This window comes from Halorhodospira abdelmalekii (assembly GCF_016583625.1).
Classification (GTDB): domain Bacteria; phylum Pseudomonadota; class Gammaproteobacteria; order Nitrococcales; family Halorhodospiraceae; genus Halorhodospira; species Halorhodospira abdelmalekii.
Map to the genome: position 1 here is coordinate 1 of NZ_NRRN01000021.1, position 50,527 is coordinate 50,527.

Below are 50,527 nucleotides of genomic sequence, written 5' to 3' on the forward strand. Positions count from 1 at the left end.
TCACGCTGCCGCGCTCGTCATCGCGCGGCGCGCCCTGAACCTCTCGGAGCGACCCAATCGCCGCGCCAGAACCGCCCGCCCCCTACCTGCAAGGAATCGGGGGCGGCACGTCTGGGCGTTTTGGAGACAGGTCGCCCGTGAGCAGCGACGGATGTACCGTGTCGGCGGTCGGTCAATCGACCGATCCCGCTCGCCACCGACCCCTCCGGGCACGGCGCGAGCGGCGATCCATTCGCCGGCGGTTGGCGCGATTCCAACCCGCTAATCGTAAGCAGCACTGTTCGGCTTACGTCCGTAGGAATGGTTTTCTATGGTTTTAGGAACGGTTCCGCCGCACTATCTAGCCCGTTACTGTCTGCGTGGCAAGGGGCCGCAAGCCGGCACCTTCCTGGTCGATCGGCGGCTGCGCGAGCGAGTCGACTTTCGCCAGATCAATCTCAATCGCCCGCTCCCGCAGTTGCCTACCTTTTACCTGATCATGCTGCGCAATCTGCTGATCTATTTTGATCGGACAACGCGCCAGGAGGTCGTTAGACGGGTCCTCGAGCGCCTGGAGCCGGGTGGGTATTTGATGATTGGCCACTCAGAGAGTCTGCACGAACTCGGCGTAGCCGAGTTGGTTCAACTCGCCCCGGCGATCTTCCGCAAGTCTTTGCCGGGGAGCGGTGCGGATGTGCGCTTGATCTCAGCGGACGAAGAGGATACACCCGGGCATCGCGGAAGGGAGGGGAGAGCGTGACTCAATCGAAGCCCTTGCGCGTCTTCTTGGTCGACGACTCCTCTGTCGTGCGCCAAGTGCTGAGCGGGTTGCTCGGTGGGGCTGGCGGGATTGAGGTTATTGGCAGCGCTGCCGATCCTCTCTTTGCCTTACCGAAGATGGAGCGGAACTGGCCCGATGTCATCGTGCTCGATATCGAGATGCCGCGCATGGACGGCATCACCTTCTTACGCCATATCATGAACCAGCGTCCTACACCGGTGGTGATCTGCTCGAGCCTGACCGAGCGCGACGCCGAGGTGACCGTCCAGGCACTCGCCAGTGGGGCGGTTGATGTGGTCACTAAGCCGAAGATCGGCCTTAAAGACTTTCTCCACGCCAACAGTTCGGAGATCGTGCGGGTTGTTCGGGCCGCCGGGCAGGTGCATCGCCGCGCCTTAAAGGGCGGTGCCGGGCTGGCCGGCTTAGCCGAGTCCGTGCCGACGAAGGGCGAGATTAGCCACAACGTCGCCCATAACGGTGGCCACGATGGGGTGGCGGGGGTAGCGGTGGCGAAGACGCCCGTCGCACCGCTGTCGCGAACCACCGATCAGGTGGTTGCGTGCGGCACTTCAACCGGCGGCACGCAAGCCCTGGAGGCCATTTTGACCCCTTTGCCAGAGCTCTGCCCCGGGATGGTTGTCGTGCAACACATGCCGGAGAAGTTCACCGCCGCCTTCGCCCGACGCCTCAATGGTCTCTGTCGCTGCGAGGTGCGCGAGGCGCAGGAGAACGACCGCGTGATGCCTGGACGTGTGCTGATTGCACCCGGCGGACGACACATGCTGGTGCAGCGCAGCGGCGCCCACTACCGTATCGCCCTCAGTGACGGACCGCCGGTCAACCGCCATAAACCTTCAGTCGATGTGCTCTTTCGTTCGGTCGCGAAGGTTGCCGGGCGCAACGCCGTCGGGGTGCTGATGACCGGGATGGGGGACGATGGGGCGAATGGGCTGCTGCTCATGCGTCAGGCTGGGGCGCGGACGATCGCCCAAGATCAGCAAAGCTCGGTGGTCTTTGGGATGCCACAGGAGGCGATTAAGCGCGGGGCCGCCGAACGCGTTCTCTCCCTGCGGGAGATCGCTGCCGGACTTCCCCATGGATTCCGCGAGCGCAGCGCCACCCCGGCTAGCCCGCATTGACGCTTATTGCAGGCTGAGAAATAATTGATGGGTTGAATGCCATCCTGTTTATCATTGATTTCTGTGGGGAAATGAAGCATGCAGCTATTGCGGCGGTGGCGGGTTGGGGCACGGCTGTGGGCCGTCCTGATCGCCGGCGGTATCAGTCTGGTGGTGCTGGGTACGGTCTCACTCTATACCGCCTATGGGCTGCTGCTCGAAGAGCGTCAGCGCGGAGTGGTCAACGTCGTCGAGGCCGCAGTGGGGGTGGTGGCGTACTACGGGCGCCTCGCAGCTGAGGGTGAACTAACGACTGCAGAGGCGCAGCAGCGGGCGGCGACAGCCGTCGATCAAATGCGCTATCACGAGTACGCCGACGGATCCCGTGAGTACATCTGGATCAACGACTTAGAGCCGCGTGTGATCATGCATCCCGATCCCGAATGGATCGGCCAGGTGGTCGGTGAGGTTACCGACGCGGTTGGCAATCGTTTCTTCATGGACTTTGTCGAGGTCGCAAGGGACGAGGGGGGTGGCTACGTCGAGTACTTCTTCCCGATGCCGGGCGAGGAGGAGCCTACCGCTAAGGTCTCCTACGTTGAGCTCTATGAGCCGTGGGGCTGGGTGATCGGCTCGGGGATCTATATGGAGCGTGGCCGCGGGGCGATGCTCGGTTTTGCGGCCAATTTTGCCGGCTTGGCCGCGGTGGTCTTGGCGCTGCTGGCGGCGGTGATCTTCTTGGTCGTGCGCAGTATTGTCGGGCCGCTGCGTCAGGCTAAGGAGCAGGTGGAGGCGATGACCGGTGAGACGGTCGATCTGACCCACCGGCTTACCGCCGATGGGGCCGATGAGATCGCCGATGTCGCCCGCAGTATCAATGCGCTGACGGCGACCTGCAGCCAGGCGCTGCGCAAGGCGACGGCGACCAGTGAGGAGTTGCGGCAGGCGGCCGATTCGCTGATGGAGATCACGGCCCAGGCCAGTGAGGGGATCGAGCGCCAGGCGCGTGAGACCGACGAGGTGGCAACGGCCATGAATGAGATGGTCTCCACCGTTCAGGAGGTCGCCCGCAATACCCAGGATGCGGCGGGTTCGGCCCGGCAGGCCGAGGAGGAGACCGGCAGTGGCCGACAGGCGGTGACCCGGACGATCGACGCCATTCAAGATCTTGCCAGCGAGCTTGAGCGCAGCCGTGGTGCGGTCGAGCAGCTCTCCGGCGAGTCGCAGCGCATCCGTGAGATCCTGGGCGCGATCAATGAGATCACTGAGCAGACCAATCTACTCTCGCTCAATGCGGCGATCGAGGCCGCACGAGCCGGCGACAGTGGTCGTGGCTTTGCGGTTGTCGCCGACGAAGTGCGTAAGCTCTCTTCGCGGACGCACGAGTCGACCCGTCAGATCCAAGAGATCGCTAAGAGCTTCGACGAGGGGGCGCAGCAGGCGATGGCGTTGATGGCCTCAAGCACTGAGAAGGCCAACGCCACGGTTGAGGGCTCCAGCCAAGCGGGTGACAGTCTCAACGCCATTACCCAGTCGGTCGCCAAGATCAGCGAACTCGGGACTCAAATCGCCAGTGCGGCGGAGGAGCAGGCGGCTACTGCCGAGGAGATCAATCGCAACGTCGTCAATATTCGTGACGAGGCCACCGCAACCCAGCGCGGGGTCGAGGCGGTCAGCGAGGCGGCGAAGCGCCAGCACCAATTGGTGGAGGGATTGCAGACCGAGCTCTCACGCATCCGCTACCATTAGCGGCCTTGGCCTTGGCCTTGGCCTTGGCCTTGGCCCTAGTCCTGATCTGGCAGCTGCCGGCGGATGCGAACGCGGGTCGCAGCACCGCGGCGGCGTTGCAGCACCTGGCGTGCCGCCAGCAAGCCGAAGAGCAGCCCTACGGCGGCGGCGGTCGCACTGCCCCACGGCGGGGCGGCTAAGAGCAGATCGGCAACCAGGGCGGCGCCGATCAGCGCCGCTAACGGCAACAGATAGACGAGCATGGCGCCGCTGAGTAGGGCGCCGCTGTCGATCTCCACCATCACCCGCTCGCCCTCTTTGGCGCCCTCCGGGTTATCGGCCCACAGCGTCGCCGTGCCGCGGGTGCGTTCAAGCACGCTGACACCACAGGCCATTCTCGCGGTGCAGGCCCCGCAGGCGGCTGCGCGCTGGGTCTCGACTCGGGCGCGGATGCCCTGGGTCTCGGCGATAACCGCTTCGCGCTGGAGGCAGTCGCCCCCGTCTCTGCCCCCGTCTCTGTAGTCACCCGTCGTGCCCCTGTTGTCCAAGCCCCTGTCGCTCACGACTGCTGCCCCTCGTGATCATTGCGCTCGCGCCGCGCGACCTGCTCCGGGTCGGTCGAGATCGGGCGGTAGAGCTCGACCCGGTCGCCCTCGCTGAGGATGTGATCGGCCTGAACCGGTTTGCTAAAGATGCCGATCTTCAGCCGCTCCGGGTCAGCAGCAGGAAAGCGCTGCTGCAGACCGGATTGGGCGATCGCCTGCTGCGCCGTGCTCCCTTCCGGTAGCTGCAGTGTTCGCCAGAAGTGTTCGCCGCGCTCGACGTAGGCAACCGAGACCGTAATCATGAACGTCCCCTCTCAATGATGCGCTTGCCGGCCATCAGGAACCCCAGCGCGATAAAGCCGCCTGGCGGTAGAATCATCAGCAAGAAGCCGGAGTAGTTGTCGAAGAGTGTGACTTCCAAGAAGGCGAAGCTCTCGCCGAGCATCAGCGCCGCATCCGCAAACAGCGTACCGGAACCGAGCAGCTCACGCACGCCGCCGAGCACAACCAGGATGGCGGTAAAGCCGAGTCCCATCATTAGGCCATCGAAGGCCGCTTCACCGGGCGGGCGCTTGGAGGCGAAGACCTCGGCACGCCCCAGGATGGCGCAGTTGGAGACGATCAGCGGGATAAAGAGCCCGAGGGCCTGGTAGAGCGGATTGAGGTAGGCCTCCATGGTCAGATCGACCAGGGTGACCAGGGTAGCAATCAGCAGGATAAAGACCGGGATCCGCACCGGATCGGTGATCATGCCGCGAAGCACCGAGACCAGCAGACCGCTGAGCACCATAACGGCCAAGGTAGCGACCCCCAGGCCAAGGCCGTTGGTCGCGGTCGAAGTCACCGCCAGCAAGGGGCAGAGGGCGAGGAGTTGGGCTACGACGACATTGTTGTCCCACAGGCCATCGCGGGCAATGCGACGCCAGCGCTGTCCGGTCGGTTGCTTTGGTGCCGCGCCTGCATCTGGCGCATCCGGCGAATCCTCGCGGATGGCTTCGCTCATGATTGCTCTCTCCCTCTCCCTTGCGGTCTGTTCTTGCGCCCGGTGCGCTCCCTCATTCTTGTTGCCTTCCCTTGCGCCTTCACGCCCTTGCACTGCTTGTTTCTGTTCCCGCCCTCCTGAACCGTACTTGCCCTGGTTTGGCTAGCCGGCGGCGGCTAGCGAGCGATCAATCGGGGTCCGCTGGGGTCAGTCGGCTGCGATTGCCTCCTCGTCGTCGTCCTCGTCGTCGGGCTGCGGTGTTAACAGCGCCTCCCGATGCTCCTCGAAGAGGGCCAGGCCTTCGTGCACCGCCTCAATGACAGCTCGGGCGCTGATCGTCGCTCCGGTTAGCTGATCGAACTCGCCGCCGTCTCGCTTAACGGTCCAGCGCTGAGAGGGCGGATCGCCGAGCGAGCGGCCGCGGAACATCTCGATCCAGTCGGAGCGGCGGGCCTCGATGTCATCGCCCAGCCCCGGGGTCTCGCGGTGTTCGGTGACGCGTGCAGCGATCACGCGACCATCACGGTCGATGCCGACAATGACCCCGATATCGCCGGCGTAGCCGCGACCGATGCGCTCCAGGGCGACCGCGGTGACGCGAGCGCTCGTCTTTGTGTCGGCTGCGTCGGCATCGCTGGCATCGGTGCCTGTCCCTGTGGTGGCAGCATAGGTGGCATCAGTGCCTGTCCCTGTGGCGCCTGTGGCGGATGCGGACTCGCCAGCAGGCGTCTCTTCCGTTGGGCTCTCTTCGGCCGGAGCGGCATCGGCAGCAGCAGCCGTGGCATCAGCGGCATCGGCCGCGCCGCGCGAGTCGTTGATCAGCTGCCAAGCCTTCAGCGATTTGCCGTCTTCAAGCTCGATCGTCACCGTGCGATCGAGCGGTGCCTGCGCCGGATCGTCGATCGGTAGCACCTCGGCGATGCGTTCGGCGAGGCGCTGCTGATGGGCGGCGGTGATCGCCTCGCGCGTCTGCTGATCGGCGATGACCAGGGCGGTGCTGCAGACCAAGGCCACGGTGCCGAGCAGGGTGACGTGGTAGGCGGTCCGCTGCTGATAGCTCGGGCGTTGAGGTGTGCTCATGAGCGCTCCTGCTTCTTACGCTGCGCCGACAGCGGGGTGCCGAGTCGGCTGCGACCGTAGATCCGCGGCCGCACGTAGTGATCGATCAGCGGGGTGGCGGCATTCATCAGCAAGACGGCGAAGGCCGTCGCCTCGGGGTAGCCGCCGTAGGTGCGGACCAGCCAAATGATGGCAGCACAGCCGGCGGCGAAGAGGATGCGCCCTGGGCGTGTTGCCGGCGACGTGGTCGGGTCGGTGGCGATGAAAAAGGCGGCCAGCAGGGTCGAGCCGGCAAGCAGGTGGAGACTCGGATCGGCGAAGCGCTCCGGGTCGATGGTGTGGGCCAGGGCGCTGATCGCTGCCAGTGTAGCGAGCAGGGTAATCGGGATATCCCAGCTGATCACCCGCCGCACGATCAAGTAGAGACCACCAAGGGCGAGCAGTAGCGCCGAGCTCTCGGCCAGACTCCCTGGGGCGTAACCGAGCAAGGCCAGCCACGGGTCGAAGTGCTCAGGGAGTGCTGCAGCGAGCCCGGTCCCCTCGCTCACCGCACTGCGGGTTGCATCGAGGGTGGTTGCACTGGTCACCGCATCCCAGTCGCTGTGGCCAAAGAGGGTGATGCGCATCCCCTCGAGCCAGCCGGGCGAGGCAGCGGCAGTCAGTGGCGCCGGTTCAACCCAACGGGTCATCTCGACCGGGAAGGCGACCAGGAGGGCAACGCGGGCGACCATCGCCGGGTTAAAGAGATTCTGCCCGGTGCCGCCGAAGACGCCCTTACCGACGATCACCGCGATCAGCCCGCCGCAGACCGCAATCCACCACGGCGCCCACGGCGGCAGACTCATCGCTAGGATTAATCCGGTGACCAAGGCGGAGCCATCGCGCACGCCCCCGGCAACCGGGCGGCCACTCAAGCGCAGGCAGAGCGCCTCGGCGGCGACGACGGTCGCCAGAGTGATGAGCAGCAGATTCAGCGCCGGCCAGCCGTAGAGCCAGACACCGAAGAGGGTTGCCGGTGCAGCGGCGAGCAGCACCTGCTGCATCAAGGCGGGGAGGGCCAGGGGCGCCCGTGTATGGGGTGCGGCGATAGGCTCGCTCACGTCTCGCTCTCCTCCTTCTGCTTTTGGGCAGCACGGCGCTTACGGCGCTCTGCGGCGGCCCGCTTCTTCGCCTCGGCGGCTAACCGCTGACGCTCTTGACGCTGCTCGGCTAGGCGCTTTTGCAACTCGGCGCGCTGCTTAGCAGCGGCGTTATCGGCGCGCCGCCCGCGTGCATAGTGAAAGAGCTGGACCAAGGGGCGCGATGAGGGGCAGACGTAGGCGCAAGAGCCGCACGATAGGCAGTCGCCGAGTCCCTGTTCGGCGGCGCCATCGAGGTCGTCGGCGGCGGCCCGGTTGGCGATCTCAAACGGCATCAGCCCCATCGGGCAGGCCTCGACGCAGCGCCCGCAGCGAATGCACGGCAGCCCGGCCGGTTCGCGGATCTCCGCGGCGGTTAGGGCGATGACGCCGTTGGTCCCTTTGGCCAGGGCAGCCTCAATCGGCACCACCTGGCCCATCATCGGGCCGCCGGCGAGGATGCGCGCCGGTTCGCAGTGCAGGCCGCCGGCTTGCTCGATCAGATAGGAGAATGGGGTGCCGATCGGGGCTTCGAAGTTTTGCGGTTCGCGTACCGCCCCACCGCCGACCGTAACCGGGCGGCTGATCAGCGGGATGCCGTGGCGGATGGCGCGGTGGACCGCATAGGCGGTGCCGACGTTGTGGACCACGAGGCCGATATCGGCCGCCAGTGCTCCAGCCGGCACTTCATGCCCCGTCAGGCTATAGATCAGGTGCTTCTCAGAGCCCTGCGGCCACAGGCTCGGCACCGGCAACACCTCGGCCCCGCCGCCGAGGGATTCCGCTGCCCGCTGCATGGCGAAGATCGCCTCCGGCTTATTGTCTTCGATGCCGATGGCGATGCGCTCCGCCCCGAGGGCGTGCGCCATCAAGCGGGCGCCGTCGATGATGCCGGCGGCACGCTCGCGCATCAGGCGATCGTCGCAAGTCAGATAGGGCTCGCACTCACCGCCGTTGAGGATCAACGTGTTGACGCTGCCATCGGTGCTGAGCTTGAGCGCCGATGGGAAGGCGGCACCGCCCATGCCGACAATACCGGCGGCGGCGACGCGCTCAGCGATGGTTTCTCGGTCGAGCTGTGGGACGGGCCCGGTGAGCGGCTTGGGCAGGTTCGGGTCCCAGCGCTTGTGGCCGTCCGGGGCGATCACCACGCTCTGCACCGGCAGCCCGGACGGGTGGGGGGCTGGGTGGTGATCGATGGCGATTACGGTGCCGGAGGTCGGGGCGTGGACCGCCGCTGAAATCCCGGCATCGGGGGCGCCGATCAGCTGCCCCTGAGCGACAGAATCGCCAACCGCGACCTGTGGCAGTGCCGGGGCACCGATATGCTGCGCGAGCGAGACGTAGAGACGCGGGGGTAGTGGCACCGGCTCAATCGGGCAGCCGGAGGTCGGGTGTTTGCGCGCATCGGTGCGCACCCCGCCACGGATCAGTTTCGGCTTGCTAAGTAGCATGGTCGAGGACCTCGTTCGGTCGCGGCCAGCGCCAATTGGCGAGGGTGACCGACTCTGGAACCATCTTCAGGGTGGCCGTCGGGCAGACGTCGATACAGGCGGTGCAGCCGGAGCACGCCTCCGGCAAGACGCCGTGGATCTGGTTGGGCGCACCGACGATGGCGTCGGTCGGACAGACTTTGATGCACTTCAGGCAGCCGCTGCAGAGCTCTTCGTCGACGACCTTGGCGATCAGACGCGGGCCGCAGCACTGCGCCCCGTAGGTCAGTGGTCGACCGGTAATCCGTGCCAACTCCTCAGCGAGCGCCCGCCCGCCGGGGGGGCAGAAATCGAGCGGCAGTTCACCGGCGGCGACCATGCTGGCGCCGGCGGCACAACCGGGGTAACCGCACTGCCCGCAGTTGGTGCCGGGGAGCGCACGATTGACCTCCTCCTCGATGGCGTCCGGTTCGCCCTTGAGATAGTGGTGGGCGATGGCGAGCAGCCAGCCTAGAGCGATGGCCATGAGTGTTAGAACCAGCATCGCGGCATACATCGGCGATCAACCTCCTGGCAGTCCAATCAGGCCCATAAAGGCGAGCGAGAGCAGGCCGGCGACGATGAAGGCGATCGGTGCCCCCTGAAAGGCGTCCGGGACGGCGGCACAGGCCAGCCGCTGACGCAAGCCGGCAAAGAGCACCAGTACCAGGGTGAAACCGACCGCGGCACCGAAGCCGAAGAGCACGCTCTCAAGAAAGGTGTGCGCCTCCTGGATATTGAGAAGCGCTACTCCGAGCACTGCGCAATTGGTGGTAATCAGCGGTAAAAAGACCCCGAGCACCTGGTGCAAGGTCGGGCTGAGGCGGGCGACGGCCATCTCGGTAAACTGCACGGTTCCGGCGATGACCAGAATGAAGGTCAGAATGCGGAGAAACTCAAGCTCGAAGGGGATGAGGATGGCCGTCTCGATGGCCCAGCCTGCGGCGGCGGCCAAGGTCAGCACGAAGGTCGTCGCCAGCCCCATGCCGAGCGCGGTATCGAGGCGGTTCGAGACCCCCATGAAGGGACAGAGCCCCAGAAAGAGGGTGAGGACGACGTTGTTGACCAGTGCAACCCCGATCAGGAGTAAAAGGTAGTCGGCCATGAAGTGGACTCCGCAGACTGCGTTGCCAAAGACTCTGCATCAGGTGTGCCAGCGGTTGAGTTGGCAAAGTGGCTGGGGGCCGATGCGCGGCGTGCGCTGCCGGTGGCAATGGTTTGCTACGGGTGTGCAAGAGGGTAGCGGTTGCCGCATCTACTGCACCGCTGCGGTGCGGATGCACCGCGTAGGGGCAGAGCGGAGTGGGGCGCAGCGAAGTGTTGTTGACCGGCTGTAAACCGTGTTGCAAACCGAACAGGCACTTCGTCGCGTTTGTCGCTTGCTCGACAGAGACGGAACACCTCTTGCATCGAACTGAGTGGCTGTAGGATCAGGCAAAGATATTTATTTGTGGAAACCATTGTTTTTGCTAATCGATGCCGCAGAGGGTTGCGGTCTTCGGTTCGGGGAGGGATTCAATGACCAGTCGCGAACAGGCTCGCAGCGAACTGCTAGAGAGTGAGCTTGAAGCCCTCTATCAAGTCAGCCGGGTGTTGTCGCACTCGCTCAATCTGCGCGAGACCTTGCAGGCGGTGCTGGAAGTGCTGCACGAGTGCGCTGGAATGCGCTCCGGTATGGTGGCACTGCGCGACCCAGTGCGCGGTGAGTCGATCGTGCGCGCGCTGCACGGCGGGGTGCCGGTCACTGAGGTTAGCTACCGGCCCGGCGAGGGGGTCATCGGGGCGATCCTCGCTGCCGCCGAACCGGTGGTGGTCCAGCGCATCGCCGATGAGCCCCGCTTCCTCGATCGGCTCGGGCTCTATAACCCCGATCTGCCCTTTGTCGGTGTGCCGATCAGCGGTGCCAGCCACCAAGAGGCGCCGGTCGGGGTGCTTGCCGCGCAACCGGCCGCGGCCGAGGGGGCACTGCTCGCCGAGCGTACGCGGTTTATGCAGATGGTGGCGAACCTGGTGGCCCAGACGGTGCGCTTGGCCGGGCGGGTCGGGCGCGAACAGGAGGCGATCGCTGCTGAACGCGACCGGTTGCGCCGGGAGATGCAGGGCCACTACGGTTTTGAGAACATCGTCGGCCACACCCGGGCGATGCGGCGGGTCTTCGAGCAGGTGCGTCGGGTGGCGCAGTGGAACACCACGGTGCTGCTGCGAGGGGAGTCGGGCACCGGCAAAGAGCTCATCGCCCATGCGATCCACTACAACTCACCCCGTGTCAACGCCCCCTTCGTCAAGCTCAACTGCGCAGCCCTCCCCGATAGCCTGTTGGAGAGCGAGCTCTTCGGCCATGAGAAGGGGGCCTTTACCGGCGCGGTGCAGAGCCGAGTCGGGCGTTTTGAGCAGGCCCACGGCGGTACGATCTTCCTCGATGAGATGGGCGAGATCTCGCCGGCTTTTCAGGCGAAGCTGCTGCGGGTGCTGCAGGAGGGGGAGTTGGAGCGACTCGGCAGCACCCGCACGCGGCACGTCGATGTGCGGGTGCTCGCTGCGACCAACCGCGATCTTGAGACTGCGGTGGCGGCGGGTGAGTTTCGCGAAGACCTCTACTATCGACTCAACGTCATGTCGATCCGGTTGCCGACGCTGCGCGAGCGGGTCGAGGATATCCCCGATCTGGCCCGCTTTCTGATCGATAAGATCGCCGCAGCGCAAGATCGGACGCTCGAGATCAGCGACGGGGCGCTGCGGACGCTGATGCGGCACCGCTGGCCGGGCAACGTCCGCGAGTTGGAGAACACCCTGGAGCGTGCCGCCATCATGAGCGAGGGCGGGCGGATCGATGCCGAGGCGCTGGCGTTGGCCGGCCTCTCCGCCGAGACGGCGCCAGGAGCGACGGCGCCGGCAGCAGCCGGTGGTCCCAATAGCCCGAGTCGCCTGGGCCACCCGAGCAGCCCGAATCACGCGAGTGAGCCGGGCAGCGAGTCGGAGGGGAGCGCTCAGGGTGGCCCCGATCGCACGCCTGCCGAACTTCTTCCCGATCCGCACGACCCGCACCTCGATGAGCGCGAGCGGGTCATCGCCGCCCTCGAGCGCGCCGGGTGGGTGCAGGCCAAGGCGGCGCGTATTCTAGGGATGACCCCACGGCAGGTCGCCTATCGGATCAAGACGTTGAATATCGAGGTCAAGAGCCTGTAGCGCTCGGGTGACTGCGGTGACCATGGTGGTTACGGCGCTGATGGAGCAGCGTCAGGATCGCCGGCAGGACCAGCAGATCGAAGAGCCAGGCCGCGCCAATGCCGGCGGCGGTGAGCAGCCCAAAGGTGCTCGTCGGGGTGAACCCCGAAAAAGTGAGCCAGAGCATCTGTGCGCCGAGGATCACGGTGGTGGCCGTGACCGCTCGACCGGCGCGCCGGTAGGTGTGGAGCAGGGCGCGGCCGTGGCCAAAACCGGCGCTGCGGCGGTTTAGATAGCCGTAATAGAGGTGAATGGTGTCGTCGACAGCGATGCCGAGGACGATGGCGGCGATCATCGCGGTGACCACATTGAGACTCAGACCGCCGAGGCCGAGGATCACCACCACACAGAAGACGGGGAAAAGGTTTGGCAGCATGCCGATGGCCGCGCGCTGAAAGGAGCGCCACAGCAGCGCCATCAGCAGGAAGATCAGGGCACTGGCAAGGAGTAAGCCGTACAGCTGACCGCGCATAATCCGATGCTGATTCTGGCTGAGCAGATAGGCGGTGCCGGCCAGTTGGGTCTGGTCTGGTTGCCACCCCTGCGCGGCAAGCGTCTCTTCGATCTCAGCGGCGAAGCGGTTGATCGCTTGCGAGCCGCGTATCTTGAGAGAGACGCTGATCCGGGCGATTTGAAAGTTCCGATCGACCCGATCGTAGAGATCGGCACCATCGTAGAGCAGCAGATACTGCGAAATCAGTGCACGACTATCGGGGAGGGTGCGGTAGTCGGGGTCTTCGTTGTGCAGCGCCCAGTGCAACTCCTCTAAGGTGTCGAGCATAGAGCGCGTCCGATCGACTTCGGGGCGTGCTTCGAGCCAGTCGCGCATGGCCGCGATTCGTTCGAGTTGGTCGGGCTCAACGAAGGTGTCACGCCCATCTCCGATAAAGACGATATCGACGACACTGGTGCCGTGAAAGTGCTCGGCAAATTGCTCCGTGGCTGCCACTGTCGGGTGTTCATCCGGTAGAAAGCGCAGCAGGTCGGCGTCGGCCTCAATGCGAAAAATGTGCGGTGTGCCGATCACGACGACGATCAGGGCTGCGGCGAGCGTGGTGCGTGGGTGGTGATACGCCCACAGCATCAGGCGGCAGATCGGGCGCTCGAGAAGACTGACCCCCTGTGTCGAGAGCGGCCACGATCGACGATCCCAGCGAGCGAAGATCGCCGGCAGCACCCACAGTACGGCGACGTACTGCACCAGTACCGCGGCCGCTGCGGACTGGCCAAAGACCCCCGCCGGCTGCGGGCTGATGGAGAGCGAGAGAAAGGCGGCGGCTGTAGTCAGGGCGGTGAAGAGCGCTGGACGACGGATTGCCGTGTGCGCCCGGGCGATCCGTTCCCTGCCCGTGTGGCCAAGTTGTGCCTGTCGGGTCAACGCGTTACAGAGATGGACTAACAGCGCAACCGTTAAGGCGATCACCAGCGGGATGAGGATGGCCGAAGCCATGGTGAAGGCGTGTCCGGTGGCGGCGGTAACCGCTAGGCCGCTGCCCAGCGAGGCGCTGATAACCGCCAGGGTGGCTGCTACGGCCAACCAACGGCGAAACATCCACAACATCAAACCCAGACCGGTCGCCAACGAGAGCGGGACGAAGAGCCAGACGTCCTGGATGGTGGCATCGATCTGTGCCAAGTTGATCGCGATGGTGCCGGTGAGGCTCACGCGCTCACGGGTGATGTCGCTCTCGGCGAGGGCCTCTTCGAAGGCGTCGTGCAATACCTGGCGTTGCGCGCTGCCGATGTGCTCACCGGGCTGCATCACCAGTGCCACGCGGCTGCCGTCGTGAGCGACAAGGCTGCCGGCGACCAGCGGGTTGCTCTGCAGCCGTTCAAGACGCTCAGCGTGTGTCAGTCCAGCGCGCTCGACCGGGCCGAGCAAGCGCTCGCTGCGCAGCTGGTCGTCGCGACCGCGCAGTCTCTCCGAGTGGGTTGGCGAGTAGAGGCGACTGACCAGCGGATGAGCCGCCATCGTCTCGCTAATCTGTCCTAGATCGTCGAGAAAGACGTCGCTAAGTCCCGTATCATCAAGGGCAAAGATCGCAATCAAGCTGGCGTTGCGCGGAAAGTGTTCACGCAGTTGCTGTTCGAACTCAAACGCAGGGTCGTCTTTGGGGATGAAGTCTTCAGCGCTGGTGCTCATCTCGAGTTCGGAGATCGCCCAGGTCAGTGGCACGATGGCAAGCAGCAGCAGGATTAGCAGTGCCAGTGGGGCGGGCAAGCGCAGCGCGAGCGGCAGCGAGGGGTGTGCGGGGTTGGGGCGTCTCAAGCCGAGGCTCCGATCCTTATTCTTATGTGCGCCACGCGATGGGCGGGCGTGGGCGATAGCGCCGACAACAGTCCAATAGGTCAGTGATAGTGGATACGCCAGCCGAGTAGGACCAAATCGTGATGCCGATAGTAGCCGATTGGGGTGTGGCGAGCACCGTCGAACCAGTGTACCTCAGCGAAAAACTCTTGTGCGTCGCGTCCGAGGTAGGCCACTTGCGGGTTGAGGTAGCGCTGACGCGGCTCGTAACCGAGCAGATAGCGTAAGCGGGTTCGCCAGCGTTGTCGCTGCCAGTACCGCTCCAAACCACCACTCACGGTATAGGCGTGAGCGGGGTCAAGAAGCGCTCGGTCGTCGAGGCGGTGATCGCCGGAGAGCTGCACGATTAAGCGCACCTCGGATTCGAACGGAAAGGTCTCGAAAGCGACGGCCCATTCGAAGCCGGGAACGGTCGTGTAGTCGAGCTGCGCAGTGGTTGCCGGGACGTCGCTGAGCCAAGCGGCCTCTGCGCGCCAGACCGTATCGCGCCACGTCCAGGCTAGATCGCCACCGAAGATCGTTGCGTAGGGGTAGCGGGCGCGCACCGTCAGCGGTGTTCCGCTGCCGGCGATGCGCTCCCAGAGTGCCGCTGCGCCCTCTTCGTCAATTGCCTCGCGCAGCTGCTGTGGGAGTTCGCCGCGGGTCAATGCGGTGCGCAAGTGCGGTGGCACCTCCGGGCCGAGCTCGTAGTAGGGCATGCTGCGCCGGGCGCGCTGGGCGCTCAGCGCGTAGTCGATTTGGGGGGTCGAGCCGCGCAGGCGGAGGCCGGCGCCACCGCTGCCGGAGGGGGTGTCGTCGATGATCGTGGCAATGCCGAGCCACGGAGCCAGTGCCGGGTCGAGGTCGATACCGGCGACGAGGCCACGGTGCTGGTCGACTGGATACCAGGGGTCGTCGGCTTCGGGAAGGCGTGCGGCACGAAAATAGGGTAGCCACAACCATTCGGTGTCGATGTGATCTCCGAAGTGCTCCCAGCGCAGTGCTGGGATGGGCAGTTGTTCGCTGCGGTCGCCGACCGGAAAGTGGCGCCGATCGTGTGCTGCCAAGCGGTTGGTGGGCGGGCGGTAGTCCATCTGTCCCCAGCGGACGCGCTGAGCGCCGAGAGTGATCCGCTGCTTGGCGGTGCGATACCGCACAAAACTCTCATCGTAGTCGCCCGAGGCCTCCCAATCGTTGCTGCGCTCACTACCGTGTTGGCGCTCGGCGTAGAGGCGCAGGCCGAGGTGCAGATCCCAGTCTGGGTGGGGTAGCCACTCGATGTGGGTGGTGAAGTCGAGTAGTGCGGCGCGCTCGGCTGGTCGCTCGGCATCGATCCACTGTAGTCCTTCACTCCGTACTACCGTCGATGCAAGTTGGGGCAGGTTCTGGGGGGCGTGAGCACTGCTGGCACTGCCATGAACCGCGCTAGGGACGGTTGCATCCAGGGGCCGTTCGATGGCGAAAGAAGAGGGGCTACAAAGGGATAGCAGGCACGCCGACAAGCTTAGCAGGGACGAATGGCGCCATGGGGCGGTTCGTGTCGCAGCCGATGATCGGTGCGCGCAGCCACATCGCAGCGGTTCGACGGCGGAGGCGGCTAAGCCGGCGTTCGAGTCGGCGCTCATGGTGTTCGTGGGTGGAGCTCGGCCTTGCTCAGGGGCGGAAGGGGCGCTCAACCATAGGATCCTCTAAGGCGCGTCGGGTAAAGAGACGATCGGGGATGGTCTCTTCGTAGCGAGTGCTGAGGTTGAGCAGACGGGTCTGGTGACCCGACTCCAGGTCTTCCATCACCGTTTCGGTGATCGTCCAGTAGCCCTCGATCTTCTCCACAGCAAGAACTTGGTAGCGTTTGAATGGTGTGTCGGCCGGTGTCGATCCGGTTCCTCCGGTTGGCGCAAAGTAGTCGACGCGCAGCGGTATGGCGCGTTCCGGATCGATCCAGATTAAGCGCTTGGCGTAGACCGAAGAGTGGGGGTCGTGTGGAATGCTGGAAACGATCTCGGTCTCAATCCCATTAAGGGAGGCTGTACCTTGCCAAATGTGGTCATCCATTTCGGCTGCGCGATCTCGCAAGTCCTCATAGAAGAAATCGGACCCGGCGAAACGAGCTCCGCGCTGACCGCTGGGAATACGCCGGGTCATATTGCGCGCTGGCAAATAGACCCACTGTTCGCTGTTTGCCGTGCCCTCGCCGATGGTCAGTAGACCCATGCCGGCGATATCGGCCGGGGCGCTAAAGCGAATCAGCGAGGCTGCGGTCTGGTCGGCTGAGCCAGCGCTGCGGCGAAAGGAGTAGAGTTCGCGGACCCTCGGGTCGCGCCCCGGTTCAAGCAGTTCCATGCGATGGTGGATTACCCTGCGCTCCCCGCGTGGGCGCTGTTCGACCGCCTCAGCAAGGGCGCTGCCGCGTTCGCGGGCACTGACCGACGCCTCTTCGGCCGCGGCGATCGGCGTCGCTGCCAGCGCGGTCAGCCACGCCACGGGCAGCAGCAGGGTGAGTAGCAGCCATCGAGCTGATAGCAGCCGCATGTCCATTCGCTGGGGTCGATGCTCATGGCGCAGCGGTTGTGTGCGCTTAACGGCGCTCGCACCAAGCTGGAAGAGGGGAGAGCGGAGGCGGTAGGAGTCGGGGTGCGGCATGGTGATGAATCCTACATGCGGGCCGGAGTCGGTGTTTCGTAGCCGACAGCCAGGGTTTGATTGGGGGCGTAAGTGAGCCTTTCGAGCATACAAATTCAATCGATTAGGGCAGTAACTTAGGTTTCGGCATGGACCTTGCTAAAGATAGCACAAGATGTCAAAGGAGGTTTGTGCCCCATGTCTTCCAGCGCCTCGCCCTGCAGTGGCCCACGCGACGGGACCGGACGGTTGCCGGCAGCGATTCGGGAAAAGGTCCGCAACCACCCCTGTTATTCGGAGTCGGCGCACCACCATTTCGCCCGCATGCACGTCCCGGTGGCCCCCGCCTGTAATATTCAGTGCCACTACTGTAACCGCAAATTCGACTGCTGTAACGAGTCCCGCCCCGGGGTGGTCTCGCAGTTGCTCAAGCCAGAGCAGGCGGTTGAAAAGGTGGCGGTGGTGGCCGCCCGTATCCCCGAGTTGGCGGTCGTCGGCATTGCTGGCCCCGGCGACCCGTTGGCCAATCCCCGGCGCACCTTGGCAACCTGCCGGATGGTCCGTGACCGCTTCCCGCAGCTGCGCCTCTGTCTATCGACCAACGGGTTGCGGGTGCTGGAGCATGTAGAGGCGATTCGCGAGTTGGGCATCGATCACGTCACGATCACAATCAACGCGATCGATGCCGAGATCGGGGCGCAGATCCATCCGTGGATCTTCACCGACCATCGGCGCATCCACGGTGTCGCCGGTGCACAGCTGCTGATCGAGCGGCAGCTGGCGGCGGTCGCGGCACTCGCCGAGCGCGGCGTCCTGGTCAAGATCAACTCGGTACTGATCCCGGAGATCAATGCCGAGCACTTGCCGCAAGTCAGTCGCGCGGTGCACCAACGTGGGGCGTTTCTGCACAACATCATGCCGTTGATCGCCGAGCCGGAGCACGGCACCCACTTCGGATTGACCGGCGAGCGTGTGCCAACGACTGCTGAGCTGCAGGCGGTGCAGACGCAGTGTGCCGGCGATATGGCGCAGATGCGCCACTGCCGGCAGTGTCGGGCTGACGCCATCGGTTTTCTCGGCGACGACGCCTCAGAGGCCTCGGAGTCGTCAGCAGCGGAGTCGTCGGCGGGGGCATTAGCAGGCTCAGCGACGGGCTCGGCGGGCGATGTTTACGCCATGCTCGCCGCCGGACAGCGGCGGACCGAGGCGCTGCGCCAGGCCGAGGCGGCGGCCCTAGAGGCGGTTGCTGCGACGCCTGCATCGACACCGACACCGACACCGACATCGGCGAAGGCCGCGACTGCGGCGCTGGAGGAGTAGGCGATGGGCGCTGCCGGTACGGGTGTAAGGGCAGATTCGGCTACGCGCGCCGGTACGGGCACGGGTGCAGAGATGGGTCCGGGGGTGATTGTCATCGATGACACCACCCTGCGCGACGGTGAGCAGTCGGCTGGCGTCGCCTTCACTCGCGCGGAGAAGGTGGCGATCGCCTCGGCCCTTGATGCCATTGGCGTGCCCGAGCTGGAGGTCGGCATCCCGGCGATGGGGGCCGAGGAGCGCGCCGATATCCGTGCCGTCGCCGCCGCCGGTTTGCGGGCCCGGTTGCTGGTCTGGGGGCGGATGCGGGCGGAGGATGTCGCCGCCTGCGCCGAACTGGCCGACGCCGGTATTTGGGGGGTCGACCTGTCGATCCCGCTCTCCGATCAACAGATTGAGCACAAGCTGGGGCGCAGCCGGAAGTGGGTGCTGGCCGAGATCGAGCGCCGGGTTATCGAGGCGCGCGCCCTCGGGTGGGCGGTCTGCGTCGGGGGCGAGGATGCAACCCGCGCCGATCCGAGCTTTCTCCTTGAGGTCGCCTCCTGTGTCGAGGCGGCGGGGGCGCGGCGGCTGCGCATCGCCGATACGGTCGGCATCGGGGAGCCGTTTGCGATGCGCACGCTCTTTGAGCGGCTGCGGATGGCGAGCCCGACGCTGGAGCTCGAGGTGCACGCCCACGACGACTTCGGCTTGGCGACCGCCAATACCCTCGCTGCAGTCCTCGGCGGTGCCAGCCACGTCAATACTACCGTTTGCGGTCTTGGGGAGCGCGCCGGCAACGCCGCCCTGGAAGAGGTCGTCTGCGGCTTGGCGCGCCTGCTAGGACGCCCCTGCGGGGTCGATCTAGCCGGTTTGACCGGGGTTGCGGCGCTGGTTGAAGCCGCCTCGGGGCGCCCGGTGCCGTGGGGGAAGAGCATCATCGGGGCGGGGGTCTTTTGCCACGAGTCGGGGATCCACGTCGACGGTCTTTTGAAGGATCAGCGCAACTATCAGGGCATCGACCCGGGAGAACTCGGGCGTGCCCACGAGCTGGTGCTCGGTAAACACTCCGGTACGCGCGGCATCATGCGCGCGTGCCGCGCCGCCGGCCTGGCGCTGACCCGCGAGCAGGCGCGTGCGCTGTTGCCGACACTGCGGCGCTGGAGCATCGAACACAAACGAGCCCCCTCGGCACAAGAGCTGCGAGGGTTGGCACAGGTGGCAATGGGTGGGGGTGGCACATGTGGCAAGAGATCCTAGAGCAAGCGGTCCCCGATCTAAGCAGTGCCGAGGCCTTTTTGGAAGGATTAGAGGTGCCCTACGACCCGGCGCTGGTGCGGGTCTATCGGCTCCACATCTTACGGCGCTTTCACGACTATCTCGGAGAGGTGGCACCGGCGGCGGAGCCGGAGGCGGCACTGCGGCAGGCGGCCGACCTGCTACAACGCGCCCACGACGATTTTATCGGCTCCGATGCGCGGACCGAAAAGGCACTGGGTGTCTACCAGCGCAGTGGCGCTGCCGATCGCCACACGGTCGCGACGATCCCGCTCGATCAGATCCGCCGCCAATAGGAGGAAGAGGACGATGATGAATGCACGGTTTGCGTTAGGGGCGTCGGTGCGCGTAGTGCGCAATGTCCGCGACGATGGTACCTATCCCGGAGCGCAGCGCGGTGAGCTGCTGGTGCGCCGCGGGTCGATCGGTTACGTCCGCGATGTCGGCAGCTTTCTGCAAGATCAGATCATCTACAGTGTCGATTTTCCGGTAGTCGGACGAATCGTCGGCTGCCGCGAGCAGGAGTTGATCGACGCCCGCGACCCGTGGGTCGAGAGCCGCTTCGAGGCGCGTGATCGCGTAACCCCGAACCGGACCCTGGCGATTGGCGGGCAGGTCGTGGTCGAGCCGGGTCAGCCGGGTGAAGTGCTCTACGTGCTGCGCGATCCGACGCGCGGTCCGCTCTACCACGTCCGCTTTCCCGGGCGAACGCTGCAGGTGCCCGAGCACGCCCTGACAGCGCTGAGCGATGCTGCCGAGCCGGTGTCGTGACGGGGCTGGCTACGCTGGGGCAGTCCACGCTACGGAGTTCGGAGTCGGCTTCATGAGTGGGGCGGCGGCCTATCGGCTGCTGCGCGCGGCCCTGGAGCGCTTCGAGCGCGCCCCGGCGCAGCTGACCGAGGCTGAGCGGACAGCGGCGCAGCAGCAGGCTGAGCAGGAGGGCGCGCTACAGCAGCGGGTCTTGGCTGCCCCGGAGGCTGCTGGGGTGACGGTCAGCGAGGCCGAGATCGAGCAGGCGATCGCCGCGATCGCCGAGCGTTTCGACAGCCCGGAGCACTTTGCGCAGGCCTTGGCCGATAACGACCTGGACCGCGGTGAGTTGGCCGCCGCCGTGGCGATTGAGCTGCGGGTCGAGCGCGTCTTGGAGCAGGTCGCCGCCCAGGCTCCTGCAGTGACCGACGCCGAACTCGAGCAGGTCTACGACACCTGCCCGGAACACTGGCGCCGTCCGGAGACGCGGCGCGTCCGCCATATCTTGATTACCATCAACGAGGAGTTGGCCGAGAATCGCCGCCCCCGGGCTTGGCAGCGCGCTGAGGGGTTGGCCGAGGCGCTGCGCGCCGATCCTAATCCAGACCACTTCGCCCGCCTGGCCGAGCGCCACTCCGAGTGCCCCAGTGCTCTGCACGGCGGCTTGATCGGACGCGTGCCCCGCGGTCAACTGCACGCCGAGCTCGATGAGGCGCTCTTTGCCATGACCGCGGGTGAGGTCAGCGACCCGATCGAGACCGCCCTCGGCTTCCATGTGCTCCTGTGTGAGGCGTGCTATGAGGCCGAGACTGCCCCCTTTACAGAGGTGCGGGAGCCGCTGCGCGAGCGTCTGCAACAGCAGCGGGGACGCGCGGCGCAGCGGCGCTGGATGCGCAGCCTCCTCGCGGCCCCGGGTGACGATGCCTGAGTGGTAGCCATTTAGAGACCAGCCGTCTACAGCACACCAAAAGCGCACCAGGGCTTGCTCTCGGCCCTGCGTGGTGCCCGGCTTGAGCCTTCGCGGCGTGCGCAATTCGACTGGGTTTGCACTGTGGCGCGATTTGGTAGGATGGCACTCAAGCAATCAGCAGCCGAAGGTGGATGCAATGGCGATCGCTGCAGCCGGTCCGGCCTCTTATGAGCACTTGCCCATGGCTTGGGTGGGCGACTGGGCCGGTCGCCGGGCGGCCTTAACCCCGGAGCGTTACGCGCTCTACGAGCCGGCGACCCAGCGCCGGCTGACCTATCGCGAGATGGATCAGCGTGCTGAGCGCGTCGGCGCGTTGCTCGTCCATGACCTGCAAATTGCCGCCGGCGAGCCGATCTGCCTGCTGGCGCAGAATCGGCTCGAAGCGGTCGATCTCTACTTCGCATGCGGTAAGACCGGGGTGGTCTTGGCACCGCTCTCCTATCGTCTGGCGACTCCCGAGCTGAACGACTTGGTGCGCCGGATCGCTCCACGGGCGCTCTTCTACGACGGCCACTTTGCCGAGCAGGCGCAGGCGCTGGAGTTGCCCGAGGGGGTGCCGCGTATTGAGCTGCCGGCGTTTGCCGAAGGGGGCGAGGGGGCGGAGAAGGGTGAGGTCGCCGAGTGGCCGGTGGCGCTGCCGGCAGAGTCGGTCAATCGGCCACTCGCCTTGTCCGATCCCTTCCTCTACGTCCACACCGGGGGTACGACGGCGACGCCGAAGATCTGTGTCGTCTCGCATCGGCAGATGGTCTGGAATGCGATCGACATCTTGGCGAGTGCCGGCGGGGCGCTCGGGCCGCAGCGCGAACTGCTCACCTTTCCGCTGTTCCATATCGGCGGTTGGAACACCCTGACCCCGGTCTACTACGCCGGTGGTTTTACGGTGCTGATGCACCGCTTCGATGCCGGTGAGGCGTTGCGCTTGATCGAGAGTGAGCGCTTGACCCACTTCGGTGTAGTCGAGGCGATGCTCCAGCTCATGAGTGAGCACTCGGCCTTTGCGCAGATCGATCTAAGCAGCTTGGAGAGTGTGACGACGGCCGGGGCGCCGTGCTCAGCCAGTGCCATGCAGCCCTTTTGGGATCGTGGCATCCCGGTGAGCCAGTCGTACGGGCTGACCGAGGGCGGACCGTCGAACTTCCTCTATATCCACGATGAGCAGTCCCTGGAGGGGCTGCGCGAGCACTACGACTCGATCGGCACCTCGATGTTTCATACCGACTACTGCATCGTCGATCCCGAGCAGCTGGAGCCGGTGCCGGCCGGCAAAGTGGGGGTAGTGCTGCTGCGCAGTCCGCACAATTTCGACGGCTATCTCGATGAGCCGGAGCGCACCGAGCAGGTGTTGCTGGCCGACGGCTGGGTCTACAGCGGTGATCTAGCCTATGTCGATGAAGAGGGGCGGGTGCGCATCGTCGGGCGTGCTGACAATCTCTTTATCAGCGGTGGGGAGAACGTCTCGCCGGAGCAGATCGAGGAGGTGCTGGTCCGCAATGCGGCGATCGATAAGGCGGCGGTCGTCGGTGTTGCCGATCCGCGCTGGGGGCAAGTGCCAGCGGCTGCTGTGGTGCTGCGCCCTGGCGCTGAGATCGATAAGGCGCAGCTTTGTGCCTACGCACGGCGCGAACTCGCTAGCTTTAAGATACCGAAATACGTCCACTTCGTTAGCGAACTGCCGCTGACCGGGGCGGGAAAGCTCGATCGGCAGCGAATCCGCGAGCTGCTTGAGCAGCGCCGGCACGATGACGAGTGTGCCGGGTGCTGAGTCTCTTGGTGCGTGTACGGTGCGCGGCGGTTTCCGGGTGCGTTGTCGGTTGCACTGTAGGCCAGCTGGCCGGCGCGCAAAGCCGCGTTACGTTGTCGGTACGAAGGGGCGGACGGTGATGCCGTGGGCGACCGGGCCGTGGCCGCGGCCGAGGCCGGTAGCACGCTGCAGTGCTTCGTGCAGGTAGGCGCGGGCGCGGGCGACCGCCTGTGGCATGGTTAGGCCCTGGGCCAGACCGGTGGCGATGGCGCTGGCTAAGGTGCAGCCGGTGCCGTGGTTCGAGGTGGTCGATAGGCGCAATTGGCGAAAAGACTCGACCCCGGCGGATGTTGCGAGGATGTCGATGACGACGTCGTCATGATGACGGTCAGGGTCGCCGTCCCTGCTCTCCTCGGTGGTCCCACCGTCCCCTGGGTCTTTTGCGGGGGTGGTGGCGACTGCGTGCCCGCCTTTGAGCAGCACCGCCTCGGGTCCGAGTGCGCGCAGAGCGACGGCGGCCTCGGCCATCGCCCCAGGGGTGGTGATCGGCTCGCCGAGCAGGACCTCGGCCTCGGGTAGGTTGGGGGTCAGTAGGGTAGCTTGCGGCAGCAGCACGCTGCGCAGCTGCTCAATGGCCGCCTCGGCGATCAGCCGATCGCCGCTTTGGGCGACCATGACCGGATCGATCACCTTCGGTACTGTCGGAGCGTGCTGCTCTAGGGTAGCGGCGACGGTCTCGATGACCGCGCTGTCGTGAAGCATTCCGGTTTTGATGCAGTCGGCGCCGATATCGTTGAGTACCGTCTCGATCTGGGCACGGATGAAGGCCGGTGGTACCGGGTGGACATCGGTCACACGGCAGGTGTTCTGCGCTGTCAGGGCGGTGATCGCGGTGCTGGCGTAGCCGCCGAGCGCCATGACGGTCTTCAGGTCGGCCTGAATTCCGGCGCCGCCGCCGGAGTCAGAGCCAGCGATGATCAAAACGCGCGCATTACCGAAACAGTCCGCCACTGCGGTGACTCCTCAGACTCCTCACGCTCGTCCCTTCACCTTCACCTTCACCCAGCGTCGTGCGCTTACTCACTCTTCGACGAGGCGAAGCGCTGGGCGACGTAGCTCTCGATGATCGGTTCGAGTTCGGCAGCTAGCTGCTCGCCTTTTAAGGTCACGGCGCGCTCGCCGTCGATAAAGACCGGAGCGGCGGGCTGCTCGCCGGCGCCGGGCAGGCTGATCCCGATGTCGGCGTGACGGCTCTCGCCGGGGCCGTTGACGACACAGCCCATCACGGCGATGCGCAACTGCTCGACGCCGGGGTAGTCTACCCGCCACTCGGGCATGCGCCGGTCGATGAAGCTGCGTACCTGCTCGGCGAGGTGCTGGAAGTAGTCGCTGGAGGTGCGCCCGCAGCCCGGACAGGCGGTGACCCGCGGGGTAAAATCGCGCAGCCCGAGGCTTTGCAGGACCTGCTGGGCGACTTCGACCTCACGGGCGCGGCTGCCGCCCGGGTCGGGGGTGAGCGAGACGCGAATCGTATCGCCGATGCCCTCCTGGAGGAGGATTGCCAGAGCTGCGCTTGAGGCCGTAATGCCGGGGATCCCCATGCCGGCCTCGGTTAACCCAAGATGCAGCGGGTAGTCGCAGCGCCGAGCCAGATCGCGGTAGACGGCGACTAGATCCTGGACACCGCTCATCTTGCAGGAGAGGACGATGCGATCGCTCGGCAGGCCGAGCGCTTCGGCCTGTGTTGCACTCTCAATCGCCGAAGTGACCACGGCATTGCGCATCACCGCCTCGGGTGGGTGTGGCTCTCTCCGTGCCGCGTTGGCATCCATCAGCCGGGTTAAGACGCTCTCATCAAGGCTGCCCCAGTTCACCCCGATGCGCACCGGCAGCTCATAGCGGCAAGCGATCTCGACCATCTCGGCGAACTGCGGATCGCGTCTTCGTCCCTTGCCGACGTTGCCGGGGTTGATGCGCATCTTAGCGATTGCTTCGGCACAGGCGGGGTGGCGTTTGAGCAGCTTATGGCCGTTGAAGTGGAAATCGCCGACCAGCGGCACCTCCACACCCTGTGCTAGCAATTGCTCGCGGATGCGCGGGACGGCAGCAGCAGCGGCCTCGTCGTTGATGGTGATGCGCACCAGTTCGGAGCCGGCGCGTGCTAGCTCAGCGACCTGGGCAACGGTGGCGGTGATATCGGCGGTCGCGGTGTCGGTCATCGACTGCACCACGACCGGCGCGGTGGCACCGATCACCAGGGGGCCGATGCGCACGCAGCGGGTTGAGTGTCGCTTTGCCGGGGCGGCCTCTAGCGGGGTCTGCTCACTGTCCATGGTTGCCTATGATACCGTTTTTTTGGCCCGCTGCCATGCCGCCTCCAGCACTTCGATCGGCTGCCCTTTGAGGGGGGTGTTGTGCTGGCGAAATTCGGCCTCGACCGCCCGAAAGCGCTGCTCAAAGCGCTGACCGGCGCGGCGCAGGGCGGTCTCGGAATCGACGCCGAGGTGGCGGGATAGATTCGTCACGGCGAAGAGAACATCGCCGATCTCATCCTCTAGACGTTGCGGATCGGCCGTCGGCAGCTCGGCCTTTACTTCGTTGAGCTCCTCGTAGATCTTCTCCAGCGTGCCGCGATAATCGGGCCAGTCGAAGCCGACACGCGCCGCCCGGCGCTGCAGTTTGCCGGCGCGCATTAAGGCGGGGAGGGCAGTGGCGACATCGTCTAAGGCGCTGTCGCCACTGCCCTTGCGGCGCCGCTCGGCGGCCTTGATCGCCTCCCAGCTGGCCGTTACACCGGCGGCATCCGAGGCGTCCGCGGCAGTGGTGCCCGCGGCCTCTTCTGCGCTGTTCGCAACCTCGGTCGCAGCCGTTGTAGCGTCAGCGCCGAAGACGTGCGGGTGGCGCCGCAACAACTTCTCGATCAACTGCTGCGCGACCGCTTCGAAGTCGAACAGTCCTTCTTCTTTGGCCATCTGGGCGTGGAAGACGACCTGCAGCAGCAAATCGCCCAACTCATCGCGCAACCCCTCTAAATCACCACGCTCGATGGCGTCGGCGACTTCGTACGCCTCTTCGATGGTGTGGGGGGCGATGGAGGCGAAGTTCTGCTCCAGATCCCACGGGCAGCCGTGATCGGGATTGCGAAGCTGCGCCATGATGGCCAGCAGGGAGTCGATGGTAGACACAGTGGAGTTAAGCCTCGCGGTCAGCAGTATTCGCGCCCAATATACAGCAGCAGCGATATTATCGACTCATCTCCGCCCAATGCAAATATTGGGCCGTGTTGCACCCGTTGTTGACAGGGCAGCGGCGCTCTCCGAAGATTGATCCCCAACAGTGCCAGCTTAAAGTGGATCGGATGGACTACTCATCTTCCCCCCCGGGGAGCGGCCCCGTAACCGAACGTGGCGAACGGACGCGGCGTAAGCTGATCCGGGCGGCTGAGACCGAACTGGGTGAGAAGGGCTTTTATAAGGCCTCGATCAGCAGTATTACTCAGCGTGCCGGGGTGGCGCAGGGGACCTTCTACCTCTACTACCGGTCGAAAGAGGAGATCTTCCGCGCCCTGGTCGAGCACATGAACCGCGGCATGCGGCACCATCTGAGCGTGGCCATCGCCGAGGCGCAGACGCGCCTTGAAGCCGAGCGGCTCGGTCTGGAGTCCTTCATGCGCTTTTGCCGCGAGCATGCACACCTCTATCGCATCGTCATGGAGGCGCAGTTTGTCGATCCAGAGATGCACCAGTGGTTCTTCCGTACCCTGGCTGACGGCTACGCCAAGCGGTTGGAGGCGGCACAGCAGCGCGGTGAGATCCGCAGCGGCGATCCTCACGCGCAGGCGTTGGCGCTGATCGGTATTGCCTTCTTCATGGGCCAGCGCGACTGGATCTGGGAGCAGCCGCCGACCGACGCCGAGAGCCTGGCTACGGCCATGGCCATTATCGAATCGGGCCTGAGTCCTTTAAGTCCGCAGAAGTAGCAGCGCACCGACGTGCCGTCCCTCATTCGCCAGCAGGTTAAAGGTGCGGCAGGCGGCGGCGGTGGCCATTGCCTCGCAACCGACACCCCCGCCGATGATCTGCCGCAGCAACGCCCGCTCGGGTAGGGCGAAGCGCGTTCCGGTGCCGATCAGAATCAGTTCTGGCTGCTGCTCAAGCAGCGGGCGCAGGTCGGCGAATGTCAACTCGGCAAGTCGCTGCAGGCCGACTTCACCGTCGAGCCAAGCGGGCGTCAGGCGAACGCTGCCGGCGAGCCGCCGTTCGCCAATGACGATGCTCGGCGGCTCTTCCGGCTCGTAGGAGCGAATGCGATAGCGGCTCGCGGTGTCGTCGCGGATTAAACGCATGGCCCTAGCGTAACGCAGCAACGCGCGATTTGACAGGTGGCCCCGTAGGCAGTAGCTTCTCACCGCTTAGGACCCTAACATTGTTGCTCTCCCGTCTGGTGAGGTTTGCCCGTGGACGCCGATTTACCCAAAGCCGAGTTCCCCCGGATCAAGCGGCTGCCTCCGTATGTGTTTAATATCGTCAACGAGTTGAAGGCGGCGGCACGCCAGCGCGGCGAAGATATCGTCGACTTTGGCATGGGCAACCCCGATCAACCGACTCCGCAGCACATCGTCGATAAGCTCTGTGAGGCGGCACAACGCCCCGATACCCATCGCTACTCCGTCTCGCGCGGTATTCCCCGGCTGCGCCGGGCGATCACCCGCTGGTATGCCGATCGCTACGCGGTCGAACTCGACCCGGAGAGCGAGGCGATCGTCACCATCGGCTCGAAAGAGGGGCTGGCGCACCTGGCCCTGGCCACCTTGGGGCCGGGCGATGCTGTCCTAGTGCCCAATCCGGCCTATCCGATCCACCCCTATGGGGTCGTGATCGCGGGGGCCGATATCCGCCACGTGCCGATGATTCCGAACGGCGATTTCTTCGCGGAGCTGCAAAAGGCGATCCGCGACACCTATCCAAAACCGAAAATGCTGATTCTCAACTTTCCGTCGAATCCGACAGCGCAGTGCGTCGAGTTGGAGTTCTTCGAGAAGGTGGTCGCCGTGGCCCGGCGGGAAGGGATCTGGGTGGTGCAGGATCTGGCCTATGCCGAGATCGTCTTCGACGGCTATCAAGCCCCTTCGATCCTACAAGTGCCGGGGGCAAAAGAGGTAGCGGTCGAGTGTTACTCGCTCTCTAAGACGTATAACATGCCGGGGTGGCGAGTCGGTTTTGTCTGCGGCAATGCCGACCTGATTGCCGCCCTGGCGCGGATGAAGTCGTACCTCGACTACGGCATGTTTACGCCGATCCAAGTCGCGAGCATCTTAGCGCTGGAGGGACCACAGGACTGTGTCCACGAGACGCGCGAGATGTACCGGCGCCGCCGTGACGTTTTGTGTGACGGCTTGGAGGCGGCAGGCTGGACGATCGAGCGGCCGAAGGCGACCATGTTTGCTTGGGCGCGTATTCCAGAGGCGTATCGAGCACAGGGGTCGCTGGAGTTTTCTAAAAGACTGCTCGCCGAGGCCAAGGTCGCGGTCTCTCCCGGGATCGGGTTTGGCAGTTACGGGGATGAGTATGTGCGCTTTTCGCTGATCGAGAACGAGCACCGCACCCGCCAGGCGATTCGCGGTATCAAACAGATGCTCCGGCGCGACGATGCAGTGTGACGCAGTGTAAGGGCTGCGGTACGATGCGCGGGCGTGCCGCGTAGCTCGCCGCGCGGCCGTTCGCAGTGAGGGTGGGCGATCGTTGAACCGTCAGGTGGCGGCAGAGGGTTTTGCAGTCTGGGAGGTGAAGGCTTGAAAGCGGTAAATGTAGGCATGCTGGGGATCGGCACCGTAGGGTCCGGAGTGGTCAACATCCTGGAGCGTAACGCCGATGTCATCAGCCGCCGAGCTGGCCGTCAGATCCATGTCACGCACGCTTCGGCACGTCATCCGGAGCGTCCTCGTAGCTGTCGGCTCGAGGGGATTCGCCTGACGACCGATCCATTCGAGGTGGTCGACGACCCCGAGACCGAGATCATCGCCGAGTTGATTGGCGGTTATGAACCGGCCCGCGAGCTGATCCTGCGCGCCCTAGATAACGGCAAACACGTCGTTACGGCGAACAAGGCGCTGATCGCCCAGCACGGTAACGAGATCTTCGCGCGCGCCCGCGAAAATGGCGTGACGGTCGCCTTCGAGGCGGCGGTCGCCGGTGGTATTCCGATCATCAAGGCCGTGCGTGAGGCGCTGACCGGCAATCGGATCGAGTGGCTGGCCGGAATCATCAACGGCACAGCGAACTACATTCTTACCGAGATGTTCTACGAGGGGCGGGAGTTTGGCGAGGTCCTGGCGGAGGCGCAACGGCTCGGCTACGCCGAAGCCGACCCGAGCTTCGACGTCGAGGGCATTGATGCCGCCCATAAACTGACGATTCTTGCCTCGATCGCCTTCGGTATCCCGCTGCAGTACGACAAAGTGCACGTTGAGGGGATCGATCATATCAGCCGTGACGATGTCGAGTGGGCCGAAGAGCTCGGTTTTCGCATCAAGCACCTTGGGTTGGCCTTCCACGAGGATGGCGGCTACGCCCTACGGGTCCATCCGACCCTGCTGCCGCGGCGACACATGCTCGCCAATGTCGACGGTGTCATGAATGCGGTTATGGTCAAGGGCGATGCGGTCGGTCCGACCCTCTATTACGGGGCTGGAGCCGGGGCTGAGCCGACTGCCTCGGCTGTGGTTGCCGATATGATCGATGTGGTGCGCGAGTTCAACTTGGAGCCAGAGAACCGCGTGCCTTATCTTGCCTTCCATACCCATTCGCTCTCCGATGGGCCAGTGTTGGCGATGCGCGATGTGCAGACGGCTTACTATTTGCGGCTGTCGGCCCGTGATGAGCCCGGAGTCCTGGCTGAGGTCACGCGTGTACTCGGCGACTTCGGCATCTCGATTGAGGCGATTATTCAAAAGCAGCCCGAGCCTGGTGCCGACCACGTGCCGATTATCCTGCTTACGCACCGCGTGCACGAGCGACAGATGGACGCCGCCATTGAGCGTTTGGAGCACCTGGATAAGATCGCTGGCCGGGTGATTCGTATTCGAGTTGAGGCCCTGGAGTAAACTGAGCCCATGCCGTTTCGCCACCGTTATACCGGATTGATTTCGAAGTACCTCGACCGCCTCCCGGTGCAGGATGATGTGCGCATCATCGGCCTCGGGGAGGGGAATACGCCGCTGATTCAGTTGAGCAAGCTGCCGCGTGTGGTGGCTCGCGACGTCGACCTGTTCGTGAAGTTCGAAGGGCTCAATCCGACCGGTTCCTTCAAGGATCGGGGGATGACGATGGCCGTGACGAAGGCCGTCGACGAAGGGGCTAAAGCGATCATCTGCGCCTCGACCGGCAACACTTCCGCCTCGGCAGCAGCGTACGCGGCGCGCGCCGGTATCGCCTGTTTCGTTTTGATCCCCGATGGCAAGATCGCGCTCGGCAAGCTCGCGCAGGCGATCATGCATGGGGCGCAGGTGTTGCAGATCCGCGGTAATTTTGATGCGGGAATGCGCCTCGTCAAGGAGCTCGCTGAGCAGGCGCCGCTGACCATTGTTAACTCGATCAACCCGTATCGCCTACAGGGGCAGAAGACTGCTGCCTTTGAGATCGTTGAAGAGCTCGAACGGGCGCCCGACTATCACTGTCTGCCGGTCGGCAATGCCGGGAATATCACCGCGCACTGGATCGGCTACTGCGAATCGAGCGGTAGTGGCCAGGATGGGCGTTTGACCGAGGCGTGCACACTGTGCGACGGGCAGTGCCGGTTTGCCTCGGCTGTAGTCGATAAACGGCCGAGGATGGTCGGTTATCAGGCGGCGGGCAGCGCCCCCTTCATGCGCGGTGCGCCGGTCGACGACCCCGATACGGTGGCGACGGCGATTCGCATCGGACACCCGCAGTCTTGGCAGCAGGCGTTGGCGGTGAGCCGTGAGTCGGGAGGCTGGTTCGATGAGCTCAGCGATGAGGAGATTCTGCAGGCGCAGCGTCTGCTGGCCGACCACGAGGGAGTCTTCTGCGAGCCGGCCTCGGCGACCTCGGTAGCGGGTGCTCTGCGCGATATCCGCAGTGGTCGCATCCCGGAGGGGAGTACGGTCGTCTGTACCTTGACCGGACACGGTTTGAAAGATCCCGATGTTGCGATCGCCCAGGCCGGTGATGCGGTGCAGACCGTCGATGCCGAGCTTGAGGCGGTGCGGGGCGCGATCGTCGATCGGCTTTGACCGGCGCACGCCTTCGTCTGTTGCTGCCCAGGTTCTGTGCAGGGCGCGGGGCGGCCGTGGGACAGAGTACGAGTACGGCCGCCGCTGGCGGTGAGTCTGTGGCAGCTGGCTGCGGGCCGTCGCGCGCGCTGCCGCCGCTGTTAGAGCGGGCGCTGGCGCGTGGTCGCTGGTCGAGGGCTGGACAGCGTGAGTGCCTGCCGGTGTTGCCGCCGCCAGAGCAGGGCAGTGCAGCCCTCGCTTGGCTGGCTGAGTTCACGGCGGGGGGCAGTCCTACTGCTGCAGGGGAGGGCTACTGGGCGTGTGCGCTGCCGGTTGCCCAAATCGTCAGCGGCCCTCAAGTGCGTCTTTTTAAGCCCCCTTTGACGCCGCCTGAGGCGGCGCAATTGTCTGCCGACTTAGCCCCCTTGCTGGCATCCTCCGGTCTTCAACTGTACGTCTCAGCGAGTGGGCGTTGGTATCTCAATAGCGATCAGCCGCTGCCGGAGTACGGCAACCCGGCTGCGTACTGGGGGCAACCGGTGGCGCAGCGTGTGCCGCGTGGCAGTGCAGATGCGCTGATCTGGGCGCGGCTGTCGACAGAGATCGAGATGTTCCTCTACGACCATCCGCTGAATGAGGCGCGTCGGCGCGCCGGAGCGCTTCCCCTGACCACTCTGTGGCTGTGGGGGAGCGGGCGTTGTCCTGAGGCGCCAGCGTCATCGCAGTGGCTGTGGCAGCATCTGGCGAGTGACGATCCAGTCTGGCGCGGTTGGGCTCAACTCGCCGGTGCAGGTGTAGAGGCGAGTAGCCAACTGGAGGCGGCGGTTGCTACACCGCGCGCGGGCGCAACCCTGGTCGTCTACAGTGGTGAGCACTCGACCGTCGGTGACGTAAGCGCTGAGCTAAGCGATGGCTTGGCGAGGGGCGAGGCCACCCTGCTGCGGTCCGCGCAGCGGCATTTGGCTTGGGGCTGGCCGTGGCCCTCGCGAGGGGGGTGGCGGTGCTTGGAACTGCAGGCCACACCGGCAGGCCCGGTCTGTACGGTGACGCGCGCGCGTCTGTGGCGCTTCTGGCGCCGCCGTGCGCAGGCAGCACGTTGGCTGTATGACGGCCGCGAAAACACTCCCGTTCCCGCCGGGGGCGCCGCCGAATACGATCCTGCCGGAGGTGGCGATGCGACCGTCTGAGTCGATCCGACGGCGTCCGCCTGCCCCTTGGTCAGTCGACTTGGCGGAGCAAATCCCGGATCTTCACCCGGTGCTGCAGCGCGTCTATGCGCAGCGCGGCGTGCGCAGTGCCGCCGAGCTCGATCTGAGTCTGGCACAGCTGGCACCACCGCACGGCATGGTCGATCTGGAGCAAGCCGGTGAGGCCTTGGCGCAGGCGCTGCTCAGTGAGGCGCGCATCTGTATCGTCGGCGATTACGATGCCGACGGGGCGACGGCAACGGCGGTCTTGATGCAGGCGCTGACGAGTCTAGCGCGCGCCTGTGGTGTTGCGCGGGTGCAACTGAAGTTCTTTATTCCCGATCGCTTCGAGTTGGGCTACGGGTTGACTCCGGCGGTCGTCGAGCGGCTTCGCCCGCAGCAACCCGATTGGTTGGTCACCGTTGATAACGGCATCAGCAGCATTGAGGGGGCGGCGGCCGCGCGCGCAGCCGGTATGCGGGTGATCATCACCGATCACCACAGCCCGCCGGAGCGGCTGCCGGTCGCCGAGGCCGTGGTCAACCCGCTGCGCGGCGACGATCGATTTGCCAGTCGCGCCTTAGCTGGGGTCGGGGTGGCGTTCTATTTGGCTGCGGCGGTGCGTCAGGCGCTGCAGCGACGACTTGGCGGGCAGGTTACGCTGCCGTCGCTGGCCCCGCTGCTCGATCTGGTGGCGTTGGGGACCGTTGCCGATCTGGTACCGCTCGATGTCAACAATCGCATCTTGGTGGCCCAAGGTCTGCGCCGGATTCGCAGCGGCGCTGCCCGGCCTGGTCTCTATGCGCTGTTGGCCCTCGCCGGGCGCGACCCCCGAACGGCGACCGCCACCGATCTGGCCTTCGGCGTCGCGCCACGACTGAACGCCGCCGGCCGCTTAGCCAATATGTCTACCGGCGTGGAGTGTCTGTTGGCCGATACTAAGGCGTCAGCGCAACAGCGGTCGCAAGAGCTTGATCGGCTCAATCGCGAGCGGCGCGAAGTTGAAGCGCGCATGACGGATGAGGCGCTGCTGGCGATCGAAGCGGCCCATACTGAAGAGATGGGGCTCGGGCTCTGTGTCAGCGCTCCTGATTGGCACCAGGGCGTGACGGGTATTGTCGCTTCGCGCCTGAAGGAGCGCTACCATCGTCCGGTCGTCGCCTTTGCCCCGGCGGGCAACGGCACGCTGCGCGGCTCGGGGCGCTCGGTACCGGGGCTGCACATGCGCGATGCCCTTGCCCGGGTGGAGCGTGATGTCCCGCAGTTAATCAAGCGCTTCGGGGGGCATGCGATGGCCGCCGGGTTGACCATCGCCGCCTCGCAGCTCGGCGCCTTTCGCGCTGCCTTTGCCCGCGCCGTTGACGAGATGCTGAACGGCGAGCTCCCGCCGGCGATCCACGAGAGCGATGGGCCGCTGAGCCGCGAGGAGCTTACGCTGGAGACGGCCCGTGCACTACGCGACGGCGGCCCCTGGGGAGTCGGCTTCCCTGAACCGCACTTCGACGGCCTCTTCGTCGTCGACGAAGTGCGACCGCTGCGCGGGGGGCACCTCCGTTTGGCCCTTCGACTGATCGCTGACCCTGTAGCCGACGAACAGTCTGAGCCCGCTAGGGGCCTGGCTAGGGGGGCGGGTTCTGTGAACAACGAGCCCGCCCCGGTCAACAAGGAGGCAGTCTACCCTGGCATCTTCTTCGGCGGTGCCGAGAAGATCGCTCCTGAACGTCTCGATGCCCCCGTCCGGCTGCTCTATACCCCCGATATCAACTGCTTTCGAGGAAACACGACGCTGCAGCTGCGCATTGCCCACCTCGAGTCGATCCCGCCTGATCGGGATCTGTGAGGGGGCAAAGACCCCCTCCTAGATAGGAGCGAGGCTTTACCGAGCCTCGCTCAATGCCCCCAGGGCCACCTCCTCCTCAGCCTCAAGCAGCAGCGTAAGATCGCGCACGACCGCCGCCCCGGCCTTAAGCAGCGTATCGGGCAGCTCATCAGGGTCGACCTCCTGATAGCTCTCGACCGGCTCAAGGCCGTATGCCTGCCGATGTGCGTTATGCAGTTCGAGCAGCCGCTGTTCGCGCCGATCCCGCTCTGCCTGGCGCACGTCACGATCGAGGGCGATGTGCGTCTCGCGGCGCAGTTCGCGCTGATACTCCATCTCCTCCTGGAGTGCCCGGAAGGCCGCGTGCTCGCCGATTCGATCCTCGTGGAGTTGACGCAACTCACCGATCAGCGAGCCGAGATCGAAGTGCTGCTCGACTTGGAGCGGGGCGATGCGGTTCGCCGGCAGCGGGTTTTCGGCCGCCCGCTCACCGTAGGTCTCGTGATCGAAGAGCGATGGCAGTTCGATGTCGGGCGTAATGCCGTCGAGCTGCGTGCCTTCACCGCTGACCCGATAGAACTGAGCGATCGTCAACTTAAGGCGACCGGCGCCGCCCCCTTCGGCGGTGATCCCGTGGGCGCCGAGATCGATCATATGCTGAACGGTTCCCTTGCCAAAGGTTTGATCGCCGAGGACCACGCCGCGGCCATAGTCCTGGATCGCCCCGGCTAGGATCTCGGAGGCTGAGGCACTGCGCCGATTGACCATGACGGCCAGCGGTCCGCTGTAGTGCGGCTCTTGCTGCGGTTGGCCGAGGCGGTCGATGTTGCCGTCGTGGTGGCGTACCTGGACCGCGACACCGCCGCCGGTGAAGAGTGAGGTAACGCCGATCGCCTCCTGCAGCGCACCACCGGAGTTGCCGCGTAGATCGATTACCAGCCCGTCGATCTCCTCCTCGTTGAGTTCATCGAGCAGGGCCTGGACGTCGCGCGTGGTGCTGCGAAAATCGCCCGCGCCCGCTTGTGCACCCCCGAAGTCGCGATAGAAGCGTGGGATCTCGATGACGCCAATGCGTTTGATGCCGTCTTCGTAGGGTTTTTCGATGATCTGCTTGCGCGCCGCCTGATCTTCGAGGGCGACCTTGTTGCGCACCAGGGTGATCTCGCGTGGTGAGCTGTCGCTTGCGCCCGAAGGTGGCAAGACCTTCAGGCGTACCGTCGACTCTTTAGGGCCGCGAATCAGTTGCACGACGTCGTGCAGCATCCAGCCGACGATGTCCTTCATCTCGCCCTCTTCGCCGTCGGCGACCCCGATGATCCGCTCGCCGGCCTGCAGCTTACCGGAGCGTTCGGCGGGACCGCCGGGAATCAGCTCGACGATCTCGGTCATATCCTGTTCCATGGTCAGTTTCGCACCGATGCCCTCAAGCTCAAGCGACATCTCCATGTCGAACTCCTCGGAACGACGCGGCGAAAAGTAACCACTGTGTGGATCGAAGGCGGCGGCCCAAGCGTCCAGATAGCGTTCGGCAACCTCCTCACGCTCAGCATCCTGGGCGCGTTCGAGCAGGTTGCGATAACGGCGCTCAAGGTTATCGCGGATCTGTTCTGAGTCTCGGTCGGCGAGTTCCAGTGTCAGCATGTCGTGGGCGATGCGTTTTTCCCAGAGTCGATCGAGGGCGCTGCGATCCTCGGCCCAATCGGCTTTGCGCCGATCTTGCTCGAAACGCTCGTCGGCATCGATCTCGATGTCGTCCTCGTGAAGTCGCTCAAAGGCCCAGTCGATGCGCTCGGTGACGCGCGCCTGGTAGGTTGCGTAGAGCTCAAAGGCGGCCTCCAGGCGCGTGGTTGGATCTTTGTCGTCGGTCTGCCGCATGGCGCCGCGAAACCGTTCGACGTCTTCGGCTAGCAAAAAGAAGCGACCCGGATCGAGGCGTTTTAGATAGGCGTCGGCGGCGGCACGCACCAGGTTATCGTGGTCGCTGCGCTGACCGTAGTGATACGCCTCAAGCAGTTGGCCGATTACACGGGCCCTTTCGTAGTCTTGCTCGCCGGGTGTCAGCGGAGCAGCGCTGTCCTCGGCGCTGGCGACCGCTGCAAGGGAGTGATCGGCGCCGATTGGGGAGGAGGTCGGGAGGGTGCTCAGCGGAACGCCGATGAGTGCTGCCACCAGCAGCAGAGCAGGGATGAATCTCAAGGTGGTACGAGCCAAGGTCAGCCTCCAATCGCGCCAATTTGTTCGTTAGCTTAATCGCTGTCGCCGCTGCTAAGCTAGTCCGCCTGTTTCAGACCACGCGACGACACATGACGACAACACATGCGACAACAGTGGCGTGCATAAGATTCCGTTCGCTACAGGTCATCTTCAGTCTAGCAGCGCCGCAATCACCTTACGATCCGGCGTGTGTGCGGGAGCTTAGGGAATGCTAATGCAGAGTGAATGGCAAGTCTCCGGATCTGCCGTGGCCTTTGTGCGTGGCCCTTGCGGGTTGCGCCTGGAGCGCTGCTATGAACCGGCGCGGCAGCCGGCGATACCGCACCAAGCGCCGCTCCTATTTGTGCCCGGTGCCTTCAGCGCAGCGTGGTGCTGGCAAGAGCACTATTTGCCTTACTTCGCGGGCTTGGGCTACGAGAGCTACGCAATGAGCGTGCGCGGCCACGGTCGCAGCGACGGCCAAAGCGGGCTTGCGGGGGCGACGCTGGGGGATTACGTCGACGATCTGGCAGCGGTGATCGACTCACTGCCGCGGCCGCCGCTGCTGATCGGGCATTCGCTGGGCGGGCTGTTGGTCGATCGGGCGCTGCGGCGCGGCGTCGCCGCCGCGGGTGCGGTGCTGTTGGCGGCCGTACCGCCCATCGGTATGGGACCGGCGGTGCTGCAATCGCTGGTGACCCACCCGGCGATGCTCTGGCAGCTTGGGGTGTTGCAGGGGTTGGGGCCCTCCTGGGTCGATGTCGAGCAGGCGCAGCAGGCGCTCTTTGCTGAACTCCCGCCGCGTGAGCAAGTTGCCGCCTACATGGCGCGGATGCAGCCGGAAGCGCCTATGGTGTTAGCCGGACTCGGAGTGCCGTCGTGGCCGTGGTGCGGAACCTTTCAGGCTCCAGTGGCGGTTGTTGGGGCTAGCGAGGATGCCGTGGTGCCCTCCTGGATGGTCGAGGTCAATGCCTGGATTCACGGCGTAAAGCCACACTGGATCGAGTCTGCTGGGCACGCCATGATGCTTGAGCCGGGATGGATGCGTAGTGCTGAAATTGTTGCAAAATGTCTCGGTACCCTTGGAACGGAGCCGAACCCTCGACTATGATCACTCCCCGCGGTCAGAACTTGCGTTACCTAAAACCGCTCGCATAGAATGGAACTAAGGTAGGGGCGGAGTGGTCTACCCAGGGACACAATACATAAGAGGAGACACGATCATGAAAAAGATTGCCATTGTAGCCGCCGGCAGCATGCTCTTCGCGCTCAGCAGCGCGGCGGTCGCTAGCGACGGGGAGTCCATCTACAAGAGCGGCACGGGGCCGACCTGTGCCTCCTGCCACGACCGTGGGACCGCAGGTGCCCCAAGGATCAATGAGCCGGGCGACTGGGACGGCATTGATCTCGATGCTGATGCGCTGGTAGAGAGCACCATGTCAGGCGAGGGCGCGATGCCGGCCTACGAGGGCCGTGCCGACCGCGACGACATCTTGGCTGCGGTCAAGTACATGCTCTCGACCATCGAGTAAGAGGCAGCGGCGCGCCCCGCCCCTCCTGCCGCGTGAGTGAGCGCGGGTCGGGGGCTCCGTAGAAAGCAGAGGACCCGTTCGACGCCAGCCGCCGAACGGGTCCCGTCGTTTCGGGGGTTCAATGGCTGTTTCCAGGGGCTGGGAGCACCTCGGCGTAGCCGCTTCTTCGACCCAAGCCTAGGGGAATTTGACGACGATCTCGCGCTCTTCGCCGTCCCGCTCAATGTGCAGCGGGAGCCACGTTCCAGCTGGCTGCTCACGGACGGCTGCTTGTAGGTCGCGGGGATGTTCTAGCCGGCGCCCAGCGGCTTTTAATATGCGGTCCCCGGGCTCCACACCAGCGGCTTCCGCCGGGCTGTCGGCCATCACGTCGACGATGAGGATACCTGCCTCGTCGTCGGTATCGAGTGCAACGCCCATGCGGGGCGGCGGTGGGTCGTCACGCGGGGGCTCGGCGACGGTGAAGAGCAGGTCGGCGCGTCCTGGCGCTGGACACTCCTGGTCGGTTGCGTGAGGCAGTAAGACTGCGACCTCTTCGTGGCCGAGGTCGGCGAGTTGGAAGGGGATGCCGTGACCGTACTGGACGTGACCGCGGCCGACCAGGCCGACTACCGGGCCGCCGTGCTCGCGGTAAGCAGCGCTGAGTGCCTCAGCCATAGCGCGATCCCAGAACGCCTGAGCCTCGATAAAGTGCTCCAGGTCGATATCGCCGGGGTGATGGATAAGGACTTCGGCGAGTTGCTCTTGGTACTCCTCGTGGGGGTCGGCCGGTTGTCCTACGCCTTCGCGTTGCGCCTCATCGAGGGTTGCGTAGCCGCGTTCGCGCACCGCCCGAACGGTCTCGCGCTCGACGTTTAAGGCGATACTTGGGATCCGGTGCATCCGCACGAAGTGGAGCAGCGGCAAGTAGAGTTGAGGGTCGAATCCCCAAACCTCATCCCAGCGTGTCTCGCTGAGCATCTCTTCTTCGGTGCGTATCTCACCCGACACCCAGCGGTCGAGGGCGTCCTGACTGCCGCGTGGCAGCATCTCGAAGCCGACCGCGGCGATGCTGCTGCGCCCGAGCAGTGCGGCTAAGAGGTGCAGCTGCCAGCGATGGTGTTCGCTGCTATCGTGGCGTTCGCCGAGCAAAATGAAGTGTGCATCCTCGATGTGCGCCAGCGCTTCGGCGGTGCTTAGGGTCGCCTCGCGCTGCGGATCGTACCACTGCCCTGGTGTGTCGCAGAGGCCGGCGGTGGCGAGTGCTGAGCTGTCCGCGACCAGAGCGGTGAGAAGGAGGGCAGCGAGCAGGCCGCGCCAGCGGGCACGTTGTGCTGTGAGTCGTTGCGGTAGGCTCAGTCGCATGGGCGTATCCTTAGTGGCTCGGTGGCTCGGTGGCTCGGTGGCTCGGTGGCTCGGTGGCTCGGTGGCTCGGTGGCTCGTGTTGTATGTGGATGGTATGCAGCAAATCTCCAGGGGGGCAGCGGCGGAGGCCAGGGTGCTATGCAGCGTTAATCTCCGTTAAGCGTTAATGGGTCCGGCCTGCCCGGTGTATCATCCCAGGTAAAAATCAGGTTGCCTCGGGTGAGGCCCAGAGGCATCTTAGGCGGTCTCCCGAGTGAGCCCTAAGCGCATCCTAATCGTCTCGGCGCGTGGCGAAAAGGGCGAACACCCTCTGCATAAGGTTTGGTTCTATGTCAAAGATCAAGGGGATCCCGGTTGTCAGCGGTGTGAAGGTCGAGCGCGACGGAGTGTGGGTCATCAAGGATGGGGTCAAGCAGAGGCCGCAGTGCCAGGAGGAGAGCGCGGCGCCTCGGCTGCGCAAGCCTGAGTGGCTTAAGGCGCGGGTTCCGGGCGGGGAGGGCTATCGTCGGGTGCGTGCCATCGTCGGTGAGCATCGGCTGCATACCGTCTGTCAGGAGTCGTACTGTCCGAATATGGGCGAGTGCTGGAGTCGGGGGACGGCGACATTCATGGTGCTGGGCTCGGTCTGTACGCGTGCCTGCCGCTTCTGCTCGGTCGATACTGGCAATCCACAACAGCGCCTCGACGCCGATGAGCCGCAGCGGGTGGCCGAGTCGGTTCGTCTGATGGGGCTGCGTTATGTGGTGATCACCTCGGTCAATCGCGATGACTTGCCCGACGGTGGTGCCGCTCACTACGCTGCCTGTGTACGCGCAATCCAGGCGCTCGACCTTGAGGTGACAGTCGAGGCCTTAACCCCCGATTTCGCCGGTGACGTCGCTGCAATTGCAACCGTTGCCGACTCTGGGCTGGAAGTCTTTGCGCACAACATCGAGACGGTGCGGCGGTTGACACCGCAAGTACGCGATCCACGCGCCTCCTACGAACAGAGCCTGGAGGTGCTGGCGGTGGCTAAACGCGCCTCGGCGCAAATACTCACCAAATCGAGCCTGATGCTTGGGCTTGGTGAGCGGGATGACGAGATCCTGGAGGCGTTGCACGATCTACGGCGCTGCGGGGTCGACGTCGTTACGCTGGGTCAATATCTTCAGCCGACGCGTAACCATTTGCCGGTGGTACGTTATGTCTCCCCGTCGGAGTGGGCGCGGTGGCGCCAACGCGGCCTGGAGCTAGGTTTTCGAGAGGTCATTTCGGGAGCGCTGGTGCGCTCAAGCTATCGGGCCGAGCAAGCCTTGGCGGGGAATAACGTCGGCTTGGAAAGCGAGGTGTGATGAGGGCGGTTAGGGTGGTTGGGGGGTGTGCATTGAGTCTGCTGGTAAGCACGGCCACAGCGGTTCTGCTCCTCCAGAGCGGGGTCGCTGGGGCCGCCGAGAGGGCGCCAGGGGTCGGGGAGGTGCGTGCAGGCGAGACCGCCGACTCACCACGAGCGGGGGAGGAGGCCGAGACGGACACCTTCGTCCCGCCGCAGGAGCCGCTGGAGACGGAGGCGATCGATGAGGCGGAGGCGGGGCCGACGGCCTCTGAGCTCAATCCCGAGGAGTGGCCGCGCCAACGCCATCGTTTTGCCTTGGAATCCGGGATCGATGTGGTTGGTGAGGAGCAGACGACGACGGCGCAGGAGGAGGATACCCTGCTCGATATTGCAATGCGCTACGCAGTCGGCTACGAAGAGATTCGCCGCGCCAATCCAGAGGTCGATACCTGGATGCCGGGGGACGGCACCGAGGTGCGCATTCCGAGCCGCTATATCCTTCCCGATGCTCCGCGCGAGGGCATCGTTGTCAACCTCGCCGAGATGCGCCTGTACTACTTCCCTGCCGGGGAGGCAGTCGTTGAGACTTTCCCGGTAAGCATCGGACGGCTCGACTGGTCGACGCCCCTCGGTGAGACGCGGGTCACGGAGATGCTCGAGGATCCAGCCTGGTATCCGCCGCGCTCTATCCGCGAGCAGGCCGCTGAGCGTGGCGAAGAGATGCCGGTAAAGATCCCCCCCGGGCCGGATAACCCGCTCGGGCGCCACGCCATTCTGCTCGATATTCGCGGCTATCTACTGCACGGTACGAATCGCCCCTGGGGTATTGGGATGCGTGCCACCCATGGCTGTATCCGGCTGCACCCGCGCGATATCGAGTACTTGTTCGGTGAGATCACACGTGGGATGCCGGTGAAGATTGTCAATCAGCCGGTCAAAGCCGGGTGGTCTGCGGAAGGTTTTCTTTATGTGCAGGCATTTCCGCTCTTTGAGGAGGAGGAGAAGAGTGAGCGTGATGTGCTGAGCATGGCCGTCAATCGTATCGCGCAGGTGCTCGGCGGGTATAGCCATCGTGTCGATGGGCGCGAGCTACGCACTGCCGTCGAGCGGCGTGACGGTGAGGTCGTGCGCATCAGCCGTGCGGATGCCGAGGCGCGAGAGCGGCGCTAGTAACGCGAGTCACCGGCTCGTCGGCTTGTCAAGTTTGTCGGCGAGCGGCCCCAACACCAACAGCTGAGCGTGATCGTTATTGCGGGAGGCGTGTTCGTGGTGCGCCATGCGGTGATTCGCGAAGCGATCCGGGGGCAGATAGAAGCGGGGGCAGATGGAAGGAGAAGCCTCGAGCCAGCCTGGCGCCCGAGGCCCCCCCGCAGTGACACCACGCACGCGGCGGATGCCACTGATCATGCAGCGAAGGACCGCTTATTTTTGCATCGTGCGCTCGAACATGCGGTCGATCTTGCGCTCATTCTCCTGGGCCATGCGCTTAGCATCGGCTGCGTCGCGGCTGGCACGCTCAGCAGCACGCTCGGCGCCTTCGGCGGCCTCCAGTGCCCGCTCGGAAGTGGCGCGGTTCTCTTCCAGCTCGGAGAGGATGCGGTCGAGACGGTCCTCGGTATACTCCTCGACCTCTTCGACGTCGTCGGTCGAGGCGCAGCCAGCGGCGAGGCCAAGGCCGGCGGCGAGCAGGGCGAATTTGGCGATTGAAGAGATTTTCTTGGTCATTACACGGCTCCTTGCGTATTTTTCTGTTGCGGTTGGTTGGTAACTGCTGCACCCGCATCGTAGCCGATGATGATGAGTCTGCCAACCACTGTAAAACCCTTGCTGCACGCCCTGTGTTGAGGGCGCTATAGCTCGTGCTTGGCGATAGAATTGCGAGACCAGTATCGCTGATACCGCTGATACCTGGGCCGGCAAGGCCGGCAAGCGCAGCCGATTATTGAGGGAGCGTGGGCACTGCCGCTGCGGCGCGAAGGACCTAGAGCATAGCGGTTGAACCGACTACTATGAATGCCATGGACGATCACTCGACCACCGTGGTGCCCTTTTGTGGTGGGGCCTTGGAGCGTGCTGCTGCGGAGCGCTTGTACGACTACGCCCAGAACGAGACGGCGCGGCGGGCTTTGGGCGGACAGCGTGAACGCTATCGGCAGCGTCTCGGCGAGGAGTTTGCCGCCTTGGCCAGGTGGCGGCTCGAACCCGGGGTGCTCTTGGAGCTGGCCTGGGTGGTGCGCGATCTGCGCAATCGTGGGGTCGTCTTTGGGCTCGGGTACGGGGCGCAGTGTGGCTCGTTGCTGCTCCACTTGCTCGGGCTGCACGGTGTCGATCCGCTGGAGCACGATCTCCCGTTTGTGGGGTTTGGCCAGGAGTTGCGCGCTCGGCGGCTCCATCTGCGGGTGTCGAGCCGGGCTGAGCAGGCCGAGCTGGCCGCGGGACTGCGCCGTTTCGGGCGCATTCCAGCGAGCGGTGAGATCGACCAGCGGGCGCTCTATATCGTCGTTGGCCGCGAGCCGGCTGCGGCGGCTTCAGCAGAGATGGTGCGCCTACGCGCGCAGCTCGATGATCGGGGCGGACGCGCAACGGAGATCGATCCGTGTGCCTATGTTGGGGGGGAGGCCGACCAGACGACGCTGAGGGCGCTCGCCGCCGGGGCGACCGAGGGTCTCTTCCTGGTCGATGAGCCGCAGCTGCGCGAGGCTCTGAAAGCAGCTCAACCGGAGACGCTCGCGGCGGTGGCGCAGCTCATCGCCGTTTGTCGTGACGGCGCCCCGCGCGGTTTGGCGACACACTACCTGGAGCGCCGTCAGCAGCGATCGCGAGCGGCAACGGAGGCGCCCCATCCACTCTTGACCGAGATCTTGGAGTCGACGCACGGTCTGTGGCTCTTTACCGAGCAGGTTGTCGCCGCCGTGGCCCGACTGACCGAGGGCACATGGGGCGACGCCGTGCTCGCTTGCGATGGGCTGCGCGAGGAGCGCTATAGCAGAGAAGAGGGAGAGTGGTCGCAGGCGGTGGCAGCAGCGATTGCGCGTGTCCAAGCGCTGCCTTCCTCGCGCGGGCTCTACCTAGTGCGGCTGTTGCGTCAGGCGCTTGCTCAGACCGTCGAGCGCGGGGCGATCCTACCCGAGGTGCTTGAGGCGTATCGTCAGGCCTACTTCAAGACACGCTATCCGGCGATCTTTTACGCCGCGCGCAGTAATCTTCTGCTCACGCAGCTGGCACCACAAGGCGGGGTGCGGTATGGCGACGAGCGGCCGCAGGCGCGCGCATGCGCGCAACGACAGGCGCTGATTGGGCTATGCCGACGCTTGCGGCAACAGGGGGTGACCCTATTGCCCCCAGATGTCAATCGCAGCGAGTGGGGGTTTAGTGTGATCGACCGCCGGACCGTGCTCTTTGGCTTAGGAGCGATTGCTGCGATCGACCGCACACTGGCCCGGCGCATCGTCCGGGCGCGGCGCAATGGCGGCGGATACCGAAGCCTGATGGATTTGATTGCACGTGCTTATGGTGGTGAAGTCGATCGTCGCTGGATTGAGCCGCTGATCTTTGCCGGAGCCCTCGATGGAGTTGCGCGGTCCCGTTCCGCCCTATTGGCCGAACTTGAACAGATCGCGGCGGTTAGGCCGCGGAGCGGTTGGCGCGCTACTAGTGGCTCTGCACACGCTGCTAGCGGCCCCCCAAAGGTGCGCCTGGACGTGGGTCCGTTCGCGCTGGATCCGCACTGGGATGCGGCCGCCGATGTCGCCCGTTTGCCGGGGGGTGAGGCACCGGATGCGGTGGCGCGGCCGGGGTGGATCTTTCAGCGCGAATTAGACGTGCTCGGGTGCGTGCCCTCCTGCGACTACTTCCCCGACGCTGCCGCCGAAGGCCCTGTGCGGCTGCGTGCTGTCACCTGAGCGCAACGTGCAAGACTTGAAATCCGCGCCTAACTCACGCAGAGTATAGCAACGCTTGCGGTCGCAAAGTGGCCCAGGCGGGCATGCGGAGACGCGAGCACGCGACGCAAGCATGTAAAGAAGGCGCCGAGACCCGGATCGCATGGGACGATTCGTTGGCTGGCTCGGCGCCATCAAAACGGGCACGGCCCTGATCCGGTGACACGCCCCCGAGTTGTGGCGGGCGCATGCCAAAGACAGATCGAACAAGAGCCAGACCGAACAAGGGCAAGAACGGTAGAGTCGTTATCTACAATAATTCTAATCGAGTGAGGCCGGCGTTGAGTCAGCAGAGGTGATGCGATCCACCGGGCGTGGGTTCGCTCGCTGGCCTGTGCGCGCTCATACGATCCTTCGTCTGAAGGCTACGCTGAGGTGATCTATGAACGATAAGACGACAGAACAGGACTTCGGTGCCGATCCAACCAAGGTTCGAGATACCGACCATTACACGGAGGAGTATGTCGACGGCTTTGTCGATAAGTGGGACGACCTGATCGATTGGGACAGTCGCGCGAAGAGCGAAGGCGATTTCTTCATCCAGGAGTTGAAAAAGCGTGGCGCTAAGCGCGTGCTCGACGTGGCGACGGGCACCGGTTTTCACTCTTGCCGCCTGATTGAGGCCGGCTTCGACGTCGTCAGTGCCGACGGCAGCGCAGAGATGTTGGCTAAGGCCTTCGAAAATGGCCGCAAACGCGGGCACATTCTGCGTACTGTGCAGGTCGATTGGCGCTGGCTCAACCGCGATATCCACGGCCGCTACGATGCGATCATTTGCCTCGGCAACTCCTTTACCCACCTGTTTAAAGAGCGTGACCGGCGCAAGGCCCTGGCTGAGTTCTACTCTGCGCTGAACGCCGAAGGCGTGCTGATTTTGGATCAGCGCAACTACGACAGCATTCTCGATTACGGCTACGATTCGAGTCACACCTTCTACTACTGCGGTGACGATGTTTCGGTCTATCCGGACCACGTTGACGACGGTCTGGCGCGCTTTAAGTATGCCTTCTCTGACGGTTCGACCTATTTCTTGAATATGTATCCGCTGCGCAAAGAGTATACGCGGCGTTTGATGCATGAGGTGGGCTTCCAGCAAATCAATACCTACGGCGATTTTAAGGAGACGTACCGCGATGCGGATCCTGATTTCTTCATCCATGTCGCCGAGAAAAAGTATTGGGAGGAGGAGTGAGTCATGGCGACACGCTATGATGATCAAGCGATCGAGACGGCCCGGCAGTACTACAACAGCGAGGATGCCGATAACTTCTACGCCATCATTTGGGGCGGCGAAGATATCCACATCGGCCTCTACGACCATCCTGATGAGCCGATCGCCGATGCCAGCCGACGGACGGTCGAGCGGATGGCCTCCGGGGCGAAGCAGCTCGGCCCGCAGAGCTACGTACTCGACCTCGGCGCCGGTTACGGTGGGGTTGCGCGCTACTTGGCCCATCAGTACGGCTGCCGAGTCGTTGCGTTGAATCTCTCGGAGCGCGAAAACGAGCGCAATCGACAGATGAACCGGGAGCAGGGCGTCGATCACCTGATCGAAGTCGTCGATGCCGCCTTTGAGGATGTGCCCTACGACGATGGCGTCTTCGATGTCGTCTGGTCGCAAGATTCGTTTCTGCACAGCCCCGATCGTGGGCGTGTCTTGCGCGAGGCGAGCCGGGTGTTGCGTTCGGGCGGGGAGTTTATCTTCACCGACCCGATGCAGGCCGATGATTGCCCGGAGGGGGTGTTGCAGCCGATCCTCGATCGCATCCACCTCGAGACGATGGGGACGCCGAGTTTCTACCGCGAAACACTCAAACAGCTCGGGTTCACTGAGGGGTCATTCGAGGACCATACGCCGCAGCTGCCGCTTCACTATGGGCGGGTGCACCGTGAACTCTCGGCCCGTGAAGATGAGCTTCGCGGCCAGGTCTCCGAGGCGTATGTTGAGCGCATGAAGCGCGGCCTGGAGCACTGGGTCGACGGGGGGAACAACGGTTATCTGACCTGGGGCATCTTCCATTTCCATAAGAGCTAATAAGCCGGAAGGGCCGATTTGATGGGCGCGCGATCGGCGGCGCACTTGCGGTTGCGTTGCCCTGCGCGCTGTAGTCCAGAGCAAAAGGAGAGACCATGAGCAAGCGTTATCTGTTTACTTCCGAGTCGGTGTCCGAGGGCCATCCGGACAAGATGGCCGATCAGATCTCTGATGCCATCCTCGATGAGTTCCTGCGCCAAGATCCGAAGTCGCGCGTGGCCGCCGAGACGATGACGCAGACCGGGATGGTCATCGTCGCCGGTGAGATCAAATCGACCGCCAAGGTCGACGTCGAACCGCTGGTTCGGCAGGTGGTGCGTGATATCGGCTACACCAGCTCGGCGATGGGCTTCGATGCCGATACCTGTGCGGTGCTGAACGCCCTCGGTGAGCAGTCGCCCGACATCAACCAAGGGGTTGATCGCGAGGACGAAAAGGACCAGGGCGCCGGCGACCAGGGTCTGATGTTCGGCTACGCCACCAACGAGACCAGCGTGCTGATGCCGGCGGCGATCCATTACTCGCACCTGCTCGTGAAGCGCCAAGCCGAGGTGCGCAAGTCGGGCAAGCTGCCGTGGCTGCGCCCCGATGCCAAGAGTCAGGTCACCTTCATCTACGAGGGTGAAAAGGTGGTCGGTGCCGACGCCGTGGTGCTCTCGACGCAGCACGACGAAGAGGTCGATCAAAAGACCGTGCACGAAGGGGTGATGGAGGAGATCATCAAGCCGGTGCTCGGTGATACCGGTTGGCTGAGCGCCGATACCAAGTACCACATCAACCCGACCGGCCGCTTTGTGACCGGTGGCCCGCTCGGCGACTGCGGCCTGACTGGGCGTAAGATCATCGTCGACACCTACGGCGGCATGGGGCGTCACGGCGGCGGCGCCTTCTCCGGCAAAGACCCCTCGAAGGTCGACCGCTCTGCTGCTTACGCTGGGCGCTACGTGGCAAAGAATATCGTGGCCGCCGGGCTGGCCGACCGCTGCGAGGTGCAGCTCTCCTACGCCATCGGTGTCGCCGAGCCGACCTCGGTCAACGTCGAGACCTTCGGCACCGGTAAGGTCGAAGATGAGCTGATCACCAAGCTCGTCCGCGAACACTTCGATCTGCGTCCCTACGGCATCTTGACTATGCTCGAGCTCGAGCGCCCGATCTACCGCCCGACCTCGGCCTACGGTCACTTCGGGCGTGAAGACATCGATGTGCCGTGGGAGCGCACGGATCGTGCCGCCGCGCTAAAGTCAGCCGCCGGCGTCAAGTAACCCGAAGGTAAGTGTTCACCCCCACTGCGGTCTAGCCGTCCACCCGATTTACAATGGATTGGTGTGGTGCTGGCGGTGGGGGTCTGAATGGTTACACCCGAAGAATACAGGAGTCTGCGAAAAGCATGAGTCAACAAGATTATAAAGTTGCCGATATCGCCCTGGCCGATTGGGGCCGTAAAGAGATCCAGATCGCCGAGAGCGAGATGCCTGGCCTGATGCAGACGCGCGCCGAGTTCGGCGCCCAAAAGCCGCTCAAGGGCGCGCGCATCGCCGGCTGCTTGCACATGACGATCCAGACGGCGGTCCTGATCGAGACGCTGCAAGAGCTCGGCGCCGAGATCCGCTGGTCCTCCTGCAACATCTTCTCGACCCAGGATCAGGCCGCGGCGGCGATCGCTGCTGCCGGCACGCCGGTCTTTGCCTGGAAGGGGGAGACCGAGGAGGAGTACTGGTGGTGCATCGAGCAGACCATCCACGGCCCCGATGGCTGGAAGCCGAACCTGCTGCTCGACGACGGCGGCGATCTGACGGCGGTTGTTCACGAGAAGTACCCGGAACTGATGAAGGAGATCTACGGCGTCTCTGAGGAGACGACGACCGGCGTGCACCGTCTCTATGAGATGAGCCGGAAGGGCGCGCTGGGGATGCCGGCGTTCAACGTCAACGACTCGGTCACCAAGTCGAAGTTCGATAACCTCTACGGCTGCCGCGAGTCGCTGGTCGATAGCATCAAGCGAGCGACCGACGTCATGATCGCCGGCAAGGTCGCGGTGGTCTGCGGCTTTGGCGATGTCGGCAAGGGCTCGGCGCAGTCGCTGCGCGGCCTCGGTGCTCAGGTCTGGGTGACGGAGGTCGACCCGATCTGTGCCCTGCAGGCGGCGATGGAGGGCTATAAGGTGGTGACCATGGAGGATGCGGCCCCGGTTGCCGATATCTTCGTCACCGCCACCGGCAACTACAACGTGATCACCCACGACCACATGAAGGCGATGAAGGACGAGGCGATCGTCTGCAACATCGGTCACTTCGATAACGAGATCGATGTGGCGAGCCTGAAGCAGTACAAGTGGGACGAGATCAAGCCGCAGGTCGATCACATCGAGTTCCCCGATGGCAAGAAGATCATCTTGCTGGCCGAAGGCCGGCTGGTGAACCTCGGCTGCGGCACCGGCCACCCCTCCTTCGTCATGTCGAACTCCTTTACCAACCAGGTGCTCGCTCAGATGGAGCTCTACAACAACCCAGGCAAGTACGAAAAGGACGTCTACGTACTGCCCAAGCACTTGGATGAAAAGGTTGCGGCGCTGCACCTTGGGCGCGTCGGGGCGAAGCTGACGCAGTTGACGCAAGAGCAGGCCGACTACATCGGTGTAGCGGTCGATGGCCCCTACAAGCCGGAGTGGTATCGCTACTAAGCGGGCTACTCGCCGGTTCGTTCTGCGCCTCTCCGGGGGCGGTGTGGTATGCGGTCGATCGAGCAGCGCTCGGCTGCAGCCGCGCCCCCTCGGGAAGCGCTCTCACAGAACCGGTGCGCTCGCCTATAGATGGGGAGAGCGTGGCGTTGACCTTCTCTCCCCATCTATAGGCGGCCGTCCTCTTGCTACATCCCCCCCTGTGCAGTATCCCCTGCAGTCTCACTTCGGAGAGGAGCCATGGAGAGCCAAAAACAGCATCCGCGCGTCTTTAGTTTCGAGTTTTTTCCGCCCAAGACCGATCAAGGCGCCGAGAGTCTGCGCGCAACCCGGCAGCGGCTCGAGCGGCTTAACCCCGCCTACTTCTCGGTGACCTTCGGCGCGGGTGGCTCGACCCAGGATCGTACCTACGAGACGGTGATCGATATCCAGCAGCAGAGCTGTGCGGAGGCGGCACCCCACATCTCGTGTATCGATTCGACGCGTGAGCGCCTCGAGAAGATGATCCTCAGCTACCGCGATCAGGGCGTAAAGTATATTGTCGCCTTGCGCGGCGATCGCCCGTCGGGCTCGGGGTCGAGTGGCGAGGGTGATTTTCGCTACGCCAATGAATTGGTTGCGCTGATTCGCGAGTTGACCGGTGATCACTTTACGATTGAGGTCGGGGCCTATCCAGAGTTTCACCCCGAGGCACCGGACGCCTTCACCGACATTGAGAACTTTGTCCGTAAGGTCAATGCGGGGGCCGATTCGGCAATTACGCAGTTTTTCTACAACGCCGAGGCTTACTACCGCTTTGTCGATGAGTGCGAAAAGCGCGGCGTTACCATTCCGATCATCCCCGGCATCATGCCGTTGATGAACTATGAACAGCAGGCGCGCTTTGCTGAGGCGTGTAAGGCCGACATCCCGCGCTGGTTGGCGAAGCGGATGGAGGCGATGAAAGAGGATCCACAGGGGCGCTTGGAGTACGGGATCGATGTCATCAGCGAGCTCTGTCAGGAGCTGCTTGAGGCCGGTGCGCCCGGGATCCACTTCTACTCGCTGAACAAGGCGCCGATCGTCGAGCGGATCTGGCACAACCTCGGGCTCTCGCAAGAGACCGGCGGCGAGGTGCGTCGCCCCGAGGAGATCGAATTGTCTGTTTAGGTTTTTAACGCCTCGATCATTCCTTTTCCTGAGAGTGCCGGCGTCCCCGCCGGCACTCTTATCTCTTCTCCTAAGCTCCCAAGCCTGATCCTGCTTGGGTGGGATGGGACTGCCCGCTCGGTCGGGGTAAAAGTCCTAAAAGTCCCGGCCGTCAAAG

At 64.4% G+C, this 50,527-nt stretch carries 45 protein-coding genes; 27 read left to right on the top strand and 18 right to left on the bottom strand.

Annotation, left to right across the window (positions count from 1 at the left end; all coding sequences use genetic code 11):
* The 4 genes from CKO15_RS13940 to CKO15_RS06705 form a co-directional block, all read left to right on the top strand.
* The coding region (locus tag CKO15_RS13940; RefSeq protein ID WP_207123938.1) for a hypothetical protein at positions 1-265 on the top strand (265 nt) is incomplete at its 5' end.
* A 45-nt stretch (positions 266-310) separates the two neighbouring features.
* The gene (locus tag CKO15_RS06695; protein ID WP_200193818.1) at positions 311-739 is read left to right on the top strand and encodes a CheR family methyltransferase; all 429 of its coding nucleotides are present in this window, start codon (positions 311-313) and stop codon (positions 737-739) included.
* A complete protein-coding gene (locus CKO15_RS06700) occupies positions 736-1,899 on the top strand; it encodes a chemotaxis-specific protein-glutamate methyltransferase CheB (protein ID WP_200193820.1) in 1,164 nt (387 codons plus the stop codon). Before CKO15_RS06695 ends, CKO15_RS06700 begins: the two co-directional genes overlap by 4 nt.
* A gap of 78 nt (positions 1,900-1,977) precedes the next feature.
* On the top strand, positions 1,978-3,627 hold the full coding sequence (locus tag CKO15_RS06705) for a methyl-accepting chemotaxis protein (RefSeq protein ID WP_200193822.1): 1,650 nt from the start codon (positions 1,978-1,980) through the stop codon (positions 3,625-3,627).
* Between the two features lie 35 nt (positions 3,628-3,662).
* On the opposite strand, the gene CKO15_RS06710 is transcribed toward CKO15_RS06705, so the two are convergent.
* From CKO15_RS06710 to rsxA, 8 genes are all read right to left on the bottom strand, one after another.
* Entirely contained in the window at positions 3,663-4,169 is a 507-nt protein-coding gene (locus tag CKO15_RS06710; RefSeq protein WP_200193824.1) for a SoxR reducing system RseC family protein, read from the bottom strand.
* The gene (locus CKO15_RS06715; RefSeq protein ID WP_207123940.1) at positions 4,166-4,453 is read right to left on the bottom strand and encodes an RnfH family protein; all 288 of its coding nucleotides are present in this window, start codon (positions 4,451-4,453) and stop codon (positions 4,166-4,168) included. Before CKO15_RS06715 ends, CKO15_RS06710 begins: the two co-directional genes overlap by 4 nt.
* Entirely contained in the window at positions 4,450-5,154 is a 705-nt protein-coding gene (locus CKO15_RS06720; protein ID WP_200193826.1) for an electron transport complex subunit E, read from the bottom strand. The genes CKO15_RS06715 and CKO15_RS06720 overlap by 4 nt, the downstream gene beginning before the upstream one ends.
* Before the next feature lie 186 nt (positions 5,155-5,340).
* Complete coding sequence (locus tag CKO15_RS06725) at positions 5,341-6,213, bottom strand: RnfABCDGE type electron transport complex subunit G (RefSeq protein ID WP_242464623.1); 873 nt, start codon at positions 6,211-6,213, stop codon at positions 5,341-5,343.
* Complete coding sequence (locus tag CKO15_RS06730; protein ID WP_200193829.1) at positions 6,210-7,292, bottom strand: RnfABCDGE type electron transport complex subunit D; 1,083 nt, start codon at positions 7,290-7,292, stop codon at positions 6,210-6,212. Before CKO15_RS06730 ends, CKO15_RS06725 begins: the two co-directional genes overlap by 4 nt.
* Positions 7,289-8,764, bottom strand: a complete 1,476-nt coding sequence (rsxC, locus tag CKO15_RS06735) for an electron transport complex subunit RsxC (RefSeq protein ID WP_200193831.1) — start codon at positions 8,762-8,764, stop codon at positions 7,289-7,291. Before rsxC ends, CKO15_RS06730 begins: the two co-directional genes overlap by 4 nt.
* Positions 8,754-9,299 (bottom strand): RnfABCDGE type electron transport complex subunit B, encoded by a 546-nt coding sequence (locus CKO15_RS06740; protein ID WP_200193833.1) that lies wholly within the window; start codon positions 9,297-9,299, stop codon positions 8,754-8,756. Before CKO15_RS06740 ends, rsxC begins: the two co-directional genes overlap by 11 nt.
* A 6-nt stretch (positions 9,300-9,305) precedes the next feature.
* Entirely contained in the window at positions 9,306-9,887 is a 582-nt protein-coding gene (gene rsxA, locus CKO15_RS06745; protein WP_200193835.1) for an electron transport complex subunit RsxA, read from the bottom strand.
* Positions 9,888-10,300: 413 nt separating this feature from the next.
* Here rsxA and nifA point away from each other — a divergent pair, with 413 nt between their 5' ends.
* The gene (gene nifA / locus CKO15_RS06750; RefSeq protein WP_200193837.1) at positions 10,301-11,968 is read left to right on the top strand and encodes a nif-specific transcriptional activator NifA; all 1,668 of its coding nucleotides are present in this window, start codon (positions 10,301-10,303) and stop codon (positions 11,966-11,968) included.
* On the opposite strand, the gene CKO15_RS06755 is transcribed toward nifA, so the two are convergent.
* The 3 genes from CKO15_RS06755 to CKO15_RS06765 all read right to left on the bottom strand — a co-directional run bounded on the left by CKO15_RS06755 (position 11,955) and on the right by CKO15_RS06765 (position 16,934).
* Positions 11,955-14,276 (bottom strand): efflux RND transporter permease subunit, encoded by a 2,322-nt coding sequence (locus CKO15_RS06755; protein WP_200193839.1) that lies wholly within the window; start codon positions 14,274-14,276, stop codon positions 11,955-11,957. The genes nifA and CKO15_RS06755 overlap by 14 nt on opposite strands.
* A gap of 80 nt (positions 14,277-14,356) precedes the next feature.
* Complete coding sequence (locus CKO15_RS06760; protein WP_200193841.1) at positions 14,357-15,919, bottom strand: hypothetical protein; 1,563 nt, start codon at positions 15,917-15,919, stop codon at positions 14,357-14,359.
* Positions 15,920-15,947: 28 nt separating this feature from the next.
* Positions 15,948-16,934: an outer membrane lipoprotein-sorting protein gene (locus CKO15_RS06765; protein ID WP_200193844.1), complete on the bottom strand. Its 987-nt coding sequence runs from the start codon at positions 16,932-16,934 to the stop codon at positions 15,948-15,950.
* Between the two features lie 177 nt (positions 16,935-17,111).
* On the opposite strand from CKO15_RS06765, the gene nifB reads away from it, so the two are divergent.
* From nifB to CKO15_RS06795, 6 genes are all read left to right on the top strand, one after another.
* A complete protein-coding gene (nifB, locus tag CKO15_RS06770; RefSeq protein ID WP_200193846.1) occupies positions 17,112-18,233 on the top strand; it encodes a nitrogenase cofactor biosynthesis protein NifB in 1,122 nt (373 codons plus the stop codon).
* A gap of 72 nt (positions 18,234-18,305) precedes the next feature.
* On the top strand, positions 18,306-19,469 hold the full coding sequence (gene nifV / locus CKO15_RS06775) for a homocitrate synthase (protein WP_200193901.1): 1,164 nt from the start codon (positions 18,306-18,308) through the stop codon (positions 19,467-19,469).
* Positions 19,451-19,783 carry a nitrogenase-stabilizing/protective protein NifW gene (locus tag CKO15_RS06780; protein ID WP_200193849.1) on the top strand — a complete coding sequence of 111 codons (333 nt, stop codon included), beginning with the start codon at positions 19,451-19,453 and terminating at the stop codon, positions 19,781-19,783. The genes nifV and CKO15_RS06780 overlap by 19 nt, the downstream gene beginning before the upstream one ends.
* Positions 19,784-19,796: 13 nt before the next feature.
* The gene (locus CKO15_RS06785) at positions 19,797-20,258 is read left to right on the top strand and encodes a nitrogen fixation protein NifZ (RefSeq protein WP_420842122.1); all 462 of its coding nucleotides are present in this window, start codon (positions 19,797-19,799) and stop codon (positions 20,256-20,258) included.
* Positions 20,236-21,165 carry a nitrogen fixation protein NifM gene (gene nifM, locus CKO15_RS06790; protein WP_200193851.1) on the top strand — a complete coding sequence of 310 codons (930 nt, stop codon included), beginning with the start codon at positions 20,236-20,238 and terminating at the stop codon, positions 21,163-21,165. The genes CKO15_RS06785 and nifM overlap by 23 nt, the downstream gene beginning before the upstream one ends.
* Before the next feature lie 178 nt (positions 21,166-21,343).
* Entirely contained in the window at positions 21,344-22,972 is a 1,629-nt protein-coding gene (locus CKO15_RS06795; protein WP_200193853.1) for an AMP-binding protein, read from the top strand.
* A gap of 87 nt (positions 22,973-23,059) precedes the next feature.
* On the opposite strand, the gene thiD is transcribed toward CKO15_RS06795, so the two are convergent.
* From thiD to mazG, 3 genes are all read right to left on the bottom strand, one after another.
* A complete protein-coding gene (thiD, locus tag CKO15_RS06800) occupies positions 23,060-23,962 on the bottom strand; it encodes a bifunctional hydroxymethylpyrimidine kinase/phosphomethylpyrimidine kinase (protein WP_200193855.1) in 903 nt (300 codons plus the stop codon).
* Positions 23,963-24,027: 65 nt separating this feature from the next.
* A complete protein-coding gene (ispG, locus tag CKO15_RS06805) occupies positions 24,028-25,284 on the bottom strand; it encodes a flavodoxin-dependent (E)-4-hydroxy-3-methylbut-2-enyl-diphosphate synthase (protein WP_200193857.1) in 1,257 nt (418 codons plus the stop codon).
* Between the two features lie 6 nt (positions 25,285-25,290).
* Positions 25,291-26,136 carry a nucleoside triphosphate pyrophosphohydrolase gene (gene mazG, locus CKO15_RS06810; RefSeq protein ID WP_200193859.1) on the bottom strand — a complete coding sequence of 282 codons (846 nt, stop codon included), beginning with the start codon at positions 26,134-26,136 and terminating at the stop codon, positions 25,291-25,293.
* A gap of 173 nt (positions 26,137-26,309) precedes the next feature.
* Here mazG and CKO15_RS06815 point away from each other — a divergent pair, with 173 nt between their 5' ends.
* Positions 26,310-26,930: a TetR/AcrR family transcriptional regulator gene (locus CKO15_RS06815; protein ID WP_200193861.1), complete on the top strand. Its 621-nt coding sequence runs from the start codon at positions 26,310-26,312 to the stop codon at positions 26,928-26,930.
* On the opposite strand, the gene CKO15_RS06820 is transcribed toward CKO15_RS06815, so the two are convergent.
* Positions 26,913-27,296: an Mth938-like domain-containing protein gene (locus CKO15_RS06820; protein WP_200193863.1), complete on the bottom strand. Its 384-nt coding sequence runs from the start codon at positions 27,294-27,296 to the stop codon at positions 26,913-26,915. The two genes, CKO15_RS06815 and CKO15_RS06820, sit on opposite strands and share 18 nt — an antisense overlap.
* Positions 27,297-27,407: 111 nt before the next feature.
* On the opposite strand from CKO15_RS06820, the gene alaC reads away from it, so the two are divergent.
* The 5 genes from alaC (at position 27,408) to recJ (ending at position 34,208) form a co-directional block, all read left to right on the top strand.
* Entirely contained in the window at positions 27,408-28,610 is a 1,203-nt protein-coding gene (gene alaC, locus CKO15_RS06825; protein ID WP_200193865.1) for an alanine transaminase, read from the top strand.
* A 132-nt stretch (positions 28,611-28,742) separates the two neighbouring features.
* Positions 28,743-30,053, top strand: a complete 1,311-nt coding sequence (locus CKO15_RS06830; protein WP_200193867.1) for a homoserine dehydrogenase — start codon at positions 28,743-28,745, stop codon at positions 30,051-30,053.
* A gap of 9 nt (positions 30,054-30,062) precedes the next feature.
* Positions 30,063-31,202 carry a threonine synthase gene (thrC, locus tag CKO15_RS06835; RefSeq protein ID WP_200193869.1) on the top strand — a complete coding sequence of 380 codons (1,140 nt, stop codon included), beginning with the start codon at positions 30,063-30,065 and terminating at the stop codon, positions 31,200-31,202.
* A 56-nt stretch (positions 31,203-31,258) separates the two neighbouring features.
* The gene (locus tag CKO15_RS06840) at positions 31,259-32,368 is read left to right on the top strand and encodes a hypothetical protein (protein WP_200193871.1); all 1,110 of its coding nucleotides are present in this window, start codon (positions 31,259-31,261) and stop codon (positions 32,366-32,368) included.
* Positions 32,286-34,208: a single-stranded-DNA-specific exonuclease RecJ gene (recJ, locus tag CKO15_RS06845; RefSeq protein ID WP_242464624.1), complete on the top strand. Its 1,923-nt coding sequence runs from the start codon at positions 32,286-32,288 to the stop codon at positions 34,206-34,208. The genes CKO15_RS06840 and recJ overlap by 83 nt, the downstream gene beginning before the upstream one ends.
* Positions 34,209-34,244: 36 nt before the next feature.
* Here recJ and CKO15_RS06850 read toward each other — a convergent pair whose 3' ends face one another.
* The gene (locus CKO15_RS06850; protein ID WP_200193873.1) at positions 34,245-36,398 is read right to left on the bottom strand and encodes a carboxy terminal-processing peptidase; all 2,154 of its coding nucleotides are present in this window, start codon (positions 36,396-36,398) and stop codon (positions 34,245-34,247) included.
* 211 nt (positions 36,399-36,609) lie between these two features.
* Here CKO15_RS06850 and CKO15_RS06855 point away from each other — a divergent pair, with 211 nt between their 5' ends.
* Both CKO15_RS06855 and CKO15_RS06860 read left to right on the top strand, forming a co-directional pair.
* Positions 36,610-37,491, top strand: coding sequence for an alpha/beta hydrolase (locus CKO15_RS06855; protein WP_200193875.1), 882 nt, complete (start codon positions 36,610-36,612; stop codon positions 37,489-37,491).
* Positions 37,492-37,603: 112 nt separating this feature from the next.
* Positions 37,604-37,912 (top strand): c-type cytochrome, encoded by a 309-nt coding sequence (locus tag CKO15_RS06860; RefSeq protein WP_200193876.1) that lies wholly within the window; start codon positions 37,604-37,606, stop codon positions 37,910-37,912.
* Positions 37,913-38,089: 177 nt separating this feature from the next.
* On the opposite strand, the gene CKO15_RS06865 is transcribed toward CKO15_RS06860, so the two are convergent.
* Positions 38,090-39,256, bottom strand: coding sequence for a ChaN family lipoprotein (locus CKO15_RS06865; RefSeq protein ID WP_200193878.1), 1,167 nt, complete (start codon positions 39,254-39,256; stop codon positions 38,090-38,092).
* 329 nt (positions 39,257-39,585) lie between these two features.
* Between CKO15_RS06865 and lipA the strand changes: the two genes are divergently transcribed.
* Together lipA and CKO15_RS06875 are read left to right on the top strand one after the other, a co-directional pair.
* Entirely contained in the window at positions 39,586-40,587 is a 1,002-nt protein-coding gene (gene lipA / locus CKO15_RS06870; RefSeq protein WP_200193881.1) for a lipoyl synthase, read from the top strand.
* A gap of 32 nt (positions 40,588-40,619) precedes the next feature.
* Positions 40,620-41,738: a L,D-transpeptidase family protein gene (locus CKO15_RS06875; RefSeq protein ID WP_242464625.1), complete on the top strand. Its 1,119-nt coding sequence runs from the start codon at positions 40,620-40,622 to the stop codon at positions 41,736-41,738.
* A 252-nt stretch (positions 41,739-41,990) separates the two neighbouring features.
* Here CKO15_RS06875 and CKO15_RS06880 read toward each other — a convergent pair whose 3' ends face one another.
* Positions 41,991-42,293 carry an Lpp/OprI family alanine-zipper lipoprotein gene (locus CKO15_RS06880; RefSeq protein ID WP_200193885.1) on the bottom strand — a complete coding sequence of 101 codons (303 nt, stop codon included), beginning with the start codon at positions 42,291-42,293 and terminating at the stop codon, positions 41,991-41,993.
* Positions 42,294-42,577: 284 nt separating this feature from the next.
* Between CKO15_RS06880 and CKO15_RS06885 the strand changes: the two genes are divergently transcribed.
* From CKO15_RS06885 to metF, 6 genes are all read left to right on the top strand, one after another.
* Positions 42,578-44,470 carry a helix-hairpin-helix domain-containing protein gene (locus CKO15_RS06885; protein ID WP_200193886.1) on the top strand — a complete coding sequence of 631 codons (1,893 nt, stop codon included), beginning with the start codon at positions 42,578-42,580 and terminating at the stop codon, positions 44,468-44,470.
* A gap of 421 nt (positions 44,471-44,891) precedes the next feature.
* On the top strand, positions 44,892-45,701 hold the full coding sequence (locus tag CKO15_RS06890; protein ID WP_200193888.1) for a glycine/sarcosine N-methyltransferase: 810 nt from the start codon (positions 44,892-44,894) through the stop codon (positions 45,699-45,701).
* A gap of 3 nt (positions 45,702-45,704) precedes the next feature.
* Positions 45,705-46,544, top strand: a complete 840-nt coding sequence (locus CKO15_RS06895; RefSeq protein ID WP_200193890.1) for a sarcosine/dimethylglycine N-methyltransferase — start codon at positions 45,705-45,707, stop codon at positions 46,542-46,544.
* Between the two features lie 95 nt (positions 46,545-46,639).
* Positions 46,640-47,806, top strand: a complete 1,167-nt coding sequence (gene metK / locus CKO15_RS06900) for a methionine adenosyltransferase (RefSeq protein ID WP_200193892.1) — start codon at positions 46,640-46,642, stop codon at positions 47,804-47,806.
* Between the two features lie 125 nt (positions 47,807-47,931).
* The gene (ahcY, locus tag CKO15_RS06905; protein ID WP_200193894.1) at positions 47,932-49,224 is read left to right on the top strand and encodes an adenosylhomocysteinase; all 1,293 of its coding nucleotides are present in this window, start codon (positions 47,932-47,934) and stop codon (positions 49,222-49,224) included.
* A 237-nt stretch (positions 49,225-49,461) separates the two neighbouring features.
* Positions 49,462-50,370, top strand: coding sequence for a methylenetetrahydrofolate reductase [NAD(P)H] (gene metF, locus CKO15_RS06910; protein WP_200193896.1), 909 nt, complete (start codon positions 49,462-49,464; stop codon positions 50,368-50,370).
* The last annotated feature ends 157 nt before the right edge of the window (positions 50,371-50,527 follow it).

Coding starts and splice junctions, on each gene's coding strand:
- CKO15_RS06695 (WP_200193818.1), top strand. CDS start 311: ATGGTTTTAGGAACGGTTCCGCCGCACTATCTAGCCCGTTACTGTCTG.
- CKO15_RS06705 (WP_200193822.1), top strand. CDS start 1,978: ATGCAGCTATTGCGGCGGTGGCGGGTTGGGGCACGGCTGTGGGCCGTC.
- CKO15_RS06715 (WP_207123940.1), bottom strand. CDS start 4,453: ATGATTACGGTCTCGGTTGCCTACGTCGAGCGCGGCGAACACTTCTGG.
- CKO15_RS06720 (WP_200193826.1), bottom strand. CDS start 5,154: ATGAGCGAAGCCATCCGCGAGGATTCGCCGGATGCGCCAGATGCAGGC.
- CKO15_RS06725 (WP_242464623.1), bottom strand. CDS start 6,213: ATGAGCACACCTCAACGCCCGAGCTATCAGCAGCGGACCGCCTACCAC.
- rsxC (WP_200193831.1), bottom strand. CDS start 8,764: ATGCTACTTAGCAAGCCGAAACTGATCCGTGGCGGGGTGCGCACCGAT.
- CKO15_RS06740 (WP_200193833.1), bottom strand. CDS start 9,299: ATGTATGCCGCGATGCTGGTTCTAACACTCATGGCCATCGCTCTAGGC.
- rsxA (WP_200193835.1), bottom strand. CDS start 9,887: ATGGCCGACTACCTTTTACTCCTGATCGGGGTTGCACTGGTCAACAAC.
- nifA (WP_200193837.1), top strand. CDS start 10,301: ATGACCAGTCGCGAACAGGCTCGCAGCGAACTGCTAGAGAGTGAGCTT.
- CKO15_RS06760 (WP_200193841.1), bottom strand. CDS start 15,919: ATGAGCGCCGACTCGAACGCCGGCTTAGCCGCCTCCGCCGTCGAACCG.
- CKO15_RS06765 (WP_200193844.1), bottom strand. CDS start 16,934: ATGCCGCACCCCGACTCCTACCGCCTCCGCTCTCCCCTCTTCCAGCTT.
- nifB (WP_200193846.1), top strand. CDS start 17,112: ATGTCTTCCAGCGCCTCGCCCTGCAGTGGCCCACGCGACGGGACCGGA.
- nifV (WP_200193901.1), top strand. CDS start 18,306: ATGGGTCCGGGGGTGATTGTCATCGATGACACCACCCTGCGCGACGGT.
- CKO15_RS06780 (WP_200193849.1), top strand. CDS start 19,451: ATGTGGCAAGAGATCCTAGAGCAAGCGGTCCCCGATCTAAGCAGTGCC.
- CKO15_RS06785 (WP_420842122.1), top strand. CDS start 19,797: ATGATGAATGCACGGTTTGCGTTAGGGGCGTCGGTGCGCGTAGTGCGC.
- nifM (WP_200193851.1), top strand. CDS start 20,236: ATGCTGCCGAGCCGGTGTCGTGACGGGGCTGGCTACGCTGGGGCAGTC.
- CKO15_RS06795 (WP_200193853.1), top strand. CDS start 21,344: ATGGCGATCGCTGCAGCCGGTCCGGCCTCTTATGAGCACTTGCCCATG.
- ispG (WP_200193857.1), bottom strand. CDS start 25,284: ATGGACAGTGAGCAGACCCCGCTAGAGGCCGCCCCGGCAAAGCGACAC.
- CKO15_RS06815 (WP_200193861.1), top strand. CDS start 26,310: ATGGACTACTCATCTTCCCCCCCGGGGAGCGGCCCCGTAACCGAACGT.
- CKO15_RS06820 (WP_200193863.1), bottom strand. CDS start 27,296: ATGCGTTTAATCCGCGACGACACCGCGAGCCGCTATCGCATTCGCTCC.
- thrC (WP_200193869.1), top strand. CDS start 30,063: ATGCCGTTTCGCCACCGTTATACCGGATTGATTTCGAAGTACCTCGAC.
- recJ (WP_242464624.1), top strand. CDS start 32,286: ATGACGGCCGCGAAAACACTCCCGTTCCCGCCGGGGGCGCCGCCGAAT.
- CKO15_RS06855 (WP_200193875.1), top strand. CDS start 36,610: ATGCTAATGCAGAGTGAATGGCAAGTCTCCGGATCTGCCGTGGCCTTT.
- CKO15_RS06860 (WP_200193876.1), top strand. CDS start 37,604: ATGAAAAAGATTGCCATTGTAGCCGCCGGCAGCATGCTCTTCGCGCTC.
- CKO15_RS06865 (WP_200193878.1), bottom strand. CDS start 39,256: ATGCGACTGAGCCTACCGCAACGACTCACAGCACAACGTGCCCGCTGG.
- lipA (WP_200193881.1), top strand. CDS start 39,586: ATGTCAAAGATCAAGGGGATCCCGGTTGTCAGCGGTGTGAAGGTCGAG.
- CKO15_RS06880 (WP_200193885.1), bottom strand. CDS start 42,293: ATGACCAAGAAAATCTCTTCAATCGCCAAATTCGCCCTGCTCGCCGCC.
- CKO15_RS06885 (WP_200193886.1), top strand. CDS start 42,578: ATGAATGCCATGGACGATCACTCGACCACCGTGGTGCCCTTTTGTGGT.
- CKO15_RS06890 (WP_200193888.1), top strand. CDS start 44,892: ATGAACGATAAGACGACAGAACAGGACTTCGGTGCCGATCCAACCAAG.
- CKO15_RS06895 (WP_200193890.1), top strand. CDS start 45,705: ATGGCGACACGCTATGATGATCAAGCGATCGAGACGGCCCGGCAGTAC.
- metK (WP_200193892.1), top strand. CDS start 46,640: ATGAGCAAGCGTTATCTGTTTACTTCCGAGTCGGTGTCCGAGGGCCAT.
- ahcY (WP_200193894.1), top strand. CDS start 47,932: ATGAGTCAACAAGATTATAAAGTTGCCGATATCGCCCTGGCCGATTGG.
- metF (WP_200193896.1), top strand. CDS start 49,462: ATGGAGAGCCAAAAACAGCATCCGCGCGTCTTTAGTTTCGAGTTTTTT.